Consider the following 57000-nt stretch of genomic DNA (forward strand, 5'->3'; position numbering starts at 1 on the left):
GGCCCTGGCGGAGTGTTCCACGACCACAGCAGCAGGTGGCTCGGCGGCGGCGTGCGAGGCGGGGGTGATGACGGGCATGAGGGCCAGCAGTAGAGCCGCTGACGCCCGGCGCAGGGACAGGTGCACGGACTACTCCGATCGGTCGGATCGCCGGGCCCAGCGGCCCCGGGACACCCGGATCATCGCCGGTGCGCAGTCCGCATCCGTGCCGACCTGCCGGGCACGGGAAGCGGACAACCCGCACGGGGCAGGCTCCGAAGCGAAGTGCGATGAGTCCCTCCCCGGACGGTGCCTCGGCTGCTGCGAGGGTCCGTTCCGCCGGACTTCTGCGAAGTGCCCGTGACGGGCGGCTCTGCACTGACGGGTGCCTTCTCCCGGGTGTCAGGACCGAGGAACGGTGGAGTACGGGCAATCCGCCCAGAACGGATATCTTGGGCGGCGGGCGTTCCGGGGATGGTCGAGCCTGAAGGGCCGGCTGCCTCCGAGCAAGCCGACATAGGTGCAGGTCCAGGACGCACCGAACATTCGGTCCATGGCCCTGCCCGGATCAGAGGAGATCCCGGCGGTCCGATCCGCTAGTCTGCCATCGGTCAGTCGGCTGTCCCTCTGCGGACACGGTCGCCACCCTTCTCCAGGTGTCGCCCGGAGCGCCAGCCCACCGCCTGACCAGGGCGTTTGTTCAATCTGCCCGAAGCCCTGCGTCAGGGTTTTCGGCAAGGTTTTCTACAAGCCCCGCTCCTGGACCCAGAAGTCCCCGCCCCCGGTGCTGCCGACGGCCGGATACGCGGGACGCGCCCGGGTCAGACTTCCACCCACTGGGTGAAGTTGAGCAGGACCGCGGCGGGCGTGCGGTCGTGGTTCACCGTGAGCCGGCCGGAGCGCAGGTTCTCCTCGGTCCGGCGGAGGTTCTGCTGCCACATGTCGTGCCAGCTCAGTGGACTTCCGGTATGCCGGACCTTGTCGGCATCCGTGTTGCGAATGGCGAACGGAGCCTGCTGGGGCGCTCGGACGACGCGCATTCCGCGGGCCTTGGCCCGGTCCATCAGGTCGAGGTCCTGGCAGCCCATCGGAAGCAGCCGCTCGTCGTACCCGCCGAGTGCGTCGAAATGCGCGCGGGGCAGTCCGATGCGGCCGTACGACCCGTTGCCGCCGTCCGGTCTGCCGTCGGGGTTGGGACTGAAGCCCCAGATCAGCAGGTCCGGGTCCGCCGTCCAGTGGGTGCGCCAGGTGGGGATGGTGTCGCCGATGTGGTTGTCGGCGTCGAGGTTGACGAGGTGGGTGCCGGTGGCGGCGAGGTGGGCGAGGTTCTTGGCTTTGGAGGCGTGGAAGTGGGGTTCGGTGCGCTGGTGGAGGTAGCGCAGTGTGCCGTTGTCGATGTGGGGCTGGAACTGGCGTACCCAGGTGTCGAGTTCGTCGTCGGAGTGGTAGTTGACGAGGACGATCTCGCTGTTCCCGTCCTCGGCGACGCGCCGCAGGTTGTCGGGGAGGGTCTCGCGCAGCTGCCAGAGGCGGTTCTTGCACGTCGTGCAGTAGGAGAGCCGCCCCGGCGGGGACGAGGTGACCGGCATCAGAACGCGGCCTCCTCGGTGAAGTTCAGCAGCACCTTCACCGGGGACCGGCCGGGGTTGGCGATGAGTCTGCCGAGGCGGAGGTTCTCCTCCGACCTCTGCTTGTTCAGGTTCCTCGCGTCCCACCACTCCAGGGCGATCCCGGAGTACCGCATGGTCTCCCGGTGGCTGTTGCGGATCGCGGCGCTCCCCGGCTGCGGGCGGCGAACGGTGGGCAGACCGGCGGCTTCGGCCCGGTCCATCAGGTCCCGGTCCTCGTGGGCCGACGGCAGGAGCTGCTCGTCGTACCCGCCGAGCGCGAGGAACCGGGTGCGTGGCAGTCCGATCCGTCCGTAGGTTCCGTTGCCGCTGTCCGGGCGCAGCCGCGCCGCCTCTTCGGCGGAGCGTTTCGGGCGGTTCCTGTCGGGGCTGAAACCGTGGATCAGCAGGTCCGGGTCCGCCGTCCAGTGGGTGCGCCAGGTGGGGATGGTGTCGCCGATGTGGTTGTCAGCGTCGAGGTTGACGAGGTGGGTGCCGGTGGCGGCGAGGTGGGCGAGGTTCTTGGCTTTGGAGGCGTGGAAGTGGGGTTCGGTGCGCTGGTGGAGGTAGCGCAGTGTGCCGTTGTCGATGTGGGGCTGGAACTGGCGTACCCAGGTGTCGAGTTCGTCGTCGGAGTGGTAGTTGACGAGAACGATCTCGCTGTTCCCGTCCTCGGCGACGCGCCGCAGGTTGTCGGGGAGGGTCTCGCGCAGCTGCCAGAGGCGGTTCTTGCACGTCGTGCAGTAGGAGAGCCTTCCCGTGGATTCCGGCATCGTGCCTCCTGATGCGTCCTGCGGCTCAGCGGTACATGAACTGTTCGGCCAGGCCCCGGGGAACGGCCCCGTCCTGGAGGGCGAGATCCAGCAGGCGCTCTCCTACCTGGTCGAGCGACTCGGTGCGGGGGCGGGTCGGCAGGTCCCGGACCGGGCCGGCCTTGAGCGCCCGGCCGATCTGCTCCGCCAGGTCCTCCGGCGCAGTGCTCCGCACCAGCTCGCAGGCGTGGTGGGCGGCGAACTGTTCGATCCGGCCCCGCTGGTCGTCGAAGTTCCGTTGGGCGGGATTGGCGAGAACCCTGGCGCCTCCCGCCGTGGCCTCGTGCAACGAGCCGTAGCCACCGCGGCAGATCACCACGTCCGCCGCGGACAGGATGTCCGGCAGGTTCCGTGCTCCGCGCAGCACGGTGAGGCGGTGCGGGAATTCCACGGGGATCTTCACCCAGGGGCGGAACATCGGCCCGAGCACCAGCATGACCGACAGCCCCGGTTCGGTGACCCGGGACAGCGCGGCCAGAGCGAGATCGAAGTGCTCGCGCGCCTCGGCCCCGTTGCCGCGCCCCCCGCCGGACATCACCACCACCATCCGCTCCTCGGAGGAGACGCCCAGCTTCTCCCGGGTCTCCGCCGGATCGGCTGCTGCGGTCCGGAAGACCGGTCCCGTCCAGATCGCGTCGATTCCGGCCGCTTCGAGCCGGTCCCTGAACTCCGGGTGCGCGGCCGGGTCGTCGGGAACGAAGACGAGGTCCATCCGCGGCAGCGGGCAGTCCGGTCGGGCCAGGTAGTCGGCGAGGTCCCGGCGCGGTCGCAGACAGATCGCCTGGCGGGCGCCGAGCAGCGCCGCCGCCCGTTCGACCGTCGGCCACACCAGGGTGTCGTGGACGACCACCCGGGGTCGCAGGCCCGCCAGTGCCGCGTGCGTCATCGCCGTGATGGCGGTCAGCATGTCGGGATGGGCCGGTTCGCTGCGGTACCGCCCTGCCCTTCCCATCGACGGCACCTCGATCACCGGTACTTCGCCACAGACCTCGTCCACGGCGGGGCCGGAACCGAGGATGACCGGGTCCAGCCCGGTTTGCCCCGCCCGCAGATGCCGGGCCAGCGCGGTCTGGCGGGCCAGGTGACCGGCTCCGATGCCGTTGATGGCGTGAAGCACGATACGGGCTGCCGCTCGCGGTTCCCGTGGCCCGGGAACACCGTCCGCTTCCGGCCCGGGCGAGGATGAGATGCCGACCATGGCCGCCAGCATGGCAGAAAGTTCGGCCGCCGACCCATGACTCTCAGTTGTTCAAAGGTTACTGGCCGTTCCGTCGACGAGATCCGGCCATGAGGACCGACAGTGCGTTGAACCCCGCGGAGAACGGGCACCGTTGACGGCGGAGTAGGCCAACTGATCACGGCCGGCCGTCGTCACGGCCGGGGCGCCGGAGGACCGTTCTGTGCCATCGCTCGTACCGCACCTCCTGGCCGGCGTGCCGTTCGCCGCCCTCGCCGGCTTCAGCAGGGCCGTGCACCTGGTCCACCGGCGGGTGGGCCGCCGCTACCGGCCCGTCACGGCCCCGTGCCACCAGCCACTCGCCGTCGTCTCGCCCGTCTACCGCGAGGATCCAGTGCTCTTCCGGCGGGCGCTGGAATCGTGGCTGGCCGACGACGTGTCCGAGATCGTCTGCGTCATCCACCAGGACGACCTCGCCTGCCTCGACGTGGCACGCCGCTGTCCCGTCCGCGTCCTGACCACCGACCGGGCGGACAAGCGGGAGGCGCTGCGGCAGGGGTGGCAGGTCGTGTCCGCCGACCTGGTCGCACTGGTCGACTCCGACGTCGTCTGGGCGCCCGGCGTGGCTGCCTCGGTCCGCGCCCCGTTCACCGACCCCGAGGTGGGCGGCGTGGCGACTTCCCAGAGCGCCCTCGACCCCCACAGCATCTGGGAGTTCGCGGGGGACCGCTTCAAGGGGGAGGGCCGGCTCCCCGCGTTCACGGTCGCGGGCCGGGCCCAGATGTGCCTCATCGGACGCACCGCGGTCTACCGGCGATCCGTACTCGTGGAGGCCGCCGACGCCTTCGTCGACGAGACCTTCCTCGGCCGCCGGTGCGTCGTCGGGGACGACACCCGGCTCACCGAGCTGACGCTGCGCGCCGGCTACCGCACCGTCTTCCAGGGCAACGCCACGGTGCGGTCACGGTATCCGGGAACCGGCCGGGAATTCCTCGGCCAGCGACTGAGGAACGCCCGCAACTTCTGGCGGGTGAGACTCACCGCCCTGGTCACGGGCTGGGTCTGGCGTCACCCCTACCTGGCCTTCGGCACCCTTGCCGACGTCATCGCCCGCAGCGGGTTCTGGCTGTGCGAGGCCTACCTCGTCGTGCTGGCCGTCAACGGGCATGTGCTCGTGCCGGCGATCGCCGCGGGCTGGTGTGTCCAGCACCGGGCCCGCGCGGCACGTAGGTTCGTTCGCCGGCGGGCCCTTCCGCGGTGGCACGTGCCTGCCCAGCTCGCCATCGACCTCGCCCTGAAGAACCTCGACCTCCTCGGCCTGCTCACCATGCGACGCCAGGCGTGGCTCACCCGCCGGGAACCTACCGGGGCGACGGCCCCGACGTCGAAGCCGTCCGCTCCACGTGAGGTCGGCCCGCAGCCGGCCGAGGGCCCGAATCCTGTTCCTTGACGGGGCACCAGCAGGGCCCGAGCGGCGGGTTGTTCGCCCGTGCGGGTGAACCGGTGCACCCCCGGGTCGGCTGGCCGTTGACCGGACCATCGAGACGGCAAACTTCACGCCGCCCTGCCGCCTCCGCAACACACCGACCCGCTCTCGTGTCTGCCCACCCTGCCGGGCGGCAAGAATGGGCCACGCCGGTGCGTTGTGGCGCCGCGACAGTCCTGGAGGTACGAATCCGTGACCCGGCACAGCATCGACCCCGACCGGCGTGAGCTCATCGCTGCGTGGGGAACGGGCGAGGGCGACCTCGCCACCCACGTCGCCGGCCTCCCCACCGACACGGCCACCAGTACGCTCCTGAGCCTGGCCCGCTCCCTCACCCAACTGTCCGACGCCGCCTGGCACACCTACACCCACCCCGCCAGCACCGCCGGTTCCCTGGGGCCCAACAGCGAGGGCTGGCGCCGCGAGGAGGAACGCAAGACCTTCGCCGAGGTCGCCGACGCGATCACCAAACCGCCCCTCCCCAGCGGCGGCACGATGATGATCTCCTACAGCCGCCTGCTGGAGTCCGCGAACCGCGTCGGACGCGCCCTGCACCACCTCGACACCCCGGACCTCACCGCGGCCGTGCTCGCCGAGGCAACCGCCGAACTCGCCGCCGTCGAGAGCGCGGAGCTCGGCGACCTCACCGGCCGCGCACAGCAAGCCGTCCTCCTCAGCCGCGAGGACGCCTCCCCCGTCCAGGTCGCCGCCGCCGACCGCCTCCTCCAGGACGACCCGTTCGGCCCCGCCGAGCTCTTCTCCACCATCGACCCCACCGCCGCCGCCGTCGCCGCCGCCCACTGGCTCGCCGCCGCAGCCGAGGTCACCGCCGAGACCTCGGGACACGACTCCACCCAGGTCGTCCTGGAGGCCGACAACATCGAGGCACTCCCCCACGAGACCCCCACCCTCGTCCTCGGCCTCATCGAGGACGGTGCCACCCCGCACGATGCCGTCACCGGCCTCGACCGCCACGCCATGCACATCACCGACGGCCTGCTCCCCGACCCCACCGCCCTGCGCGAACAACTCGACGACCTGGAAGAGACCGTCGCCGAATACACCGGCGAGGACGAACCCGACCTCGCCGACATCGCCCTGCGCCTCACCCCGCTCGACCCCAAGCGCCCCGCCCGCGACCTCCTCGAAGACCTCCTCACCGGCATCCACGCCTGCTGGCTCCTCCACAGCGAATACGAGGACCTCGACACGGACGAAGACCTCGGCGACGCCGAGGACTGGGACGACGACCAGGCCGAGGAACACCAGAGGCGCAGCCGTGAACGCTTCGCCCAGCTCGTCCGCGAAACCGCCGCCCACCACCACGACCGCCTCATCTGACCTGCGGCCCCACGGGCGGGACACGCCACCGACCGGCGACCGGCCGCTTCTCCCTTCGCCGCCGGCCAAGGGAGAACCACAAGTCACATGTTCAGGTGGGGGCTCTCACCGAGAGTACGCAGGTCACAGGTCTGGTTCTGCATTGGTGATCGCATGGTGGTCGCACCCGGCCACCCGCACGTGCGACCTGTAGCCTCCACGGCTGATCAAGGAACCGGGACTACGGGAGGCCGAGGAAGTGCGCAGTTCAGGACGACGTGGACGTGGACGGGTCTACCGCCGGTGCGGGTGCCGTGACACGGATCGGCGCCAGCTCGGCGCCGGGTGCCCGGGTCTTGCCGAGGAGGGGCACGGTACGTGGACGTTCGCCGTCGACATCCCCTCCCTCAGCGGACGGCGGCGCACCGTGCGCCGGGGAGGGTTCGAGGACGCGTGGACGGCGGAGGGCGCGTTGCGGCGCTTCCTCGAAGGCCGCCGGCTGGGGTTCGACGCCGACCCGCACGAGACGGTGGCCGCCTACCTCACCCGGTGGCTCAAGAGCATGGAGTTCCTGCTCAAGCCCACCACCTACGCCCGCTACCGCACCTACGTACACGGCGAACTCATCCCCGTCTTCGGAGAGATACGCCTGGAGGAACTCGCCCACGACCACATCGCCGCCTACGCCCACCAGCAGCTCGAAGCCGGCCGCGGACGCCAGGCCGTCTACCACTGCCTCGCCACCCTCTCCAGCGCCCTGGGGACTGCCGTGCGCACCCACCGGCTCCCGTTCAACGCCGCCCAGCCCATGCCGATCCGCAGACCCCGCGCGGACGAACGCGTCCCCTGGAGCGCCGAGCAGGCCGTCGCCTTCCTCGCCCACTGCCGCGAGGAGGACCCCGCCTTCGCCGATGTCATCGAGGTGATCATCGGCACCGGCCTGCGCAAGGGCGAGGCACTCGGCCTCCAGCGCGCGTGCGTACGGATCGACGACCGCGTCATGTTCATCCGCCACACGCTCTCCGCGATCGACAACCACGAACTCGTCCTGACCGCGCCCAAGACGAAGAAGAGCCGCAACTGGGTACCCCTGTCCGAGCGCGTCGCCACAGCCCTCCAACGCGCCATCGCCAGGAACACCTCCACCGACAACGACCACGTCTTCCAGGACGCCGACGGCAAGCCCCTCCACCCCGCGGCGGTCCGCCGGCGATTCCACGAACTGCGCAAGCAGGCCGGACTGCCCCACGTCACCATCCACGACCTGCGCCACCTCGCCGCCACCCTCGCCCTGGAGGGCAACGTCTCCATGGCCGTCATCTCCAAGACGCTGCGGCACTCCACACTCTCCACCACCGCGAACATCTACAGCCACCTGACCTGGGACGTCGCCATGGCCGCCGTCCACACCATCGAAGCCAGACTCCGCCTCGTCGAAGCCCGCTCCCGAGCCGGCACCGACGCCATCGCCCGGAACAGCCCCGCGCCGAACCCGCTGTTCAGCCACGCAGCCTGACACCCGCACGACCGAAGCCACCGAAGGCCCACCGATGCCACTCGAACTGCCCGGCATCACGATCCGTAACTGACACACACCCAGCCACACGGCCCGTCACAACAACTGGTGCCACGGGCCCCACAGCCATGCCCAATTCGGAACCACGCCCGCTTCAACGACGGACAAGGTCTCAATCGCCCGATGAACACGCTCAGTCACTACAGTCGAGCGAACAAAAGGCGCACAACGGGCATGCAGGAATGCGGCGATACGCCGAAAACACCCCCCGAGGCGACGTGAACGAGCGTTCACGACCACACTGCGACCACCAAAACAAAAAGGCCGCCCCTACCATGCGGTAGGAACGACCTCCGACCTGCGAAAACGCCGGTCGGGACGACAGGATTTGAACCTGCGACCCCTTGACCCCCAGTCAAGTGCGCTACCAAGCTGCGCCACGTCCCGTGGTCTCGGTACCCGGTAGCAGGGCCTGGGGGGCTCTGCTGTGGGCTTCTCGACCTTGTCTCCAGTTGTCCCGGCGACGTGGAAAACAATACAGCACGTGGAGGGGTGCTCGCTGCCGGGTTGGGGGTGGGCGGGTCGGGGTGGGTCAGGGGGTGGGGTGGCGGGCGTCGTAGGCGAGGAAGGCGGGGCGGCGGGCGGCGAGGAGGACGACGGCGGCGACGCAGGCGAGGCCGCCGGTGATCACGGAGGTGGCGGGGTTGGTGAGGGCGGCGACGGCGCCGGACTCGAAGTCGCCGAGGCGGGGGCCGCCGGCGACGACGACGATGAAGATGCCCTGGAGGCGTCCGCGCATCTCGTCGGGGGCGGCGACCTGCATCATCGTGTTGCGGAAGATCATGCTGACGGTGTCGGCGCAGCCGGCGACCGCGAGCAGGAGGAGGCCGAGCCAGAGGTTGTGGAGCGCGCCGAAGGCGGCGATGGCGAGGCCCCAGGCCGCGACGGCGACGAGGACGGCGGCGCCCTGGCGGTGGATGCGGCCGACCCAGCCGGAGAAGAGGGCGCCGGTGAGGGCGCCGACGGCGGGGGCGGCGACCAGGAGGCCGACGGTGCGGGCGTCGCCGCCGTAGAAGGTGACCGCGATGGCGGGGAAGAGGGCGCGCGGCATGCCGAAGATCATCGCGGCCAGGTCGGCGAGGAAGCTGGTGCGCAGGTTGGGCTGCTCGCGCAGGAAGCGGAGGCCGTCGAGGACGGAGGCGCGGCCCTTGCGGTCGCCGAGCGGGCGCATGGCGGGCAGGCGCCACATCGCGTAGAGGGTGCCGGCGAAGGCGACGGTGTCGACCAGGTAGGCGGCTTGGGTGCCGTAGGCGCCGATGAGGACGCCGCCGAGCATGGGTCCGACGGTGAGGCCGAGGTTCATGCTGACGGTGTTCAGCGCGTTCGCCGCGGGGAGCTGGTGGCTGGGGACCAGCCGAGGGATCATCGCGGAGCGGGCGGGCGAGCTGAGGGCGAAGAAGCCGGCCTGGGCGGCGACGGCGGCGTAGAGGACGGCGACCTGGCCGAGGCCGGCCAGTGCCTGCACGGCGAGGACAGCGGAGACGACGGCGAGCCCGGCCGAACCGATCAGGCCGAGCTTGCGCCGGTCGACGGTGTCGGCGATCGCGCCGCCGTACAGGCCGAAGGCGACGATCGGGAAGAAGGAGAAGAGGCCGACCAGGCCGGTCGCGAAGGCGGAGCCGGTCTCGTCGTAGACCTGGACGGAGACGGCGACGGCCGTCATCTGCTGGCCTATGGAGGAGACCGCCTGCCCGAACCAGACCCGGCGGTAGTCGGGGTGGTCGCGCAGTGGGCTGAGGTCGGCGAAGGCCCGCCGGTACCAGGGGAGGGTCTCGGTTCCGGCCGACGGAGCGGAGACGTCGGAGGGTGGCTCCTCCGCGGGAGCAGGGGCAGGGGCAGGGGCGGCATCGGACGCCGGAACAGGGGCAGGCGCCGAGGCAGGGGCAGGCGTCGGAGCGGGATCGGACGCCGGGGCGGGATTGGCAGGATGATTGGTCGACACAACCCTCCATGGTCCGCCCCGGCCTCCCCGCTCCCCGCACCGGGGCCGGACAGCGGCCCGTCCTACCTGGTCAGGACCTGCTTCTCCCCTGCCTCCACCGCGAAGTCGAGCCGGTTGCCCGGCGGCGGGAACGGGCAGATGAAGTGGTCGGCGAAGGCGCACGGCGGCAGGTAGGCCCGGTTGAGGTCGAGGACGGTGCGGCCGTCCGCGTCCGGGGCGGGGAGGGTGATGAAGCGGAAGCGGTAGGTGCCGATGCCGCTGGTCGCGTCCGCGATGACGCCGGTGAGGCGGTCGCCGGAGCGGCTGACGGTCAGCTCGCGGTGCTCGCCGGCGACGGTGAAGGCGATCTGCCCGGTGACGGCGAGCGGGCGCTCCTTGCCGTCCGCATTGGGGACGAGCACGGACTGGGCGCCGTCCTCCTCGAACGGGGTGAAGACGGCGGGGACGGCCCACTCCGGCGAGTACGGGTAGGCGGAGATGCCCGCGAAGGCCGTCCGGCGCGGCGCGGCCGGATCGAAGACCCGCAGGGCGAGCTCGCCCTCGCGCTCGATCGGGACGAGCAGGAGGTCGCCGAGGGTGGCGGTGTCGGCGGCCGGATCGGTGTCGGGACGGAGCAGCGCCTCGCCGTCGACCGGCCCGTCGGCGCCGCCGACGGTGATGCCGTCCGCGGCCGCCGCCCGGACCCGGACGCCCTCGGCGTCGGCCCACCAGCTCCCGGGCAGGCCGACGATCTCGACGGGTCCGGGCTCCAACCAGTGCGTGCCGGTGAGTGCGAGCTGGCCGTGTGGCGAGCTCACCGACGCCGCCCGGCCATCGCTCCAGCGCTTCCAGTCCTCCGCGGCCGTAGCCGTCATCGGTACACCCTCCCACTGCGGTCCTCGGGCGGCCCGCTGTTCGGGCCGTCCACCTCGGTCACCCACCACAACGCCGCGCACCCGGACGGATCATTCCCGCCTGCCGGAACCGCCACAGGGCGGCAACACGGCGTCACGACGGCAACACCACGGACACGACGCCCGCCAGGACGACGGCCGGCCCGCTCGGCCGACACCCGGCCGCCGACACCCTGCCGCCGGCACCCGGCACCCGACGCGCTCACTCGCCCACGCGCCCACGCGCCCACGCGCCCACCCCGTCAGCTGCCGGCGCCCAGCGGCCGGAACAGCCCCTCCTGCACCACCGACACCACCAGCCGCCCGCTCCGGTCGAAGATCTGCCCGCGCGCGAGGCCGCGCCCGCCGTGGGCGATCGGGGACTCCTGCTGGTACAGCAGCCAGTCGTCCGTACGGAACGGGCGGTGGAACCACATCGCGTGGTCGAGCGAGGCCATGTCGAAGTGCCGGGTGCCCCAGAGCGGCTCGACGGGGGCGCGGACGGCGTCGAGCAGCGTCATGTCGCTGGCGTAGGTGAGGGCACAGACGTGGATCAGCGGGTCGTCCGGCAGCGGGCCGTCCGTCCGCAGCCAGACTCCGCTGCGCGCCTCGACCCCGGCCAGCTCCTCCTTCGTCCAGCGCAGCCGGTCGACGTAGCGGATGTCGAAGGGCTGGCGGCGGCTGATGAACGGGGGGAGTTCGCCGAGCCGGGAACCGACCTCCTCCAGCGCGCTGGGCAGGTCCTCGGGCGCGGGGACGTCCGGTATGGGGTGCTGGTGCTCGATGCCGCCCTCTTCGGGGCGGTGGAAGTCGGCGGTGAGGGCGAAGATCGACCGGCCGCCCTGGATGGCGAGCACCCGGCGCGTGGTGAAGCAGCGGCCGTCGCGGATCCGGTCGACCTGGTAGACGATCGGCACGCCGGGCACCCCGGGGCGCAGGAAGTAGGCGTGCAACGAGTGGACCGGGCGGTCGCCGTCCACCGTGCGCCCGGCCGCGACCAGCGCCTGCCCGGCGACCTGGCCGCCGAACGTCCGCTGCAGCGCCTCCTCGGGGCTGCGCCCGCGGAAGATGTTCAGTTCGATCTGCTCCAGGTCGAGCAGGTCGACAAGGTCGTCGACGGGGGTACCCATGCGTGCGCTTCCTCTCCAGGCCCACGGCCCCGGCGGAGGTCTTCCGCCCGGCTCCGGCGCCCGTCCTGATCGAATTCTCCAACCCACTGGAATTCTCCGGCGACCGGGGTCATTCCCGCTCACCGGGCCGAAGGAGCCGATTCACTCGAACGAGTAAGCGAGCAGTAGGGGAAGAGCGGAAGAGCGGTCACCAGGCGGACGGACGAACGCCCACCCGGACTCAGGCCTCCCCCGCCTCCCCCGCCGCCAGCCCCGACTGCCGCACGGTGATGTTGAGCCGGCCGACCAGACCCAGCGCCGGATCCGCCGTGCCGGGCAGCGTGCGCACCACACCGTGGTACGCGAACCGGGCTGGGCCGCCGAACACCAGCAGGTCACCGCTGCGCAGTTCCAGGTCGGTCCACGGGCGGGTCCGGGTCTCGGTGTTCCCGAGCCGGAACACACAGGCGTCGCCGAGCGAGAGTGAGACCACGGGCGCGTCGGTCCGCTCGTCGCGGTCCTGGTGGAGGCCCATCTTCGCGTCGTGCGGGTAGTGGTTGACGATCGCGATGTCGGGTTCGTACGACGCGGCGCCGGCGATCTGACGGGCGTCCGTCCCGTAGGCGTCGGCGACGGCCCGGCGGGCGAGGCGGTCGAGTTCGGGCGGGAACGGCTTGACGGGCGTGCCGTCCTCCGCGTCCTTCCGGTAACCGTACGGATACCAGTGCCATCCGAGGCTGACCATTCGTACGGACATCATCCCGCCGGTGGGCATCCGCACGGCGTGCAGGCCCGCCGGTGGGCGGGCCCACTCCCGGCAGGCTGCCACCAGGCGCAGTTGGGCATCGGCGTCCAGCCAGCCGGGGAGGAGGACGGCACCGGGGGCGGGCTCGGCGCGCCCGCGTGCGGCAGCGGACCCCGACCGGCCGCCCGGGACGGCACCGGGCAGGTCACCGAACAGTTCGCCCTGGATCACCCCACCATCCTCCCGCACCGCCACGGCCGAAGCCCGGCCGGCCTCAGGAACCCGGCCGGCCTCGGGAGCCCGGACCGCTACCGGGGGTCGGGCTGCCGCCGGAGGTCGGACCGCCACCGGGAGTCGGCGATCCGCCGATCAGCCCCAGCTCCCGCGCGCAGTCCGGCCACGCCTCCCAGCCCTGCCGTCGGAGGATCTCCTCGCCGACGGTCGTCTGCTCCCGGCGGCTCGCGTGGTCCGGCCGGTCGGCGAAGCGCAAGCCGCCGGCGACCTCCCAGGTGGGCGGCCAGATCTGCAGGCCGCCGTAGTAGCCGTTGCCGGTGTCGGCCTGCCAGTCGCCGCCGCTCTCGCACTCGGCGAGGCCGTCCCACACGACGTCCGCGACCCGGGCCGCCGCACCGGCCCGCTCCCAGGGGATCGCCGCCGCCCCCGCCAGCAGCACCACGGCGACGCCCAGTCGAAGCACGACCCGGCACATACGCTCGTCACAGGGAAGCGGCACAGCAGCCGACCCTAGGCCGGTCTCCTCACGGCCCTCCCCAACGACACTCCGAACGCGCCGAACACACCAGAAACGCCGGGAACACCGGAAGCACCGGAAACGCCAACGGCCGCTCCCCCGCACAGCGGAGAAGCGGCCGTGGTGTCAGCACACCGCCGGGGCCGGGAGGCCCGCTGAACCGACCTCAGGCCGGGGACGTCGGACAGCCGACATCAGGCGGCAGACCCCGGAGAGCCGGTGTCAAACGCTCAGACACTCAGTTGCTCAGAGGCCCAGGTGCTCAGGTGCTCAGACGCTCAGGGTCTGGCCCGGGAGGATCAGGTCGGGGTTGCCACCGATGACCTTGGCGTTGTTCTTGTACAGGTCGTGCCAGTCCAGGCCCTGCGCGGCGGCGATCGAGCTCAGGGTGTCACCGGACTTGACGGTGTAGCTGTCGCCCTTGGCCGGCTTGGCGTCGTTCGAGCCGGTCCAGCCCTTGGCGCCCTTGGCGGCGTCGTTCTTCGGCGCGGCCTTCGGCGCGACGTCAGCCTTCGGCGCAGCGGCGGCCTTCGGAGCAGCGGCCTTCGGCGCGACATCGGCCTTCGGCGCAGCGGCGGCCTTCGGAGCCTGGGTCTGCGCCGGCTTGGCGGCCGGGGCAGCCGGCTTGGCGGCGGTCGAACCGGCAGTCGAGCCGGCGGTCGAACCGGCCGAGGTGTCGACGGCGGCCGGGGTGCCGCCCTTGGTCAGGCCGGCCTTGACGGAGCACACGGGCCAGGCGCCCGGGCCCTGCGAGGCGAGGACCTTCTCGGCGACGGCGATCTGCTGCGCCTTGGTGGCCTGGTTGGCCTGCGAGGCGTAGGCGGTGCCGCCGAAGGCGGCCCAGGTGCTGGAGGTGAACTGCAGTCCGCCGTAGAAACCGTTGCCGGTGTTGATGGCCCAGTTGCCGCCGCTCTCGCACTGGGCGACGGAGTCCCAGGTGGAGACGGAGGCGGCGGAGGCCGAGGTGGCCGTGACGAGGCCGGCCACCGGCAGGGCCGCGACAGCGGCGCCCGCCACGACAGCCATCCGGACGCGGTTGCGCTTGGTGGCCGTGGAGGTGGTGGCAGCGGCGGTCTCGTGACGGAAGGTCATGGGGTTCCTCTCGAAAGCCCCGGGCGGGCATGCGGAACCAGGCCCTGGAGAGGGCCGCGTTCACTTGCCGCGTCCGTCGGGCGACCGTGCACGTGTCGGACGTGCCGCTTGCCGCCCCGGCCACCCAGCCGCTCACCGGCGACCTTTTCGAGCGATCGCGTCGGCGGGCACCTGCCGCATCCGGCGGGGAGCCGGAAGGGCGGTGCGTCGGGGGTGAACCCGGGTGGCGCTCGTTGCGCCGCCAATGAAGCTACGAGCCGGTCGGCGGGGAAACCAAAACTCCACCGGTCTGCCCAGCTCAGCCAAGGGTTACCGGCGGTAGTACCCGCACAATCCTGCCCGAAATGCCCGTTTTAGCCGTCGATTCGTAGATCAAACATCACGGTGGCGTGACTCACCTCACGGTTTCATTCCGGCAGGCCTGCCACCGACATCGACACATTGCGACCACGAGAACACGCGGCGCGGTCGGATCAGAGGCAATTCCCGTCAGCCTCGTCGACCACCCGTGACGCCTGACACAAGGGCCCGTTGGTCATGGCGACCTCCCCGTATCCGCCCCGACCGCCAACCGCACCCACCAGAGGAGAACCCGTGCCGCGCATGCTCGACGTCAGCGACGAGGTCCGGTCCGAGATCGGCGACGACGAGGCGGACCGCCTCCTCGGCGGCGACCGCGCACCCGACAGCTACGAATGCACCTCCTGCCGCACCTCCGGCGACACCCACGCGGAGCCCACCAGCACCGTCCTGTTCGTCGGCGAGGAGACCGCCGTACTCGCCTTCGCCCACGCCCGCTGCATCCCGTCCCAGGTGGTGCCGGTGGCCGAGGAGCAGTTGGTCGGCGCCGTCCGCAGCATCAGCCAGGCCCAGACCGGCGCCCCGGCCGCGCCCGCGCACCCGCTGGTGCCCATTCCCGCGCCGGCCCCGGCGACCGCCCCCACCGCCCAGCCCAGCGCGCCGGGCCAGGCCGCCATCCTCGGCATCACCTGCGGGCTGGTGCTGCACGGCAAGGTCGGGCACGCCTCGCTGGTCGTCGAGCCGACCGGCCCGGTCGGGCGCCCCGGCAGCACCTCGGGCGAGGACGAGTTCCTCGACCTGCTCCAGGACGCCGGCTTCCAGGCCATCACCGACCTCGACGAGACCCCGGACCAACTGGGCGGCTGGTCGGTCCTGGTGGCGATGGGCAAGCTGCACGCGATCCTGCAGCCCGCTGCCGCCGGCGGCAGCACCGGCTGGTGGCAGGCGCACCAGCCGCTCCAGGTCACCGATGCCTGGCGGATGGCCGCGAGTCAGCTCTCCGAGGTCACCATGTACGCCGTCCCGGCCGGGATGGTGGGCCGCCAGCCGCGCGAGGACCTGCTCCGCCAGGCGCTGGAGCGGGCGGTGGCACTGGGTCAGGTGGTCGCCGCCTCCCTCCCCCTCGCCGGCACCTGAGCCCCTCGGCACCCGGGCCCGCCGACACCCGCCCTGTCGGCACCCAGCCCCAGCCGCGCGCCCGACCCAGGCGCGCGCCCGCCCCCGCCCCCTCAGCACCCAGCCCCAACCGCGCCCCGACCCGTCGACACCCGGGCTCCACGCCCGGGCTCCGCACCCGCCGGAGCACCCGCCGGAGCACCCGCCGGAGCACCCGCCGGAAGGCGGCCTCTCCCTCAGCACAAGCCGCCTTCCGGCCGGTCCCCGGCACCCCGCATCCCCGTGACCCCTCACTCGTTGGCCCCTGTGTGTACAGCTACGACGTCTCCGCGTCCCCCGGCCGGTCCACCACCGCCCCCCGCTCGATCCCCGGCATGCGCCCGTCGTACGACGCGGAGCACCCGCACTCGACGACGCCGATCTACGACGAGCTGTACTCCGAGTACCGGCGGCTGTTCCGCGCGCTCCCGGGCGACCGCTCGGGCGAGGAGGACCTGAAGTTCACCGGCTTCGCGGTCCGCGACGGCTACCCGGTGCTCGGCGAACCGCGCCCGTACCCGCCCCAGCACCAGGCCTTCCACAGCTACGGGGGGCAGCCGCCCGGCCTGCCGCAGTTCATGCCGAGCCAGCAGCACGGCCACTCCGCAGGGCACGCCACCGGCCACTCCGGCCACGGCGCCACCAGCCAAACCCACCACAGCACCACCGGCCACACCCACCACAGCGCGATGGGCCACACCGGCCACAGCGCCCCTCAGCCTCAGCCGCACCCCCACTCCGAGCCCGCCGCCCCGACCAGCGACGGCTTCGGCCAGGCCGCCCCGGCGGCCACCGCCCCTCAGCACACCCCGCCCCCGCCGCCCCAGTTCACCAACGGCCAGGGCTGGGTGGCCGCCGGCTACCTCGGCCCGATCCCGCACTCGATGCCCGCGCCGCCCCCGGCCCCCGCCCCGGCGATGGGCACCGCCACCGGCGTCGCCACCGCCGCGCCCACCGGCGGACGCCACCGCCAGATGCTCTCCCTCCCCCCGGGCCGCAACGGCGACCACCACTGAACCGCCCGCCTGCGCACCACTCACACGACCCGCACGACCCCGCACACACGACGAGGGCCCCGCCACCACCGTGACGGGGCCCTCGCCCACACCTACTGCCGGCACCCACCGACTACTGCCGGTGGATCACGACGTCCTACTTCCGCTTGCGCTTCTCCCGGACCCGCACCGAGATCGAGATCGGCGTCCCGACGAAGCCGAACTCCTCACGCAGCCGGCGCTCGATGAAGCGCCGGTAACCGGCCTCCAGGAAGCCCGAGGCGAACAGCACGAACCGCGGCGGACGGATGCCCGCCTGGGTGCCGAACAGGACGCGCGGCTGCTTGCCACCGCGGATCGGGTGCGGGTGGGCGGCCACCAGCTCGCCGAGGAAGGCGTTCAGCCGCGCGGTCGGGATGCGGGTCTCCCAGCCCTCCAGCGCGGTCTCGATCGCCGGGACGAGCCTCTCCATGTGCCGGCCGGTCTTGGCCGAGACGTTGACCCGGGGGGCCCACTGCACCTGGACGAGGTCGCGCTCGATCTCGCGCTCCAGGTAGAAGCGGCGCTCCTCGTCCATCTGGTCCCACTTGTTGTAGGCGATGACGACGGCGCGCCCGGCCTCGACGGCCATCGAGATGATCCGGGTGTCCTGCTCGGCGAGGGTCTCGCTGGCGTCGACCAGGACGACCGCGACCTCGGCCTTCTCCAGCGCGGAGGAGGTGCGCAGCGAGGCGTAGAAGTCGGCGCCGGCGGTCAGGTGGACCCGGCGGCGGATGCCGGCGGTGTCGACGAACTTCCAGGTCTTGCCGGCGAGTTCGATCATCTCGTCGACCGGGTCGCGGGTGGTGCCGGCCAGCTCGTTGACGACCACCCGCTCCTCGCCGGCGACCTTGTTCAGCAGGCTGGACTTGCCGACGTTCGGGCGGCCGATCAGCGCGATGCGACGCGGGCCGCCGGGGGCGGCGTCGCCGAAGGTCTGCGGCGGGGCCTCGGGCAGCGCGTCCATGACGGCGTCGAGCAGGTCGCCCGAGCCGCGGCCGTGCAACGCGGAGACGGGGTGCGGCTCGCCCAGGCCCAGCGACCACAGGTAGGCGGCCTCGGCCTCGGTGGAGGGGCCGTCGACCTTGTTGGCGCACAGCACGGTCGGCTTGCCGGCCCGGCGGATGAGCTTGATCAGGGCTTCGTCGGTGTCGGTGGCGCCGACGGTGGCGTCGACCACGAACAGCACCGCGTCGGCCTGCTCGATGCCGAGCTCGGCCTGCGCGGCCACCATCGCGTCGAGGCCGAGGACGTCGATCTCCCAGCCGCCGGTGTCGACGACCTTGAAGCGGCGGCCGTTCCAGCTGGCCTCGTAGGTGACCCGGTCGCGGGTGACGCCCGGCTTGTCCTCGACGACGGCCTCGCGGCGGCCGATGATGCGGTTCACCAGGGTCGACTTGCCGACGTTCGGGCGGCCGACGATGGCCAGCACCGGCAGCGGTACGTGCTCGGCGCCGTCGAAGCCGTCCACGCCGTCGACGTCGAAGCCTTCCTCGGCGGCGATGGCCATGAACTCGGCGTAGTCGGCGGCGTCCAGTCCACCGTGGCCGGTGTCGGAGTGCTCTGCGGTCATGTTCGTCTGTTCCGTTTCCCGGCGCGGCCCTTCCCAGGGGCGCGCCGTGCGTACCTGCCCCGCTCGGGGCAGCGCGATGGTTGTCTCCGCGGCACCTCGGCGGCACCGCAGCTCATTCGGCCGTTCCGGCCATTCCGGTCGTTCCGGTTGTTCAGACCATTTCGGTCGTTCCGGCCGTTCAGACCATTGTGGCCGTCCAGACCGGTCAGTTCTTCAGACCGGTCCGTCCTTCAGGCCTGTCCGTCCATTCAGACCGACGACATCCCGGCCCGCTCCTCCACCAGCGCGGCGATCCGGTCGATCACCTGCTCCAGGGTGAGCTCGCTGGTGTCCACCAGGACGGCGTCCGCGGCCTGGGCCAGCGGGGCCGTCTTCCGGGAGGAGTCGGCGGCGTCCCGGCGGGCGAGGTCGGCGGCCATCGCGGTGATGGTCGCCTCGTCGACGCCCTTGGCGCGCAGCTCGGCCGCCCGGCGCTCGGCCCGGGCCTGCTCGGAGGCGGTCAGGAACACCTTGGCGGTGGCGTTCGGGAACACCACCGTCCCCATGTCCCGGCCCTCGGCGACGATGCCGCGCTCGGCGACCTCGGCGCAGCCGCGCTGCAGCTCCACCAGCCGGGAGCGCACCGCCGGCACCGCGGAAACGGCGCTGACCTGCGCCGTCACCTCGGGGCCGCGGATCGGTCCGGAGACGTCCTGGCCGTCCACCGTGATGGTGGGACCGTCCGCGTCCGTGCCCGACACGATCACCGGCTTGCCGCACGCGACGGCCACCGCCTCCGGGTCGGCCACGTCGACGTCGTTGGCCAGCATCCACCAGGTCATCGCCCGGTACATGGCGCCGGTGTCCAGGAAGCTCAGGCCCAGCCGGGCCGCCACCGCCCGCGAGACGGTCGACTTGCCCGAACCGGAGGGTCCGTCGATCGCGACGACGACCGGGGCGTGCGCTCGGTCGGCAGTGTCCACGGGGCCGAACCTCTCTCTGGGCGTGAAAGCCGGGGCCTGGGGAGGCAGACGGCAGGGGATTGTCTCCCTCAAGGTTAATGGACCGCCGCCCTACCCACTCCGCCACCCGATCAGCCCAGTACCAGCCCCCTGCCAGCCCCCCTCGGCCCCGGGATCAGCCCCGGTACCGGCGCCGGTATCAGCCCCGGGCTTCAGCCCCGGCTCCAGGCCCGGTATCAGCCCTGGTCGGGGCCCAGGACCTGCAGGACGGCGTTGCCCAGCCGGGGCCGCAGGTACTCCCCGTCCCACTCGATGCCGAGGATGCCGGCGGTGAAGGCCATCGGGATCTCGCGGCCGAGGAGGTCCCAGACGAACGGCACCTTGGAGACGTGCGAGGGGAAGTCGTTCACCGCGAAGGAGTCCCGGTGGTACGGGTTGGCGTCCGCCTCCCGCCAGCCGAAGGACTGGCGCAGCCGTGGCCCGTCGGGGGTCTGGGTGTGCGCGAGGAAGGCGGTGAGCCAGCCGGTCACCCGTGGGCCGCCGGACATCGACCGCCACTTGAAGAGCGAGCGCCAGAACTCGTCGTCGACCGCCCCGCCCGCCGCAGTCGCCGCGATCTCGTCGAGCACCGGGCGCAGTTCGGCGAACCACGGCGCCAGCCAGTCGAAGCGCTCCGCCAGCCCGGCGACCCGCGCCACCAGCAGCGCCCAGTCCTCGGCCGTGCCCTCCAGCCGGATCCGCGGGATGCCGCAGCGGGTCTCCCAGCGGAAGGCGTAGTAGGGGCTGACCACGTCCATCAGCGCCACCAGCGCGCAGGAGGCGTCGTCGGGCGTGGTCGTCGAGAACGCCGGCTGGAACAGCTCCACCAGCTCGGCCCCGACCGCCGCCGCCAGCGGCTCCCGCACCAGCCGGATCGACCGCGACCAGTCCGGCCCGGGCGCCGCCAGGGTGTCGTCGCGGACCACGATCGCTTCCCGGCGCCCCTCGGCGCCGCCGAACAGCGCCCGGTACCTCGGCGCGTACATCCGCGCGTGCACGGCCACCTCGTGCATCACCGCGTACCAGAGCACGTCCGGCGACAGGCTGAGCGGCAGGTGCTCCGCGAACGCGGCGTGGACCGCCCGCACCAGCAGGCTGCAGGTCGGCTCCGGCTCGGCGGGCTCCGGGTCCGGCGGCGTCGGCCGGGGCAGTTCGACCAGCGCTTCGACGCTGCGGTGGTGGATCCGGAAGTCCCCACCCACCACCGCCCGCAGGAACCGCTCGTTCCCCAGGTCCACCGGCCGGCCGTAGGACCCGTGCCGGGTCTCGCCCAGCGGCAACTCGATGATCACCCCTGCTCCCCCCTCAACCGAACCCCTCACCCGAAGCCCTCAACCGAACCGCTCGGCCGAACCCCTCACCCGAAGTCCCGGAAGCCGACCGGCCCCCGCAGCCCGATCAGTCCCGGACGCTCCACCCGCTCGCCCGCAGCGCCACCGTGAGCGGCTTGACCGCCCCCGGCGCCACCGACAGCTGGACGAAGCCCACCTGCTGGCCGGTCGAGTGCTCGATGACGACGTCCTCGATGTTGACCCCGGCCGCGCCGACCTCGCCGAACAGCCGGCCCAGCTCGCCGGGCTGGTCACCGAGCACCACGGCCACCGTCTCGTACCGGGTGGGCGGCGCGCCGTGCTTGCCGGGGATGCGGGCCTGGCCGGTGTTGCCGCGCCGCATGACCGCCTCGATCCCGGCCGCGCCCGCCCGGCGCTCGCCCTCCTCGGGGGCGTCCAGGGCGCGCAGCGCGGTGACGGTCTCCCCGAGGTCGGAGGCGACCTCCTCCAGGATGTCGGCGACCGCGCCGGCGTTGGCGGAGAGGATGTCGACCCACATGCCGGGGTTGGAGGCGGCGATCCTGGTGACGTCCCGGACGCCCTGCCCGGAGAGCCTTATGGCGGTCTCGTCGGCGTGCTCCAGCCGGGCGGCGACCAGCGAGGACACCAGCTGCGGGGCGTGCGAGACCAGGGCGACGGCCCGGTCGTGCGCGGCCGCGTCCATCACGATCGGCATCGCACCGCAGAGCGCGACCAGTTCCAGGGCGGCGTTGAGCGTCTCCGTGTCGGTGTCGTCGGTGGGGGTGAGCACCCAGGGGCGGCCCTCGAACAGGTCGGCGCGGGCGGCCAGCGGGCCGGAGCGCTCGCGGCCGGCCATCGGGTGGCTGCCGATGTAGTGGACGGTGTCGCAGCCGAGCGCGGCGACCTCGATGCACGGGCCGGCCTTGACGCTGGCGACGTCGGTGTACCAGCGGGCCAGGTTGCGGCGCTGGCAGTCGGCGAGCACCTTGCCGACGAGGGCGGGCGGCACGGCGATGATCGCCAGGTCGACCGGGCCGTCGGCCGGCTCGGTGATGCCGGCGCCGAGGGAGGCGGCGGTCCGGGCGGCGTCCGGGTCGGCGTCCTCCAGATGGACGGTCAGCCCGCGGCCGGCCAGGGCGAGCGCGGCGGAGGTGCCGATCAGTCCGGTACCGACGACGACGGCAGTGCGCATGGCGGGTCGCGCTCCTTCTCGAATTCTCGGGCTTCGCGTTCTGGGCTTCGCGTTCTGAGCTTCGTGTTCTGGGTCTCCCGGGTTGCCCGGCCTCGCGGGACTTCCCGGGCCACCCGGCCTCGCGGGACTTCGCGGTTCTCGGTCCGGTCGGCGCCCCGGCACGGGCCGGGAGCACCCGCGCCCCATCCTCTCGCATCCGCCCCACCCACGCCCCCACCGCCCACCCGTTGGGCAACCACGGCGGCCCCGCCCCCGTCCCACACCATGCGGACGCACGCCGGGCACCGCAGGCACCAAGGCACCACGAACACCACAGGCACCGCGAACGCGCCAGACCCACCAGACCCGCCAACGGGCACACACGCCGCACCCCGCGAAATCCGGCGACGCCCGCACCGAAGCGGGGCAGACTGGCCGCCCGGGCACGGCGCGGGCGACACGCGGAACACGGCACGCGAACGAAGGGGTTGCGCATGGACGATCAGCACAGCGGCGACGATCAGCAGAACGGCGAGGACCGCCACGTCAGCGAGGCCGGGCCCCCGAAGCCCCCCGCCGTCCCCGCCCACCCGTCGGTCCTGGACTCCGTCGTGGTCTACGCCGAGGGCGCGGTGTGCCGCCGCCGGGCCAGCGTCCCGCTCCCGGCCGACGGCCGGCTGCGGCTGACCGGCCTGCCCTCCTCCCTGGACGGCCGCTCGCTGCGCGCCCGGGTGCTCGACGGCCCGAGCGGGACGGCGGTCACCGAGGCCCGGCTGGAGCTGCTCGCCGAGTTCCACGAGCCGACCGAACTCCCCCGGCTCCGCCGCGAGTTGGACGAGGCCATGGAGCGCCAGGGCGCACTCAACGAGCGCCGCCGACTGGTCCTGACCGCGATCGCCGAGACTTCCGCCCTACGCGCCGTACCGCCGCAGCGGCGGCGCGAGGAGCCGCTGCGGCGGACGCCCGCCGACGCCTGGCTGGAGCTGGCCGACTTCGTCGACGAGCGCCTGACCCGGCTCCAGCGGCGCGCCGAAGAGCTCACCCGGGAGGTCGAACTCGCTGACCACGAGCGCGAGTTGGCCGCCGACCGACTGGACCGCGCGTCCACCGCCGGCCCCGCCCACCCGGTCGGGACCGCCGCCACCGTCCTGCTCACCCTCACCACCGCACCGGCCTCGGCACTCACCGCACAGCCCGCCCCGGAACCCGCCCGGGAGCCCGTCGCCCCAGCCCCAGCCCCGGCCCCGGCCCCCGAGGAGCCCCCCGCCCGGCTCGACATCGAGCTGGAGTACGGCGTCCCCGCCGCCCGCTGGGTGCCCGCCTACCGCCTCTCCTACCGCCACGGCGCCGACACCGGCCGGCTCGTCCTGCGCGCCTCCGTCGCCCAGCAGACCGGCGAGGACTGGACCGGCGTCCGGCTCGCCCTCTCCACCGCCGACCTCGACCGCCGCACCGACCTGCCCCGGCTCCGCTCGCTGCGGATCGGCCGCAGCCAGCCCGCCCCGCCGCCGTCCGGCTGGCGCGAGCCCCCGGCCGGCCTGGCCGACCTCTTCACCGGCTACGACGACGCCGGCGCCGGAGCCCGCTCGGCCCCGCGCCGCAAGGCCCCGCTCGCCGCCTCGGCGCCCGGCCCGTACGGCTCAACCGCCCGGCTCAACCGCCTCGGCGGCGCCCGGCCCGCCGGTCCCCGGCCTGCCGACGCCGGCCTCGTGGCCGACGCCGCCCGGCTGGCCGCCCCCGCCGGGCGCGGCGGCACCCTGGACATCGACGAACCCGTCCCGGCGCCCCCGCCCGCCCCGGGCGGCTTCGCCGGATACGGCGGTGCGCCCGCCGCCGCCCCGATGCCCCAAGCCCCCCTGCCGCAAGCCTCGATGTACCAAGCCTCGATGCCCCAGGCCTCCGCGCCGCCGCCCGCCCCCGTGGCGCCGGGCGGCGCACCCCCGCCGGACCTGCACCCGCTCGCCCGCCGCTCCCGCCGAAGCGGCGGCGGCACCGAGGCCCCCGGCATCGGCTTCGCCCCGGACGCCTCCCTGCTCGACTACCCCGGCCTCGTCCTGGCCGGCCCCGACGCACCCGCCACCCACCGCGGCACCCTGCACCCCCAGGCCGAGCAAGCCGAGCAGGCCGACCACTACGGGCCGGCGGCGATGGTCCCGGGCGGCACCGGCGGCGAGCGGGTACGCCACCTGGCGCTCCCCCGGCACGCCGTCCCGCCCCGCGAGTCGGCAGGCTCCTTCGACCACCGCTTCGACTCCGCCGCCCCCGCCGACATCCCGTCCGACGGCACCTGGCACACCGTCACGATCGACGAGATCCCGGTGTCCGTCCGCCCGGAGTACGTCACCGTCCCCGCCGTCGAGGAGAAGGTGTACGCCACCCTGGTGCTCGCCAACCGGACCGACCGCGCCGTGCTGGCCGGCCCGGTCGAGGTCACCGTCGACGACGAGTTCCTGCTCACCGCCGCCCTGCCCACCCTCGCCCCGGGCGGGCTGCGGAGCCTGGGCATCGGGGTCACCGAGAGCATCGAGGTGGCGCGCCGCACCGAGCTGCACGAGTCCACCGCGGGCATGCTGAGCAGCAGCACCGTGCTCGACCACCGGGTGCACGTCCAGCTGGCGAACCGGCTCGGCCGCACCGTCACCGTGGAGGTCCGCGAGCGCGTGCCGGTCACCTCCGACGCCGAGATCCGGATCGAGGAGCGGGCCGACTGGCAGGCCCCGGCGGTCTCCACGCCGGACTGCCCGCCCAGCACCCGGCTCTGGCGGGTCGAGCTGCCGCCCGGCGGCCGCACCGACCTGGACGGCGGCTACCAGATCAAGATCCCGGCCGGAAAGGCCATCGTCGGTGGAAACCGGAGGAACTGAACGATGACCGGAACGACCATCCCCCTCCCCGTCACCGCCGTCACCTGCCTGGAGGACCGCAGCCAGGTCGAACGCACCGCCAGCGTCGACCTCGCCGCGGGCGTCCAGCGGCTGCGCCTGGGCCCGCTCACCGCGCTCGCCGTCGACCGCACCCTGCGCGTCGAGACCACCGCCCCCGGCACCCGCGTGCTGGACGCCCGGATCGTCCGCGACTGGATCCCCCGCGCCCCGCTGCCGCCCGGCCCGGAGGACTCCCGGCTGCGCCACCGGCTGCACGAGCTGGAGACCGCGAGCCGCCTCGCCGATCAGACCCGCGCCCGCCTGGAGGCCCGGCTGGCGCTGCTCGCCCAGCTCTCCGCCGACCTGCTGCGCGAGATCGGCGAGGGCGCCGGGATCGGCGAGCTCGAACGCACCCGCTGGGCCCGCGAACTGGACCGGGTGGACGCCGAACGCGAGCGCCACGGCGAGGAGCTGCGGACCACCCACTCCCGGCTGCGCCGCCTGGACCAGGAGCGCTCGCAGGCCCTGATCGCCCTCGACCAGGCCGAGGAGGAACCGGCCGAACTGGTCGCCCACCTGGAGCTCACCGTCGAGGCGGCGCAGCCCGGCCCGAGCGGGCTGGCCGTCACCCACCTGGTGCCGTGCGCCCTCTGGCGCCCCTCGTACCGGGCCACCCTGGACGACGGGAGCCTGCGACTGGAGTCGGAGGCGGTGGTCTGGCAGCGCACCGGCGAGGACTGGACCGGCGTCCGGCTCACCTTCTCCACCGCCCGCTCGGCCCTCGCCACCGACCCGCCCGCCGTCGCCGAGGACGTCCTGATGCTGCGCGAGCGCACCACGGAGGAGCGCCGCACGGTCGAGGTGGAGCTGCGCGAGGAGGCGATCAGCGCGCTCGGCCCGGCCGCCGGGGTGCCGGGGGTGGACGACGGCGGGGAGGTCCGGGTGCTGCCCGCGCCCGCCCCGGCCACCGTGCCCTCCGACGGCCGGGCGCACCGGGTGCCGCTCGGCACCTTCACCGGGCAGGCGAGCAGCGAGTACGCGTGCGCGCCGGAGCTGTCCCCGCTGGTGACCCAGGTGGTCCGGTTCCGCAACGCGGCCGGGCACCCGCTGCTGGCGGGTCCGGTCGAACTGGTCCGCGGCAGCGGCTTCACCGGTCGGGGCGAGCTGGGCTTCACCGCCGCCGGGGCCGACGCCGAGCTGGCGTTCGGCAGCTCGGACGGCTACCGGGTGGTCCGCGAGGCCGAGGAGCGCCAGGCCACCGCCGGGCTCACCGGCCGCCAGACGACCACCCGGACGGTGCGGCTGCACCTCTCCCGCTTCTCCGGCCCGGAGGAGCGGGACGAGCAGGTCGTCGCGGTCCGCGAGCGGGTGCCGGTCTCCGAGGTGTCGGCGGTGGAGGTGCGGCTGCGCAAGGAGGAGTGCTCCCCGTCGCCGGACGCCTTCGACGCCGAGGGCATCCTCCGCTGGGACGTCCCGCTCGGGCCCGGCGCCCGTCGGACGGTCACGCTCGTCTACGAGGTCTCCGCCACCGCCAAGGTCGCCGGGCTCTGAGGAGCCCGGCCTCCGCCGCCGTCCGAACACCGGTCCGCTCGTGACGACCGCTCAGGACCAAACCGGGTAGAACAGGAACATGATCCTCCACCTCGCACCCCTGGACGACTGGCTGTCCGACCCCGGTCGGCCGTACACCACCGCGTCGCTGCTCACCGACGGGTTCATCCACTGCTCGGCGGACGAACAGACGGCGCTCGCGGTGGCCAACGCCTTCTTCGCCGACACTCCCGACCCACTGATGGCGCTGCTGATCGAGGAGTCACAGGTGGAACCGATGGTCAAGTGGGAGGCCCCGCACGGCGCACCGCCGCCCGGGGCCACCCCCGGCCTGCTGTTCCCGCACGTCTACGGACGGCTCAACCGCTCCGCCGTCAAGGGCCTGCTGAAGGTCGAACGCGGCCCGGACGGCCGCTGGGCCGCCCTCACCCCCTGGAGCTGACGCCCAACCCCCGACGGCCCACCCCCGACGGCCGACCCCGACGGCCCACCCGGCCCGGTGCACAACCAGCCCCGGTCACAACCAGCCGGTCGGCCAGCTCACAACCAGCCCCGCTCCCGGGCCGCCATACCGGCCTGGAAGCGGGTGGTGGCGCCCAGCGAGCGCATCAGGCTCTGCAACCGGCGCTGCGTGGTGCGGGCGCTCCAGCCCAGCGACCGGGCGATCGACTCGTCGGTGAGGCCGGCCGCCAGCAGGCCCAGCAGCTTGCGGTGGTCGGCCTCCGGCTCCAGCGTCGCGTCCCCGGTGCCGATCGCGGCCTGCAACTGGACGGCGCGCTCCCACTCCGCCTCGAACAGCGTGTCCAGCGCCTGGAGCAGCGCGGAGGGGTGGATGACGTACGCGGCGTCGAGGACGCTGTCGCCCACGCTGATCGGGATGATCGCCATCCGGTCGTCCGAAATGATCATCTTCATCGGCAGCGACGGCCGGACCCGGGCCTCCTCGCCGTCCGCGACCCCGGCCAGGATGTTCCGCTCCAGCCGGCCCGGCCAGGCCACCGCGTCCCGGTCGTAGACGGTCCGCAGCCGCAGCCCCTCCCGCAACCGCCGCCGCTGCAACGGGATCGGGGTCACCGGATCCTGGATGTACGGCGGGCGGTCGAAGCCACGGACCTGGTACTGGCTGGTCTCGGTGATGTGCTCCAGCCGCTGCGCGATCGCCTCGCCACCGGTCAGTACCTCCACCGAGTGCGCCGGATCGGTGTACCGCGAAGCCTCCCGGAAGGCGTCCATCAGGCGGTGCATCTCGGCCCGGGCGTGCCGCAGTTCGGACTCTCGGTGGCCGATCAGGGTGCCGATCGCGACATCGGGGGCGACCGGCAGGTAGCGCTGCCGGTCCACCGGCGCCCGGGTCGCCATGCCCTGCTGCGCCAGGCGGTCCAGGGCGCGCACGCTCTGCTGGAGCGTCAGGCCGCAGCCCTCGGCCAGTTCCTCCGCGGTGGACTGCGGATTGGCCACCAGCGCCGCGTAGACCTGTCCGTCCGGCTCGGCCAGTCCCAGTGCGCTGAGTGGTGCATCCGACACGACGCCGTCTCCCCCGTTCGCCCCCCACCGGCGCCGGCCTTGGCGCAGTCCCGCCACTGGGCGGGTGGTGGTCCGGTGGCAATCCTCTGCCACAGATCATGGCACTGACAAGGCCGTGACCAGGGGTTGCGGCCCGCCTCGCACCCCGCCCACCCCCGCCGGACGACCGAGGGCCTCCCCGCCTTTCGACGGGGAGGCCCTCGACAGAAGCCCGAATATACCGACCGGTCTACAGACTCCAGCGGGAATATACCGACCGGTCTATATAGCCCGAACGGAATATACCGACCGGTCTACAGACCGACCTCGCGCATCAGCTGACCGACCTCGGGGTTGGTCAGACGGCGCAGCCAGCCCGACTTCTGGTCGCCCAGCGCGATCGGGCCGAAGTGCGTGCGCACCAGCTTCTCGACCGGGAAGCCGGCCTCGGACAGCATCCGGCGGACGATGTGCTTGCGACCCTCGTGCAGGGTCACCTCGACCAGGTAGTTCTTGCCGACGTTGGAGATCACCTTGAAGCTGTCGGCGCGCGCGAAGCCGTCCTCCAGCTCGATGCCCTGCGCCAGCTGCTTGCCCAGGTCGCGCGGGATCGGGCCCTGGATGGCGGCCAGGTAGGTCTTGGTCACGCCGTACCGGGGGTGGGTGAGACGGTGGGCCAGCTCGCCGTGGTTGGTGAGCAGGATGATGCCCTCGGTCTCGGTGTCCAGACGGCCGACGTGGAACAGCCGGGTCTCCCGGTTGGTCACGTAGTCGCCGAGGCACTGGCGCCCGTCCGGGTCCTCCATGGTGGAGACCACGCCGGCCGGCTTGTTGAGCGCGAAGAACAGGTACGACTGGGTGGCGACGGTCAGGCCGTCCACCTTGATCTCGTCGTTCTGCGGGTCGACCCGCTTGCCCTGCTCGGTGACGAGCTTGCCGTTGACCTGGACCCGGCCCTGCTCGATCAGCTCCTCGCAGGCGCGGCGGCTGCCGATGCCCGCCCGGGCCAGCACCTTCTGCAGGCGCTCGCCCTCGGGCTCGCCGAAGGTCTTGGGCAGCTTGACGGCCGGCTTGTCGTGCCGGGCGAGGACGGCGTCCTCGATCTTGGCCTGCAGCTCGCGCGAGCGCTGCGGCTGGCGGCGCGGGTCGCCCGGGGCGCCCTGGCCCTCACGGCGCGGGCGCGGGGCCGGGCTGGGGCGACGCCCGGAGAAGCCGCCGCGGGCGGGGGTGGCGTTGGGGCCGCCGCCGTACTCGGGGCGGTCGTAGCGCCGCTCCTCGGGCCGCAGCGGGCGGTCCGGGTACCGGTTGTCGTCACGCCGGTCGTCCCGGCGGCTGTCACGCCCGTACGAGCCGGAGCCCGAGCCGGAGCCGCCGCGCGAGCCGGAGCCCGAGCCGGACCCGCCGCCGTACGAGCCGCTCCGCGAACCCGAACCGGACCCGCCGCCGTACGAACCCCCGCGCGAGCCGGAGCCCGAGCCGGAGCCCGATCCGCTGCGACCGCTGCCGCTGCCGCCGTAGGAGCCGCCGCCCCGGCCCCCGCCCTGTCCGCTGCGACCACTGCCGCCGCCGCTGCCGTTCCTGCCGTTGCCACTGCTACGCATCAAAGTGTCCGTACGTCGTTACCGTCTGGGATGTGCGGTCGTTTCGGCCGACCTCACCGCCCCCTACCGATCAGGCGCAGCCCGACCGGCCTCGCCACTGCCGTCCACGGCCTTCACGGCAGCGGCGGCGACCGCCTCCGCGATCATCGTGCCCTCCAGGGACTCCGCTTCCACGTCGTCGACCTCGGGCAGGAAGGGAGCAAGCTCCGGCAGCTCGTCCAGGCCGCGGAGCCCCATCCGTTCCAGGAAGTAGTTCGTCGTCCGATACAGGATCGCACCTGTTTCGGGCTCGGATCCGGCCTCTTCCACCAGTCCTCGCTGTACCAGGGTACGCATCACGCCGTCACAGTTCACACCGCGGACGGCGGAAACCCTCGATCTGGACACCGGCTGCCGGTAGGAGACGACCGCCAGGGTCTCCAGTGCGGCCTGCGTGAGCCGGGTCTGCTGGCCGTCCAGCAGGAAGCGGTCGACGGCCGGAGCGCAGGTGTCCCGGCTGTAGAACCGCCACCCGCCGGCGATCAGCCGCAGGTCGAATCCGCGGCCCTGGGCGGTGTATTCGGCGGCCAGTTCGCGCAGCGTCGCGGCCACCTGCGCCCGGGGCCGCTCCAGCACGCCGGCCAGCCGCTCCTCCCCGGCCGGCTCGTCGACGACCATCAGGATCGCCTCCAGCTCGGCCTTCAGTCCGGCCCCGGCCACCTCCTCGCCCTCGGCCGAATCAGCACCCTCGGCCCGATCAGCACCCTCGGCCGGATCGGCGACGCCGACCAGATCAGCGACGCCGGAAGTCGACGGGGCCGACTTCTGGTGGACGACCCGGGCCTCGCCCTCCGACGAGACACCCACGGACGCCGCCACCGGCTTCACCGGCCCCACCACCGGCCCCACCACCGGCCCCACCACCGGCCCCACCACCGGCTCCGGCAGCAGCTCGAAGGCCGGCTCCAGCCACTCCCCGGCCCGCGGCCGCCCCGGCAGCCCGAGCGGGCGCCGCACCGGCCGCCCGCCGCCCCCGCCGCTCCCACTCAGGCTCCCGCTCCCACTCGGGCTCCCGTTCCCACCACTCATCGGCTCTCCTCCCGCTCCCGCTCGCCCACCGGCCGGTCGAACTCGTCCGTCACCTCGACCGCGCCCCGGTCCGCCTCCGCCACCCAGCGCACCAGCAGTTCACCCAGCGCCTCCGGCTGCTCGAAGGCCAGCACCCGCTCCCGGTACAGCTCCAGCAGCGCCAGGAAACGGGCGACGACCACCAGCTCGTCCGGCGCGTCCGCGACCAGCCGCTGGAACGACGCCTCGCCGAGCTCGGTGAGCAGCCCGACCACCAGCCCGGCCTGCTCGCGCACGCTGACCGGCGGGCTGTGGATGTGGTCGACGTACACGACGGGCTTCGGCTTGGGTTCCATGGCCCTGGCCGCCAGCTCCGCGAGCCGCTCCGGGCCGATGGTGATGACCACCTCGGGCAGCAGCCCGGCATGCCGGGGCTCCAGCCCGACGGTGCGCGGGCGTCGGGCCAGCTCGGCGGCCCAGCGCTCGCCGAAGAGAGCCGCCGCCCGCTTGTACGCCCGGTACTGCAGCAACCGGGCGAACAGCAGGTCGCGGGCCTCCAGCAGCGCCAGGTCCTCCTCGTCCTCGACCTCGGCGGCGGGCAGCAGCCGGGCGGCCTTGAGGTCGAGCAGGGTCGCGGCGACGACCAGGAACTCGGTCGCCGCGTCCAGGTCCCAGTCCGGGCCCATCGCCCGGATGTGTGCCATGAACTCGTCGGTGACGGTGGCCAGCGCCACTTCGGTGACGTCGAGCTTGTGCTTCGCGATCAGGCTGAGCAGCAGGTCGAAGGGGCCTTCGAAGTTGTCCAGCCGCACCCGGAAACCGCCCCGCGGCTGTTCCTCGGTCGCGTTCACGGCGGTGGTGGGTGGTTCGGCGGTGCTCGGCATGACGATCCATCTTCACCCGGCCCGGCCGCCCGCCCCGCCCCCGGGGCCGTCGACACGCCGTCGACACCGCAGGACGCCGACACGCCACACCAGGGATGCCACGCCGGGGATGCCACACCGGGACCGCCGCACCGGAGGCACCGCACCGGCAGCACCAGAGGCACTGCCGACGCCCGGGAAGGGGCCTAGCGGCCGCGCAACCGCCGGACCAGGATGGAGGCCTCACCGCGCTGCTCCAGGTCCGCCAGGACGACCGCGATGGCCTCCCGGACGATCCGCCCGCGGTCCACGGCCAGGCCGTGCTCACCGCGCAGCACCAGCCGGGCGTGCTCCAGGTCCATGAGCTCCTCGGCGGACACGTACACGGTGATCTTCTCGTCGTGCCGCTCGCGCCCGCTGGGGCGGCGCGGCGCGCGGCCGCGCGGCCGGGCGCGCCCGGTGCCGCCGGCCTGCTCCTCGGCGGCGCCGGGGTGCTGGCGGCCGGCCGGCACGGCGCCCTGGGGCCCGGCTGACGAGGCGGAGCGCTGGGCGGGCGGCTGGGCGCCCGCCGGTGCGCCGGCGGCCGGCTGCTGGTCCTGGGACGGCTGCCGCCCGGCCTCGCCGGTGCGCTGGGTGTCCTGGGCGCCCTCGGCGCCTTCGGCGCCGTCCGTGCCGTGGACGGTCCGCGCGGTCTCCGCTCTGGCTGCCTCGGCGGCCGGACGCGGCGCGAGGGAGGGCGACAGCGCCATCCCGCCGGTGGTCCGGAACAGCTCGTCGGCCCCCGGGAGACTCACTCGGCGGGGCGGCACCGGTCGAGCACCTCCCTGGCGAGCTGGCGGTAGGCGGCGGCACCGACCGAGTTGGTCGCGTACGTGGTGATGGGCTCGCCGGCGACGGTGGTCTCCGGGAAGCGCACGGTCCGCCCGATGACGGTGTGGAAGACGTGCTCGCCGAACGCCTCGACGACGCGCGCCAGCACCTCGCGGCTGTGCACGGTGCGCGAGTCGTACATGGTCGCGAGGATGCCGTCCAGGCGCAGCTCGGGGTTGAGCCGCTCGCACACCTTCTCGATGGTCTCGGTCAGCAGTGCGACGCCGCGCAGCGCGAAGAACTCGCACTCCAGCGGGACGATGACGCTGTGAGCGGCGGTCAGCGCATTGACCGTCAGCAGGCCCAGCGAGGGCTGGCAGTCGATGATGACGAAGTCGTAGTCGGGCAGCAGCGGCTTCAGCGCGCGGGCCAGCGCGGACTCCCGGGCCACCTCGCTGACCAGCTGCACCTCGGCGGCGGAGAGGTCGATGTTGGACGGCAGCAGGTCCATGCCCGGCACGGCCGTCTTGAGCAGCACTTCATCGGCCGTCAGGCCCCGCTCCATGAGCAGGTTGTAGACGGTGACGTCGAGCTCCATCGGGTTGACGCCGAGGCCGACCGAGAGCGCGCCCTGCGGGTCGAAGTCGACGAGCAGCACCCGGCGGCCGTACTCGGCCAGCGCGGCGCCCAGGTTGATGGTCGACGTGGTCTTGCCGACGCCGCCCTTCTGGTTGCACATGGCGATGATCTGCGCGGGGCCGTGCTCGGCGACCGGGGCGGGGATCGGGAAGTACGGCAGCGGGCGGCCGGTCGGGCCGACCCGCTCGCGGCGCTGGCGCGCGGCGTCGGGGGCCAGCGTGGCGGCGTACTCCGGGTCCGGCTCGTACTCGGCGTCCGGGTCGTCGTAGGCGCCGTAGGCGAACTCGCCGTAGGCCAGGCCGTAGGCCGCCAAGTCGGCGTCGTGATCGGTCACCGTGGTCACCTGCGCTGTGTTCTGGCGTGCTTCGAAGGTACGGAGTGCGACCGAGCCGACCTCGGCCGAGCCCACGGAGGGCTGCCGGGCCCCGGGCTCCTCACTCGGCTGGCCGGCGGTGCGCTCCGCCAGTCCTGGCTGACCACCCCCGGGAGCAAATGTCGACTCATTCACAAGTCGTCTTACCTCCTTGGGCATCCAGGACTCTATGTCGATTCGTCAGCGTGGCAGCATGCCGACGGTTTGCGACTCTAGGCCGTTCAAGGCGTTCGCAGCAACACAATCCACGGTAGTGGGCCGGATGTGTCGACTATCGGGCGGGCCGATGTCAAGGGATGAGTAGGCCGTTGACCCTAACGTTTCTGCGGTGGGGTGACACGACCGACAGAAATTGACGACAGAGCGACCCGCCCGCTCAACCACCCGTTCACGGGCACGGCGAAGCCCCCGGCCCGAGGGGATCGGGTCGGGGGCGAACGACCGCCGGGCGGCCTACCGGATCACTGGATCGCCAGATCAGCGGATCGCCGGATCAGCAGATCACTGGATCACCGGATCAGGCGAGCACGCTCTCCAGCGAGACCGACTCCAGGCCGAAGGCCTCGGCCACGGCCGGGAAGGTGATCTGGCCCTCGTGCACGTTCAGGCCCTTGGCGAGCGCCGGGTCACGGCGCAGCGCCTCCTTCCAACCGCGGTTGGCCAGCTCGACGACGTACGGCATCGTCGCGTTGGTCAGCGCGTAGGTGGAGGTGTTCGGGACGGCGCCCGGCATGTTGGCCACGCAGTAGAAGACCGAGTTGTGGACCTGGAAGGTCGGCTCGGCGTGCGTGGTGGCGTGCGAGTCCTCGAAGCAGCCGCCCTGGTCGATGGCGATGTCGACGAGCACGGAGCCCGGCTTCATGCGGGAGACCAGCTCGTTGGTGACGAGCTTCGGGGCCTTGGCGCCCGGGATCAGCACCGCGCCGATGACCAGGTCGGCCTCGATGACGGCCTTCTCCAGCTCGAAGGTGTTGGAGACGATGGCCTTGATCTTCGTGCCGAAGATGCGGTCGGCCTCGCGCAGCTTGTTGATGTCGCGGTCGAGCAGGGTCACGTCGTAGCCCATGCCGATGGCGATGGTGGCCGCGTGCCAGCCGGAGACGCCACCGCCGATGACGACGGCCTTGGCCGGGTGGGTGCCGGGCACGCCGCCGGGCAGCACGCCGCGGCCGCCGGCCGGGCGCATCAGGTGGTACGAGCCGACCTGCGGGGCGAGACGGCCCGCGACCTCGGACATCGGGGCGAGCAGCGGCAGCGCGCCGTTGCCGAGCTGCACGGTCTCGTACGCGATGGCGGTGGTGCCCGAGGCGATCAGCGCGTCGGTGCCGGCGCGGTCGGCCGCCAGGTGCAGGTACGTGAAGAGGGTCTGGCCCTTGCGCAGCCGGTGGTACTCGGAGGCGATGGGCTCCTTGACCTTCAGCAGCAGGTCGGCCGTGGCCCACACCTCGTCGGCGGTGGGGAGGATGGTGGCGCCGGCGGCCACGTACTCCTCGTTGGGGATCGAGGAGCCGACACCGGCGTTGTCCTCGATGTAGACCGAGTGTCCGTTGCGGACCAGCTCATGCACGCCGGCGGGCGTGATGGCCACGCGGTACTCGTGGTTCTTGACCTCGCGGGGGATGCCGACCTTCACGGCTAAACACGTCCTCTTGCCATGGGGGTCCCTACCGGAGAAGACCGGCGGGCGACGCGCACGTGGGGAAGCCTCCGGGGCAGCCCGGGGCGGGGATCGCTGCGCGACTGAGTTCGAGTGTAATGAAGCCCAGTCGGCGTGTCAGCCTTCCAAAGTGAATAAATCTGCCGAACACATTGGCAGGTTCGTAGGCTTCCCTTGCGATCTTCCCACCAAAGGTGTGTTAACCGGGCATCTTCGACAATACCTCCGAAATACCCCTCACCACCCGGCGTCGACGCGTTCCCGCAGGTCCGCGAGGGCGGCCCCGACGGCCTCCCGGCCGCGCTCGTCGCCGAGCCTGCGCAGCACCGCCAGCGCGGCCCGGTACTCGCGGTCCGCCTCGTCGAAACGGCGCTGCGCGGTGTGCGCCTCGGCCACCCGGGCGAGCAGCCGGGCCTCGGCGGCGGGCTCCCCCATCGACTGCCGCAGGCCGAGCGCCCGCCCGTACCAGTCGGCGGCGCGCACCGCGTCGCCGAGCGCGCGGTGGCAGCCGGCGGCGCCCTCCAGGGCCCGGGCGCAGAGCGGTTCGTCCCCGGCCGTGCGGGCGTGCTCCAGGGCGGCCCGGTAGTGCGCGACGGCCTGCTCCCAGCGGCCCGCGGCGGCCTGCAGGTCGCCCAGGTTGAGCAGCGCGGCCGAGGCCCGGCGGGGTCGGCCGTGCCGCTCGGCGACGGTCAGCACCAGTTCGTGCAGCCGGTAGAGGTCGGCGGGGGCGGCGCCGGTGAGCGGCAGGGTCCGCAGCAGCGCGGTGACCAGCCGGCCCGCCGAACCGTCCAGGTCGCCCTGGCCGATCGCGTCGGCCACCGCCCCGAGCAGCAGGTCCCGCTCGCCGAGCAGCCACTCCCGGGCGTGCGCCGCCGAGCCCAGCCGCAGGGCGGCGGGCAGCGGGTCCGGCCCGGGGCCGCCCGACGGGTCCAGCAGGGCGCGGGCCGACTCGGTGAGCCGGACCAGCCGCTCCAGCAGCCGGGCCCGGGCGAGCTCGGTCTCGGCGGGCCGGTCCTCCTGCTCGCGCAGCCGGACCAGCCTCGGGTAGAGACGGCCGGGCACCCGGTAGCGCGGGCTGCCGTCGGCGGCCGGCGCCTCCTGGCCGAGCAGCTCCCGTTCGGCCAGTGCGGCGAGCGTCACAGCCGCCTCCGGTGCCGGGCAGCCGACCAGGGCGGAGGCGGTGCGCGGGTCGGCGGTCTGCGCCGGGGCCAGGGTGAGGGTGCGCAGCATCCGCGCCTGGGCGGCCGGGAGGGTGCCGTACAGCAGGGTGAACGCGCCGATCAGCGGGTCGCTGTCGGGGACGGGCACCGGCTCGGCCGGCTCCGGGCCGGGCTTCACCCAGGCCGCTTGCTCCCCGGCCGTCTCGGCGGCGGCGGGCTCCGGCGCCGGGCCCTCGGCCGGCTTCTCCCCCGGTGGCGAGGGCGTCGCGGCCTTCCCGGCCTTCCCGGGCGTGGACGCCTGGGCAGCCTTCAGCCCCTGAACGGGCTTCGCGGCCTTCCCCGACGCCGCCCCCGGTACCGGCTTCGCCGCCTTCCCGGGCGTCGGCGCCTGGGCGGTCTTCGGCCCCTGGACGGGCTTCTCCGCCTTCTCCCCCTCCCCCTTCGGCGCCGCCGACCGCGCCGACTCCTCGCCCACCACCCGGGTGAGCTCGCGCGCCGCCTCGGTGACGGCCGCCTTCGGGTCGCCGCGCAGCCACCCGGCCATCAGCCGAAGCGCGGCCGGCCGGGCCGCGCAGGCCTCGGCCAGGTCGGCGCCGCCGACCGGGTCGCAGGAGATCCGGGTGCCGCCGACCAGGTCGGCGAGCAGTTCGCCGGAGGCCTGCCGGTCGAGCCCGCCGAGGATCACCGGGTCGATGTCCTCGATGCCGGTGAGCGGCCCGGCGGTGGTGGCGAGCACCAGGCAGCCGGGTTCGTCGGCGAGCAGCGGCCACAGCTGCCCGGCGTCCCGGACGTCGTCCAGCACCAGCAGCACCCGGCGGCCCACGAGCGCCTCGCGCAGCGCGACGCAGGCGGGCTCGTCCCGCCCGTCCCCGGTGGCGCCGGGCAGCGGCACTGGGGCCTCGGGGTCGAGTTGCTCCAGCAGCAGCCGGGCGGCCCGGGCGGGCGTCACCCGGCCGCCGTCGGGGGCGGACAGGCGCGCGAAGAGCACGCCGTCGGGGTGGTCCGCAGCGGCGGTGCGGGCGAAGCGGACCGCCAGCGTGGTGCGGCCGGAGCCGGGGCGGCCGGCCAGCACCAGCACCGGGCTGCGGCCGGTGGCCGGGCGCGCGGCGGCCGCCCGCAGCGCGGCCAGCTCGGTGCGCCGCCCGACGAACAGTGCGGGCCCGGCCGGCAGCCGGTCGAGGCCCGGAACGGCCCCGACGGGCGCGTCGGGGCCGGGGTCCATCGTCGCCGTCTTCCTCGCCACCCGTGCCACTCCCGACGTCATCCGGCCTCAGCGGAGGCGGCCCGGGACGGGCGCCCTGTCTGCGAAGCGTAGTTCGACCGTCCGGCTCAGCCGAGGTGACATCCGGTCGTACGAACCGGTAAATCACCCTCGCGGATCAACAGCAGGGTGCTCAGGAGGCGTACGGGCCGTTCGCTCACCCCTCGAAGGGCCGGGCCGGCCAGGGCGAGTCCGCCGGGCGCAGCCCGTCCAGCCCGTCCGGTCCGGTGAGCGCGGCGTGCACGGCGAGCGTGCCGGTGATCAGGGTCGGGTTGTGCAGCCGCCCGGCGTGGATCAGCCGGATCAGGTCGGACACCGGCACCCAGGCGACCTCGATCTCCTGCTCCTCGCCCTGCGCCGCGTAGCGCTCGCCCTCGGCCTCCGCGAGGTCGGTGGCGAGGAACATCCGCAGCGCCTCGTCGGTGCCGCCGGGGGAGGTGTAGTAGTCGGCGAGGATGCGCCAGGTGTCGGCCTTGCAGTGCGCCTCCTCGTACAGCTCGCGCTGCGCGGCGTGCCACGGGTTCTCGCCGGGCACGTCGAGCAGGCCGGCGGGCAGCTCCCACAGGCGCTGGCGGACGGGGTGGCGGTACTGCCGCAGGACCAGCACCCGCTGCTTGGCGTCCAGGGCGAGCACGGAGACCGAGCCGGGGTGGGTCTGGTAGTCGCGGCGGGCCCAGCTGCCGTCGGGCATCCGGACCTCTTCGCTGCGCACGCCGGTGACCTTGCCCTGGAACGGCGTCCGGCTCTCCCGGACCTCCCACTCCTCGGCCACGTCGGCGATCCCCTGGTCGCGCTGCTCGTCCATCGCTCTCCCCTTTTCGTCAGTGCGACACAATCTAACGCCGGACGGCGGCCGCCCGGGAAAGACGGGGGCGCCCGGCCGTGTAAGACCGACGACTTACTCGGCCGCGGTGGTCTTGATCTCGATGGCGGCCTTGACCAGGCCCGCGAACAGCGGGTGCGGGCGGGTCGGGCGGGACTTCAGCTCCGGGTGGGCCTGGGTGGCCACCAGGTACGGGTGCACCTCGCGCGGGTACTCGACGTACTCGACCAGGTCGCCCTTCGGGGAGAGGCCGGAGAACTGCAGGCCGGTCTTCTCCAGGTCCGCGCGGTAGGCGTTGTTGACCTCGTAGCGGTGGCGGTGGCGCTCCTCGACGTACTGCTCGCCGCCGTAGACCTCACGGACGATCGAGCCCTCGGCGAGCTTGGCCGGGTACAGGCCCAGGCGCATGGTGCCGCCCAGGTCGCCCTTGCCGTCGACGATGGCCAGCTGCTCGGCCATCGTGGAGACGACCGGGTGCTTGGCGGCGGCGTCGAACTCGGTGGAGTTGGCCTCGGGCAGGCCGGCCAGGTTGCGGGCCGCCTCGATGACCACGCACTGCAGACCCAGGCACAGGCCGAGCAGCGGGACGCGGTTCTCGCGGGCGAAGGTGATGGCGCCGACCTTGCCGTTGACGCCGCGGTCGCCGAAGCCGCCGGGGATGCAGATCGCGTCCACGTCGCCGAGCTGCGCCCGGGCGCCCTCGGGGGTCTCGCAGTCGTCCGAGGTCACCCACTTGATCTCGACCCGGGCGTTGTTGGCGAAGCCGCCGGCGCGCAGCGCCTCGGTCACCGACAGGTAGGCGTCGGGCAGGTCGATGTACTTGCCGACCAGGGCGACCTTGACGATGTGCTGCGGCTCGTGGACACGGCGCAGCAGGTCGTCCCAGGTGGTCCAGTCCACGTCGCGGAACGGCAGGTCGAGCCGGCGCACCACGTAGGCGTCCAGGCCCTCGCCGTGCAGGACCTTGGGGATGTCGTAGATCGACTTGGCGTCGATCGCCGCCACCACGGCCTCCTCGTCCACGTCGCACATCAGCGAGATCTTGCGCTTGATGGCCTGCGGGACCTCGCGGTCGGCGCGCAGCACGATCGCGTCGGGCTGGATGCCGATGTTGCGCAGCGCGGCGACGGAGTGCTGGGTGGGCTTGGTCTTCAGCTCGCCCGAGGGGCCGATGTACGGCAGCAGGGAGACGTGCACGAAGAACACGTTGTCCCGGCCGACCTCGTGGCGGACCTGGCGGACGGCCTCCAGGAACGGCAGCGACTCGATGTCGCCGACGGTCCCGCCGACCTCGGTGATCACCACGTCGACGTCCTCGGTCGCCATCCGGCGGATCCGGGACTTGATCTCGTTGGTGATGTGGGGGATGACCTGGACGGTGTCGCCCAGGTACTCGCCGCGTCGCTCCTTGGCGATGACGGTGGAGTAGACCTGGCCGGTGGTGACGTTCGCCGAACCGTGCAGGTTGGTGTCCAGGAACCGCTCGTAGTGGCCGATGTCCAGGTCGGTCTCGGCGCCGTCGTCCGTGACGAAGACCTCACCGTGCTGGAACGGGTTCATGGTGCCCGGGTCCACGTTGAGGTACGGGTCGAGCTTCTGCATGGTGACGCGCAGGCCGCGGGCCTTGAGGAGCGCGCCAAGGCTGGAGGCGGTGAGGCCCTTGCCGAGCGAAGAGGCGACACCCCCGGTGACGAAGAGGTGCTTGGTCGTCACGGCGCGGCCGTTCGCTGCCTTGCCGGAATGGGGCTGTGCCAAGAGGGGGCTCCCGTGGGTCGCGTGTCGAAGGTGACGTGGGCGGGATGCTCTCGACTCGCCGAACGACGGGAGGCGGTGCGGTGCACGGCACTCGGGGGGTCGTCGATTCGGCTGGTCCGGGGCGTTTGATCCCACCGGTCCACGGGATACCAGGGTATCAGTGACCCGACCCGGACGCCTTCCGGCCCGCTCGCGGCGCCCCGGGGGCGTGCGCGGGGCGCACCACCGGCGCATCATCCGGCGCAGCCGTCACACCGGTCGCACCACGGCCGGACCGGGCCACTTCGGAGCACTCCGTTCGGGCCATGACAGCCCCTCCACTGGGACCAGGCGGAACTGATCCGTCCGGACCATCCTGCCCGGCGTCCTCGCGATGCACGGCATTTCCGCCGAATTGTGGCGCCACACGAGGCTGCGCCCGCGTGCTTCGCCCCTTTCGTCCGTCGTAAGCTGCACGGACGCATCGCCGACAGCACGAGCACGCGGAGGGCGTGGGAGGTCAGGACACTCCCGGTCCCCGATGCGCGACCGGACCTCCCCGTATTCCAGCTCCTCCCCTCCCACCCCAGGGGCTCGACCGAGCCCCGCGCGGACACTCCAGCAAGGCCCGCCACCACCCTTCGGCGGGCCGGACGTCCCGGGGTGGGCTCCGGCCCCGCAGACCGTTCGCTCCCCCAGATCGCCGATGCGTCGTGACCACATTGCGAACTGGAGATCCACGTGGCCGGCCGTATCGAGGACTACGCACTCATCGGGGACATGCAGACCGCTGCCCTGGTCAGCAGGGACGGGGCGGTGGACTGGCTCTGCCTGCCCCGCTTCGACTCTCCGGCCGTGTTCGCCGGCCTGCTCGGCACCGATGAACACGGCTTCTGGCGGATCGGTCCGGCCGAAGCCGTCGCGACCGAAGTCCCCACCCCCGCGGCACCCCCCACCCCGGCCGCCCCCGCCCTCGGCCTCCCCCGCTTCACCGACACCGCCGATCTGAGGGTCCCGCCGCCCACCGCGGCCGCCCCCGCGGTGCCCGCCGACCGCCGCCGCTACCGGGGCGACTCACTGGTCCTGGAACAGGAGTGGGACACCCAGGGCGGCACCGTCCGGGTGATCGACTTCATGCCGCCGCGCCCGCTGGCCGGCCGCGACGCCGTCCCCCAGGTGATCCGGATCGTCGAGGGCGTGGCCGGCACCGTCCGGATGCGCTCGGCGGTGCGGATGCGCTTCTCGTACGGGCGCATCGTGCCCTGGGTGCACCGGGTCGAGCAGGCCGGAGGCGGCCACCGCACCGTCGCCGTGGCCGGGCCCGACTCGGTGTGGCTGGACGGCGAGTCCGAGACCTACGGCCGCGACCTGACCACCTACGCCGACTTCACCGTCACCGCCGGCGAGCGGATCGCCTTCGCCCTCACCTGGCAGGCCTCCCACCTGGACGCGCCGAAGGCCCCGGACGCCGAGGAGATGCTCGACGCCACCACCGACTTCTGGCACGAGTGGGCCGCCCAGTGCACCTACCAGGGCCCCTACCGCGAGGCCGTGATCCGCTCCCTGATCACCCTCAAGGGCCTCACCTACGCCCCCACCGGCGGCATCGTCGCCGCCCCCACCACCTCGCTGCCCGAGGACATCGGCGGTGAGCGCAACTGGGACTACCGCTACACCTGGCTGCGCGACGCCGCGATCACCCTCTCCTCGCTGCTGCGCACCGGCTACCGCGACGAGGCCAAGGCCTGGCGCGAGTGGCTGCTGCGCGCCGTCGCCGGCGACCCGGAGAACCTCCAGATCATGTACGGCATCGCCGGCGAGCGCGAGCTCACCGAGTCCTCGCTGGACTGGCTGCCCGGCTACGAGGGCTCGCAGCCCGTCCGGGTCGGCAACGGTGCGGCCGGCCAGCTCCAGCTGGACGTCTACGGCGAGGTCGTCGAGGCCCTGCACCTGGCCCACATGACCGGCCTGGTCCGCAACGACCACGCCCACCACCTCCAGCTGCGCCTGATCGAGTACCTGGAGGACCACTGGCAGGAGCCGGACGAGGGCATCTGGGAGGTCCGCGGCCCGCGCCGGCACTTCGTCCACTCCAAGGTGATGGCCTGGGTCGCCGTCGACCGGACGATCAAGCTGCTGGAGCAGACCCCCGAGGACGCCCCCTCCGACGGCCACCTGGAGCGCTGGCGCGAACTGCGCGAGACCATCCACCGGGACGTCTGCGAGAAGGGCTACGACCCGGAGCGCAACACCTTCACCCAGTACTACGGCGGCAAGGAGCTGGACGCCTCGCTGCTGCTCATCCCCCAGGTCGGCTTCCTGCCGCCGGACGACAAGCGCGTCATCGGCACCATCGAGGCGATCCAGCGCGAGCTGTCCACCGAGGACGGCTTCGTGCTGCGCTACCCGACCCACGACGAGAGCGGCAACAACGTCGACGGCCTCTCCGGCCACGAGGGCGCCTTCCTGGCCTGCTCGTTCTGGCTGGCCGACGACCTCGCCATGATCGGCCGGGTGCAGGAGGCACGCGAGCTGTTCGACCGGCTGCTCGCGCTGCGCAACGACCTCGGCCTGCTCGCCGAGGAGTGGGACCCGCGGCTCAAGCGCCAGGTCGGCAACTTCCCGCAGGCCTTCAGCCACGTCCCGCTGATCGACACCGCACTGCGGCTGACCGCCTGCGGCGGCGCCTACCTGTCCGCCCAGCCGGACGGCCTGGCGGCCGAGCGGGTCGAACAGGCGACGGTCTAGCGGTCCGGCGGGCCTAGTCCCGCTGGACCAGCTCGTCGTAGGTGCTGAGCACCTGGGCGACGGTGGCGGCCTCGTCCGGCCAGGTCTCGGCCTGCTGCCGGCCGGCCGCCACCAGCCGCTCGCGGCCCGCCGGGTCGGCCAGCAGCCCGCGCACCGCCCCGCCGATCGCGACCGGGTCGCCGGCCGGCACCAGCACGGCCGCGTCGCCGACCAGCTCGGGGATCCCGCCGACGGCGGTGGCGACCACCGGCACGCCGGCCCGCATCGACTCCTGCACCACCAGCGAGCGGGCCTCCCAACGGCTGGCGACCACCACCACGTCGGCGGCCGCCAGCAGGTCGGGCACGTCGGTGCGGAAGCCGAGCAGCCGCACCGGCAGCTTCTCGGCGGCGACCCGCTCGCGCAGCCCGTCCGCCTCCGGCCCGTCCCCGGCGAGCAGCAGCAGCGGCTCCGGGTCCAGCACGGACAGCTCGCGGGTGGCGTCCAGCAGCAGCCCGAAGGCCTTCTGCGGGACGAGCCGGCCGACCGCCAGCACCAGCGGCCGGTCCGGGCCGTCGCCGAGCAGCGCGGCGCGCGCCGCGGCCCGGTCGAGCCGGCCCTCGGGCATCGGCGGGGCGGCCACCGGGCCGAGCCGGGCGTCGGTGGCGCCCAGCTCGCGGGCCCGGGCGACCAGGTCGGAGGAGGCGCCGAGGACGAGGTCGGCGGCGCGCGCGACCCGGCGCTCCATCAGCCGCTGCAGGCGGCGCTCCAGGCCGGTGGCCAGCAGCGCGTGGTGGGAGGTGACCACCAGCGGGGTCTCCGGGCGCAGGCCCGGGAAGCGGCCTGCGGTGCGCAGGGCGAGGTCGGCGAGCAGCCCGGCGCGCAGCCCGTGCGCGTGCACCACGTCGGCGCCGGTGAAGGCCCGGCGCAGCTCGCCGATCGCGGCGGCGTCACTGCGGGCGCCGGCGGTGGGGGTGATGTCGACGGTGTGGAACCTGGCGCCGGTGCGGGAGAAGCCGAACAGCGCGTCCGTGCCGGCCGGGGCGCACACCGTGACGATCACGCCGTGCGCGACGAGGCCCTGCGCCAGGGAGCGCACGTGGGCACCGATACCGCCGGTGCTGGCGGCCAGGACGAGTACCACGTGCAGCTGCCCCGGTTCTGGGGTGGCAGCGGCGGCCCGGGCGGCGGAATGGTCCACGTTCTCTCGCATCCGACTCGATCAGGTTCGCGCGCCGCTTCGCGAGGGTTGCCCGTCGGCGGCGCTCGGGACTGGAAAGCCAGTGTCCAGCCGCCACCATGCCAGGTCGGCGGCCCTCTTGGACAGTCGGCGCCACCGGGGGCGCGTCGCCTTCCGTCCGCAAGGGCCACCCGGCCCTGTCGGTGGGTCGGACGCCCCGGCCAGGGCCTGTCGCAGCAGGTCCAGCCGGGGGTTGCCGGACCCGCGTTAGCGGTGGCGCGGGGCCCGGGCGGCGGCCAGCAGTTCCTCGGCATGGGCCCGGCCGAGCTCGGAGTCCTCCAGGCCCGCCAGCATCCTGGAGAGTTCGCGCACCCGCTCCTCGTCGTTCAGCACCTTGACGCCGCTGCGGGTCACGGTGCCGTCGTTGGTCTTCTCCACCACCAGGTGCCGGTCCGCGAAGGCGGCGACCTGCGGCAGGTGGGTGACCACCACGACCTGGGCGGATTCGGCCAGTTTGGCCAGCCGGCGGCCGATCTCGACCGCGGCCTTGCCGCCGACGCCCGCGTCCACCTCGTCGAACAGGTAGGTGGGGACGGGGTCGGCGCCCGCGAAGACCACCTCGACAGCAAGCATCACGCGGGACAGCTCACCGCCGGAGGCGCCCTTGGCGATCGGGCGGGGCTGGGCGCCGGGGTGCGGGGCGAGCAGCACCTCGACCTCGTCCACGCCGTGCGGGCCGTAGGCGACGGTGCGGCCGTCGACCTCGATCCCCGACAGGTCGTCGACCTGGGCGATCGAGAAGGTCACCCGGGCGTGCGGCATCGCCAGTTCGGCGAGTTCGGCGGAGACGGCGTCGGCGAAACGCCCGGCCGCGGCCTGCCGGGCGCCCGACACCTCGGCCGCCAGCTCGGCCAACTCGGCCCGCAGCGCGGTCTCCTGGGCGCCGAGCTGGTCGATCCGGTCGTCGTCGCCGTCGAGTTCGGCGAGCCGGGCGGAGCCGGCCTCGGCCCAGGCGAGCACCTCGGCGAGGGAGTTCTCCGGGCCGCCGTACTTGCGCAGCAGCTGGGCCAGGACGGCCCGGCGGTCCTCGACGGCGGCGAGCCGGACGGGGTCGGCGTCCAGGTCGTCCGCGTAGCCGGCCAGGTCGCCGGCCACGTCGGCGAGCAGGTAGCCGACCTCGTTGAGGCGGTCGGCGAGGCCGGCGAGGCGCTCGTCGTGGTGGCGCACGGCGTCCAGGGCGCGGCGGGACTGCGCGAGCAGGGTGCCCGCGTCCAGTGCCTCCGGGTCGGCCGGGTCGCCGGCCAGGGCGGCGTGGGCGAGGGTCGCGGCGGAGGACAGCGCGTCGGCGTGGCCCAGCCGCTCGGCCTCGGCGGCCAGCTCCGTGTCCTCACCGGCCACCGACTCGGCGGCGGCGATCTCGTCCAGGCCGAAGCGCAGCAGGTCGGCCTCCTGCGCGCGCTCACGGGCCCGGGTGGTCAGCTCCTCCAGGGTGGCCGAGACCTCGCGCAGGCTCCGGTAGGTCTCCCGGTAGCGGGCCAGCGGCTCGGCCACCGCCTCGCCCGCGTAACGGTCCAGCGCGCCGCGCTGGCGGGCCGGGCGCAGCAGCCGCTGCTGGTCGGTCTGGCCGTGCACGGCGATCAGTTCCTCGCCGAGTTCGGTGAGCAGCCCCACCGGGACGGCCCGACCGCCGACGTACGCCCGGGAGCGGCCCTCGGCGGAGACGGTCCGGCTGATCAGCAGGGCGCCCTCGTCCAGTTCGGCCCCGGCCTCGGCCGCGCGGATCGCCGCCGGGGAGCCGGGGGGCAGCTCCAGCCGGCCCTCGACGACGGCGCGTCCGGTCCCGTTGCGCACCAGGCCCGGGTCGGCGCGGCCGCCGAGCAGCAGGCCGAGGCTGGTCACGACCATGGTCTTTCCGGCGCCGGTCTCACCGGTCACGGCGGTGAAGCCGGGGGCGAGTTCGACCACCGCGTCGTCGATGACCCCAAGATCCCGTATCCGCATCTCGTCCAACACGGAGACGACCTTACGAGGTTCCACCCCCGGCGCGCGACGAGCGGCAACGCCGCGCGGCAACTCCGTGCCCGGAAGTTCACCCCTTCCGGGGCGTTTGCCCGGGTCCCGGCACCGTGCACCACGGCAGGAAGATCTGCACCAGCGGGCCGATCGCCAGTGCGTACGCGACCGTGCCGACCCCGGCGGTGCCGCCCAGCAGGACGCCGGCGGCCAGTACCGTCACCTCGATGCCGGTGCGGATCAGCCGCAGCGAACGCCCGGTGCGCCGGTGCAGGCCGGTCATCAGGCCGTCGCGCGGGCCGGGGCCCAGGCGGGCACCGATGTAGAGGCCGGTGGCCAGGCCGTTGAGCAGGATCGCGGCGGCCATCAGCGCGATCCGGGCGGGCAGCCCGTGCGGGCCGTCGACCAGCCGCAGCGTGAGGTCCATCGAGGCGCCCAGCACCAGCACGTTGGCGACGGTGCCGACGCCCGGGCGCTGGCGGATCGGGATCCACAGCAGCAGGACCAGGGCGCCGCAGATGGTCACCCAGGTGCCCACCGAGAGGCCGGCGACGCGTTGCAGGCCCTGGTGGAAGACGTCCCACGGGTCGAGGCCGAGGCCGGAGCGCAGCATCAGCGCCATGCTCGCGCCGTACAGGTAGAGGCCGACGGCGAGCTGCGGGATCCGGCGGCCCAGGGCGTGGGTGTCGCCGAGCACCCGGGCGGCGAGCGGGGGCCGGGCGGCCTCCGGGGCGGGTTCGGGCGTGGGCGTGGGCGTGGTCGTGGGCGTGGTCGTGGTGGCCATCGGGCGCTCCTGCGGGTGGTGCTGCACCCCGGGCGGCCCCGGCGGTGGCGGACTCGACGGCCGCACTGCCATGATGGTCAGGCCAATAGAGCCCGCTCCAGGGCCAATTTCGAGCAAGTGGACTGATCAGCCTTGGCCGACTGGCACACCACCGTCACCCCGCCCGCGCTCGCCCGGCTGCTCGCCGCCGCCCGGCTGCCCGAGCCGGCCACCGCCCGCCGCCCCGCCTACCGGACCCTCGCCGGGCAGATCCGGCTGCTGGTCACCGAGGGCCGCCTGCCGGTCGGCGCCCGGCTGCCCGCAGAGCGCGAACTCGCCGGCGCCCTGGAGCTGAGCCGCACCACCGTCGCCACCGCCTACGAGACCCTGCGCGCCGACGGCTACCTGCTCAGCCGCCGCGGCGCCGGCAGCTGGACCACCCTGCCCGACGGCGCCCCGCCGCCCAGCGACGCGCTGCACCCCGTCCCCCCGGACGAGCAGGGCCGCACCCTGGACCTCGGCGTCGCCGCCCTGCCGGCCCCGCAGCCCTTCCTCGGCGAGGCCGCCGTCCGGGCCGTCGAGCAGCTGCCCTGCTACGCCGCCGGGCACGGCCACTACCCCACCGGCGTCCCGGTGCTGCGCGAGGCCCTCGCCCGCCGCTACACCCAGCGCGGCCTGCCCACCACCCCCGACCAGATCCTCGTCACCACCGGCGCGATGGGCGGGCTGCACCTGGTCCAGCGGGCGCTGATCGGCCGCGGCGACCGGGTCGCCGTCGAGGCGCCCAGCTACGCCCACACCCTCCAGGCGCTCCGGATCACCGGCGCCCGCCTGGTGCCGGTGCCGTACGGCTACCGCCCCCAGCCCGAGTGGGACCTCACCGAGTGGCGCGGGGTGCTGCGCGGGGCCGCGCCCAAGGTCGCCTACGTGATCCCCGACTTCCACAACCCGACCGGCGCACTGATCGGCGAGGAGCAGCGCCGCGAGCTGCTGGCCGCCGCCCGGGCCGCCGGCAGCGTCGTCCTGGTCGACGAGACCACCGCCGAACTCGGCTGGGGCGTACCGGAGTCCGTCCCGCTGCCGCGCCCGATGGCGGCGCTGGACCGGTCCGCCCAGGTGGTCACCGTCGGCTCGGCCAGCAAGCTGCTCTGGGGCGGCCTGCGGATCGGCTGGGTCCGGGCCGCGCCCGCGCTGGTGCGCCGGCTGGCCGCCGACCGGGTCTACAGCGACGTCGGCACGCCGGTCCTGGAGCAGCTGATCGCCGCCGAACTGCTGGGCGAGCCGCTGCCCGCCGTCCGGGCGCACCAGCTGGACCGGCTGCGGGCGACGGCGCACGCCTTCGCCGCCGCACTGCCCGAGCACCTGCCGGGCTGGTCGTTCACGCCACCGCCCGGCGGGCTCTCGCTCTGGGTGTCCACCGGCGGGCTGTCCGGCGCGGCGCTGGCCCGGGCCGGGGAACGCGCCGGGGTGCGGATCGCCTCGGGCAACCGGTTCGGCTCGGACGGCGCGTTCGAGCACCACGTCCGGATCCCGCTCACCGTGCCGGCCCCGGCCGTCCCCGCCGCCGTGCAGCGGCTCGCCGAGACCGCCGCCCGGGCGACGGCGGGCGGCCGGTACGGGCCGCCCGGCGACACCCCGCCGCTGGCGATCTGACCAGCGGCCTGACGTGCCGTCAGCAGTGGGTGTTCGCCCGCCCGCGCCAACCCGTCACCGGCAACGCGAACTTGGCCACCAGCCGGTCGGTGAACGGCGCCCGGTGCAGTCTGGCCAGGCGCACCGGGGTCTGCCCCCGGCGGACCTCCACCCGTGCGCCGGCGGGCAGTTCGACCGTGCGCCGCCCGTCGCACCAGAGCACGCCGTGCGGGGTCTTGGGCTGCACCTCGACGGCCAGCACCGAATCCGGCGAGGTCACCAGCGGGCGGGCGAACAGCGCGTGCGCGGAGATCGGCACCATCAGCAGCGCCTCCACCTCCGGCCACACCACCGGGCCGCCGCCGGAGAACGCGTACGCGGTGGAACCGGTCGGCGTCGCGCACACCACGCCGTCGCAGCCGAAGTTTGAGACCGGGCGGCCGTCCACCTCGGTCACCACCTCCAGCATCCGCTCCCGGGACGCCTTCTCGATCGACGCCTCGTTCAACGCCCAGTCCTGGTGCACCACATCGCCGTTGGTGCGGACGATGACGTCGATCGTCATCCGCTCCTCGACCTCGTAGTCGGCGTCGACCACCCGCTCGACCACCACGGCCAGATCGTCCCGCTCGGCCTCGGCGAGGAACCCGACCCGGCCCAGGTTGATCCCGAGCATCGGCAGCCCGTGCTCGCGGGCCAGCTCCGCCCCGCGCAGCAGCGTCCCGTCCCCGCCGGCGACCAGGATCAGCTCGCAGCCGTCCGCCGCGCCCGGACCCCCGGCCACCTTCTCGACCCCGTCCGGCAGGTCCAGGTCCAGCGCCTCGGAGGCGAGCAGTCTGATCCGGATGCCCGCCTTCAGCAGCCCGTGCACCAGGGCCTCGACGCTGCGCAGCGCCGCCGCCCGGCCGGTGTGCGCGATCAGGAAGACCGTACGTTCTTCATCGCTCATGCCGCTGCCCTCTCCCTCACGCCTGCCGGGTCGCCTTCGGCCCCGGTACGGCCGCGTCACACAGCATGACGGACCGGACGCCCCCACAGCACCCTATCGGGGCCCCTCCGCGACGGCCCGGTCCGCCTCGGCGGGATCCAGCTGCGGGGCGTCCCGGCGCAGCCACAGGAAGTACTCCACGTTCCCGGACGGGCCCGGCAGCGGGCTCGCGGTGACGGCGCGCACGCCCAGCCCGAGCTCCCACGCCTGCCCGGCGACCTGGCGCACCATCTCGGCACGCAGCTGGGGGCTGCGCACCACCCCGCCGCTGCCCAGACGCTCCTTGCCGATCTCGAACTGCGGCTTGACCATCAGCACCAGGTCCGCGTCCCCGGCCGCGCAGGCGGCCAGCGCGGGCAGCACCAGGCCCAGCGAGATGAACGACAGGTCGCCGACCACCAGGTCGACCGGGGTGCCGCCGATCAGCTCCAGGGTCAGCTCCCGGACGTTGGTGCGGTCCATCACCGTCACCCGCTCGTCGCTCTGCAGCGACCACGCGAGCTGCCCGTAGCCGACGTCCACCGCCAGCACGCCGACCGCGCCGGCCCGCAGCAGGACGTCGGTGAAGCCGCCGGTGGAGGCGCCCGCGTCCAGCGCCCGGCGGCCCTCGACCACCAGGCCCTGCGGGACGAAGGCGGCGAACGCCCCGGCCAGCTTGTGCCCGCCGCGCGAGACGTAGTCGGGGTCGTTGTCGTCCTTGGCCACCACGACCGCCGCCGAGGTCTCCACCTGGGTGGCCGGCTTGGTCGCGGTGGTGCCTCCGACGGTCACCCGGCCGGCCGCGATCAGCTCGGACGCGTGCTCACGCGACCGGGCCAGCTTGCGGCGGACCAGCTCCGCGTCGAGTCGGCGTCGTGCCACTGCCACTGGTGTTTCAGCTCCTACGAGTCCTGCGGGTCGTTCCAGGGTCATTCCTGGTCGAGCGCGGCCAGCGTGTCGGCCAGCCGCTGGTGAACATCTTCGTACACCTCGACGTGTGCCTCGGCCGGGACCCCGTCCAGGGCCTCCAGCCGGGCCAGCCCGGCGTCCACCACGGGGTGGCCGGTCGGGGTCTGTTCCACGCCGAGCGGTTCGACGGCTTCAGCTGGTCCGGTCATCGGGCTTCTTCGTGCTGGTGGCCTTGCGGACGGTGGTCTTCTTCGTCGCCGTGCGCTTCGCGGGCGCCTTGGGCTGCGCGGCCGGCTCGGCGGCGGCCTGCTGCGCGGTGGCGGTCTTCTTGACGGCCGTCTTGCGCACGGTCGTCTTCTTGGCGGCCGTCTTCTTGGCCACCGGCTTCTTGGCGGCCGCCTTCTTCGCCGGGGACTTCTTCGCCCCGGCCCGGCCCGCCGCCGGGGCCTTCTCCGTCGGGGCCTTCTCCGTCGGGGCCTTCTCCGTCGAGGTCTGCTCCGTCGCCGGGGACTTCTTCACCGGGGTCCGCTTCGCGGCGGCCTTCCCCGGTAGCGACGGCCGTACCGGCGGGACGGGCGGGTCGACCTCGACCGGCTCGTCCACCTCCACCCGTTCGGCCACTATCGGCTCCCCCGCCGCCGGGGCCGCCGGCTGCTCGTCCGCCCGCTCCCAGCCGCGCCCGAACAGGTCGTCCGCCCGGGGCGCCGGCGTCGGCTCCGCCGCCTCGTCGACCCCGGCCGACCGCACCGCGGGCTCGGCCTCCTCCTCGACCTCGCGCAGCTTGCTCTCCAGGTAGGCGAGCACCACGCCGACCTTCATCACCTGGTCGCCGACCTTCTCGAAGGCCTTCTCCACCTCGCCGCGCGCCACCCCGACGGCCAGGTCCACCCCGGCCCGCCCGGCGGTGACCGCCTCCTCCGCCAGCGTCTGCAGCGTCTTCGCCGACGGCGGGAACTGCCCGCCGAGCCGACGCTCGACCTCGGTGACGTCGACCCCGGTCCGCTCCAGGATCACGGCCGCCGTCCCGACGACCCGCTTGCCGACCTCCTCCGCCAGCCCGGCGGCGACCTCCACCACTCCCCGCACCGTCCTCGGCAGCATCCGGGTGCCTCCTTAGCGCCTGCGCGCATCGCTCCGTCGCCGTCGGTGCCCGGGCCGATCCGGGCACCCCACGGACGACGCTACCGCCAAAACCCGCCTGCGGTACCGTGGCCCGGCAGGGACCATCGCCGTCACCTGCCGCAACCACCAGGGAACCCAGGGAGGGGAACCACCGCCATGGCCAACGCCGAGGAGTGCCGCGAGGCGCTGGAACAGCTCAGCCGGAACATGGCGAAGTCCACCGGTGACGTCCGCAAGGCGGCCGCCCTCGACCGCTCGCTCAGCTGCCGGATCACCGACCTCGACCTGACCTTCACCGGCCAACTGCGCGACGGCCGGATCCACGACCTCGCCTCGGCCCCCGGCGCCCCGGCCGAGAAGGCGGCGATCCGGCTCACCATGAGCAGCGACGACCTGGTCGCCGTGGTCTTCGGCGGGCTCAACTTCGCGTCCGCCTGGGCGGGCGGCCGGATCCGGCTGGAGGCGGGCTTCCGCGACCTGCTGCGGCTGCGCACCCTGCTCTGAACCCGGCCGCCGTGGTCCTTCCCTCTTGGCCCCGAATACTCCGGACCCGACCGCCCTCGCCTTGAGCGCCCTGGCCCCGACCGCCCTCGCCCTGAGCGCCGTGCGGCGGCTCAGAACCCCAGCTCGGCCAGGGCCTTGCGCCCGTCGGCCGGTGCGCCGTCCGCGTCCAGCGCCGTCCACGCCGCCGCGCACAGCGCCCGCAGACCGTCCCAGCGGTCCCCGCCGCCGTCCAGCCGCAGCACGCCGCCGGCGGCCGACGCGACCCAGCCGCCGCAACCGAAGCCGTCCGCCCCGGTCGTGACCGCCGGGTGCGGCTCCAGCAGCCCGCGCAGGTCCGCCGACAGGTAGGTCGGCCGGTGCTCGGCCGGGACCGCCAGCAGCTGCGCCGGGGTGGTCACCCCGGTGAACACCAGCAGGCTGTCCACCCCGCCGTTGAACGCGCCCTCGATGTCGGTGTCCAGTCGGTCGCCGACCACCAGTGGCCGCCGCGCGCCGGTCCGCAGCACGGTCTCCCGGTGCATCGGCGGCTGCGGCTTGCCCGCCACCACCGGGTCCACCCCGGCGGCCGCCCGCACCGCCGCCACCAGCGTCCCGTTGCCGGGCGCGATGCCACGCGCGGTCGGGATGGTCAGGTCGGTGTTGGAGGCCACCCACGGCAGCCCCTGCTGCACCGCGTACGCGGCCTCCGCCAGCTGCGCCCAGCCGACCGACGGGTCGTAGCCCTGGACCACCGCGAGCGGCTCCTCGGCCAGCGAGCGGACGGCGACCAGCCCGCGCTCGGCCAGTGCTTCCTCCAGCCCCGGACCGCCCACGACCAGCACCTTCGCCCCGGCCGGCACCTGCTCGGCGACCACCCGGGCGGCCGCCTGCGCCGAGTTGATCACGTCGGCCGGCTCGGCCGGCACGCCCAGCCCGGTCAGGTGCTCGGCCACCACCCGCGGCGGGCGGGAGGCGTTGTTGGTCACGTACGCGAGCCGCATCCCGGCCGTCCGGGCGGCGGCCAGCGCGTCCACGGCGTGCTCGATCGCGTGCGGGCCCGCGTAGACCACGCCGTCCAGGTCCAGCAGCGCCGTGTCGTACGCCTCGGTCAACGGCTGCTCGCTGCCGCCGGGGGCGGTCCGTCGCACGGTGGTGGTCGGTGCGGTCATGGCTGCGCTACCTCATTCACTGCGTCGTTCGCTTCCTCGGGTGCCCCCGAGCGGGTCGGCCCTTGAGCCGGTGGGCCCCGAGCCGGTCAGACCTCGTCGTCCGCACCGGCGTCGCCCGTCGGCGCCCCGTCCGGGCCCGGTGGGGGCGCCAGGTACCCGGGTGCCCCGGGCAGCAGCGGCCCGAACGCCCCGGCGCGGGCCGCCAGGGTCGCCCTGGTCTGCCGCAGCGCCGCCTGGTAGTGCTCGGTGCCCGGCCGCATGGCCACGGCCAGCGCCAGGTGCTCGGCGGACGTCTCGAAGTCGCCCAGCCGGGCCGCCGCGACGCCCCACCCGAACTGAGCGTAGTCGTCCGACGGATCGGCCAGCGCGACGGCCCGGAAGTTCTCCAGCGCCGCCGCGTACGAACCGGTGTCGAACTGGGCCCGCGCCAGCGTCTCCCGGATGCTGCGCGACTGCGGCTCGGCCGCCGCCGCCCGGACCAGCAACTGCTCGGCGGCCGCCGCGTTGCCCTGGGCCAGCAGCCTCCCGCCGCGCCGGAACCAGTCGTACACGTCCCCGGTCGGCTCGCCGGAACGCCCCTGCGCCGGCACGCCGCCGTGCACCTGCGCACCCCCGCCACCGGCGCCGTCCAACCCGCCCTGCTCGGCCGGGCCGCTGCCGTCCAGCCGTTCCTGCCCGTCGTCCATGCGGTACCTCGCCCTCGGTCGCACACCCGTCCCACAGGTCAGCACGGGTATTCCGATCTCTCAACAACGCGTACCCGGTTACGATGCCCAGAATGAGCACACCCAGTGCAGAAGACGGAGTCGAGACTCCCGAGGGCGGCCCCGGCGATCCCGGGCACGTCGCCACCGCAGGCCTGTCCCTGTCACCCTTCCAAGGCCTGCGCTACGTCCCCGATCGGGTCGGCGCGCTGGCTGCGGTCATGTCACCGCCGTACGACGTCGTCGACCCCGGCCGTCGGCTCGACCTGGAGACCGCCGACCCGCACAACGTGGTCCGGCTGATCCTGCCCAGGCCCGAGCCCGAGGACGCCGGCGACCGGCCCGACCGCGACACCAAGTACCGGCACGCCGCCCGGCTCCTGGCCGCCTGGCAGCGCGAGGGGATCCTCGCCGCCGACCCGGCGCCCGCGCTCTACGTCTACGAGCAGCGCGTGCCAGCCACCGGCGACTCCCCCGAGCTGCTCCAACGCGGGCTGATCGGCGCCCTCGCGGTGAGCGGTCGCGAGGCCGGCGTGGTCCTCCCCCACGAGGACGTGATGCCGCGGCCGGTCGCCGACCGGGTCGGCCTGATGCGCACCACCCGGGCCAACCTCGAACCGCTGCTGCTCACCTACCGCGGCAGCGGCGGCGCCTCCGGCGTCATCGAGCGGACCGTCCAGGGCGAGCCACTGCTCTCCACGGCCACCAGCGACGGCACCCACCACCGCCTCTGGGCCGTCGCCGACCCCGCCGAGATCGCCGAGATCAGCCGCGACCTCGCCACCTGCCGGGCCCTGATCGCCGACGGCCACCACCGCTGGGAGATGTACCTCCGCCTCCAGCGCGAGCACCGCCACCTGCCGCGCAGCCCGTGGGACCGCGGCCTGGTGCTCCTGGTGGACACCGCCCGCTACCCGCTGCGGGTCCGGGCCATCCACCGGGTGCTGTACCGGCTGCCGGTGGCCGAGGCGCTGGAGAGGCTCGGCGACCAGTGGAAGGTCAAGGAGGTCCCCGGCCCGCTGACCGCCGCCCTCCAGGCCCTCGCCGAACAGAAACGGCACGGCGGCAACGGCTTCATACTGACCGGCGGGGACGGCGTGTACTGGCTGCTCGGCGAGCCCGAGGAGGCACTGCTCGACGCCACCGTGCCGCACGACCGGCCCGAGGAGTGGCGCCATCTGGACGCCACCGTCCTGCACGCCACCCTGCTCGACCGCACCTGGCACGTCCCCGACGGCCCGGACGACATCGGCTACCTGCACACCGCCGCAGCCGCCGAGCAGGAGGCCGCGCGCACCGGCGGCACCGCCGTCCTGCTGCACCCGGTCCGGGAGAGCGTGGTCCGCAGACTCGCCGAACAGGGCGTCACCATGCCGCGCAAGTCCACCTCCTTCGGGCCGAAGCCGGCCACCGGACTGGTGCTGCGCAACCTCGAACTGGGCTAGGTTCCCCCGCCGAAACGCGAAGAGGCCCTGCCCGCTTCCCCTTGAATTTCAGGGGAAGCGGGCAGGGCCTCACTCGTCGGTCGGAACCGCTCAGCTGCGGGCGTCGCCCTTGGCCTCGGCGTCAGCCTTCGGCTCGTCCTTGGCCTCGTCCTTGGCCTCGGTGGCGCGCGCGGGCACCACGCCGTCGAACTCCTCGTCGATCTCGAGGTCGTCCTCGTCGTAGTACTCCTCGACGTTCTCCTCGTCCTCGAAGATCACGCGGTCGTCGGAGGCCTCGCCGCCGCGCTTCTTCGCCGGGGCGTCGGCCTGCTCGAACTCCTCCTCGGCCATCTCCGGGTCGAGCGCGTCCACGAACTCCACACCGTCGATCTCGGCCAGGCGCTCCGCCGCGTTGGTCGTGCCCTCGGTGTCGGCCTCGGCCGCCTTCGCGAACCAGTCACGGGCCTCGTCGCCACGGCCGGCCGCGATCAGCGCCTCGCCGTAGGCGTACCGGAGACGCGCGGTCCACGGGTGCACGGCGCTGGAAGCCAGCTCCGGGCTCTGCAGGGTCACCACGGCCGCGTCGAACTGCTCCATGTCGGAGCGGGCGCCGGCGGAGACCAGACGCATCTCGACCTGGCCGGCCTTGTCCAGCTGCTTCACCTCGGGCTCACCGGCCATCGCCAGGGCCCGCTCCGGACGGCCCAGACCGCGCTCGCAGTCGGCCATCACCGGCCACAGGTCCGCACGACCGGTCATCCGACGGGCGGCACGGAACTCGGTCAGCGCCTCGGAGTACCGCTGCGTCATGTAGGAGGCGAAACCGGCCGCCTCACGGACGGCGGCCACGCGGGAGGCCAGACGGAGCGCGACGCGGGAGAACTGGTAGGCCTCCTCCGGCTCGGTGTCGAGCAGGCGGGCCACCATCACCAGGTTGCGGGCGACGTCGTCCGCGAGCGTCTTGGGAAGGCTCTTGAGCTCCTGGCGCACGTCCCCGTCCAGCTCGAAGCCGGTGACGTCCTCCGGGATCGGCAGGCGCTTGACGGGCTCGTAGTTGCCGCGACGGTCGTCGTAGCCACCCCGGTCGTCACGGCGGTCGTCGCGGTTGCCGCGGTAGCCGCCACGGTCGCCGCTGCGGTCGTCGCGGTTGAAACCACCGGACGGGCGGTCGCCACGGTCACGGTTGAAGCCACCGCCCGAGGGGCGGTCGTCACGACGGAAGCCACCACGGTCGCCGCCACGGTCATCGCGGTTGAAACCACCCGAGGGGCGGTCGCCACGGTCACGGTTGAAGCCACCGCCCGAGGGGCGGTCGTCACGACGGAAGCCACCACGGTCGCCACCGCGGTCATCGCGGTTGAAGCCGCCACCGGACGGGCGGTCGTCACGACGCGGACGGTCGTCACGGTCACGGTTGAAGCCACTCGGACGGTCATCGCGACGGAAACCGCCACCACCGGACGGGCGGTCGCCACGGTCGCGGTTGAAGCCGCCACCGGAGGGGCGGTCGTCACGACGGAAGCCGCCACGGTCATCGCGGTTGAAACCACCCGAGGGGCGGTCGCCACGGTCACGGTTGAAGCCACCGCCCGAGGGGCGGTCGTCACGACGGAAGCCGCCACCGGAGGGGCGGTCGTCACGACGCGGACGGTCGTCACGGTCGCGGTTGAAGCCGCCACCGGAGGGGCGGTCGTCACGACGGGCGCCGCCACGGTCGTTCGACCAGCCCCCACGGGACCGGGGCTCGTAGCCTCGGCCGTCGTCCGATCGACGCTCGGGACGGTCCTGGGGCTGGTTCGACATCGTGGTGACTCCTTCTGCTGCTTCAGCTCCACCGCGGACTGAGCAACTCCGCTGCCGTCACGCGGTTTCGGCGCCGGCCTCCTGGCCGCGCACCATCTCCATTGTCCGACATCCCGGAACACTCCGCCTGGGCGAAGGTCCCGGTCTGCCGGGGTACTACTCGTTCGCAAAACACAAAAAGGCCGCGGCCCCAGCGAATCGCTGGGGCCGCGGGCATGAATAAATGTTAGGCGGCGACCGAAAAC

46 protein-coding genes, 1 tRNA gene and 1 pseudogene (1 of these 48 cut by a window edge) are annotated in these 57000 nt (G+C 73.7%); 12 read left to right on the forward strand and 36 right to left on the reverse strand.

Features of this window, described 5'->3' with window-relative positions; all coding sequences use genetic code 11:
• The 4 genes from ACFWPI_RS16775 to ACFWPI_RS16790 all read right to left on the reverse strand — a co-directional run.
• A protein-coding gene (locus ACFWPI_RS16775) for a S8 family serine peptidase (protein WP_380371700.1) crosses the window boundary here: on the reverse strand, positions 1-126 show its 5' portion. The gene continues 1086 nt to the left of window position 1, outside the view; the window shows 126 of its 1212 coding nt (coding positions 1-126); the start codon lies at positions 124-126; the stop codon falls past the left edge of the window.
• Positions 127-800: 674 nt separating this feature from the next.
• Entirely contained in the window at positions 801-1568 is a 768-nt protein-coding gene (locus ACFWPI_RS16780; protein ID WP_380371702.1) for a glycosyltransferase, read from the reverse strand.
• Positions 1568-2359, reverse strand: coding sequence for a glycosyltransferase (locus tag ACFWPI_RS16785; RefSeq protein ID WP_380424872.1), 792 nt, complete (start codon positions 2357-2359; stop codon positions 1568-1570). Before ACFWPI_RS16785 ends, ACFWPI_RS16780 begins: the two co-directional genes overlap by 1 nt.
• A gap of 25 nt (positions 2360-2384) precedes the next feature.
• Positions 2385-3515 (reverse strand): glycosyltransferase, encoded by a 1131-nt coding sequence (locus tag ACFWPI_RS16790; RefSeq protein WP_380371708.1) that lies wholly within the window; start codon positions 3513-3515, stop codon positions 2385-2387.
• Positions 3516-3798: 283 nt separating this feature from the next.
• Here ACFWPI_RS16790 and ACFWPI_RS16795 point away from each other — a divergent pair, with 283 nt between their 5' ends.
• The 3 genes from ACFWPI_RS16795 (at position 3799) to ACFWPI_RS16805 (ending at position 7897) form a co-directional block, all read left to right on the forward strand.
• A complete protein-coding gene (locus ACFWPI_RS16795) occupies positions 3799-5025 on the forward strand; it encodes a glycosyltransferase (protein ID WP_380371711.1) in 1227 nt (408 codons plus the stop codon).
• Between the two features lie 228 nt (positions 5026-5253).
• Positions 5254-6402, forward strand: coding sequence for a hypothetical protein (locus ACFWPI_RS16800; RefSeq protein WP_380371713.1), 1149 nt, complete (start codon positions 5254-5256; stop codon positions 6400-6402).
• A gap of 406 nt (positions 6403-6808) precedes the next feature.
• On the forward strand, positions 6809-7897 hold the full coding sequence (locus ACFWPI_RS16805) for a tyrosine-type recombinase/integrase (protein ID WP_380371715.1): 1089 nt from the start codon (positions 6809-6811) through the stop codon (positions 7895-7897).
• Between the two features lie 373 nt (positions 7898-8270).
• Here the strand turns inward: ACFWPI_RS16805 and ACFWPI_RS16810 are convergent.
• The 7 genes from ACFWPI_RS16810 to ACFWPI_RS16840 form a co-directional block, all read right to left on the reverse strand.
• A tRNA-Pro gene (locus tag ACFWPI_RS16810) sits at positions 8271-8344 on the reverse strand.
• Between the two features lie 145 nt (positions 8345-8489).
• Complete coding sequence (locus tag ACFWPI_RS16815; protein WP_380371754.1) at positions 8490-9686, reverse strand: MFS transporter; 1197 nt, start codon at positions 9684-9686, stop codon at positions 8490-8492.
• Positions 9687-9961: 275 nt separating this feature from the next.
• Entirely contained in the window at positions 9962-10753 is a 792-nt protein-coding gene (locus ACFWPI_RS16820; protein ID WP_380371717.1) for a DUF1684 domain-containing protein, read from the reverse strand.
• Between the two features lie 281 nt (positions 10754-11034).
• Positions 11035-11901 (reverse strand): acyl-CoA thioesterase, encoded by an 867-nt coding sequence (locus ACFWPI_RS16825; RefSeq protein WP_380371720.1) that lies wholly within the window; start codon positions 11899-11901, stop codon positions 11035-11037.
• Between the two features lie 220 nt (positions 11902-12121).
• Entirely contained in the window at positions 12122-12829 is a 708-nt protein-coding gene (locus ACFWPI_RS16830; protein WP_380371758.1) for an alpha-ketoglutarate-dependent dioxygenase AlkB family protein, read from the reverse strand.
• A gap of 70 nt (positions 12830-12899) precedes the next feature.
• Entirely contained in the window at positions 12900-13322 is a 423-nt protein-coding gene (locus ACFWPI_RS16835) for a transglycosylase family protein (protein ID WP_380371723.1), read from the reverse strand.
• A gap of 324 nt (positions 13323-13646) precedes the next feature.
• Positions 13647-14468: a transglycosylase family protein gene (locus tag ACFWPI_RS16840; RefSeq protein WP_380371725.1), complete on the reverse strand. Its 822-nt coding sequence runs from the start codon at positions 14466-14468 to the stop codon at positions 13647-13649.
• Positions 14469-15062: 594 nt separating this feature from the next.
• Between ACFWPI_RS16840 and ACFWPI_RS16845 the strand changes: the two genes are divergently transcribed.
• Together ACFWPI_RS16845 and ACFWPI_RS16850 are read left to right on the forward strand one after the other, a co-directional pair.
• A complete protein-coding gene (locus ACFWPI_RS16845) occupies positions 15063-15905 on the forward strand; it encodes a hypothetical protein (RefSeq protein WP_380371728.1) in 843 nt (280 codons plus the stop codon).
• A 287-nt stretch (positions 15906-16192) separates the two neighbouring features.
• Positions 16193-16939: a hypothetical protein gene (locus ACFWPI_RS16850; protein ID WP_380371731.1), complete on the forward strand. Its 747-nt coding sequence runs from the start codon at positions 16193-16195 to the stop codon at positions 16937-16939.
• Between the two features lie 136 nt (positions 16940-17075).
• On the opposite strand, the gene der is transcribed toward ACFWPI_RS16850, so the two are convergent.
• The 4 genes from der to ACFWPI_RS16870 all read right to left on the reverse strand — a co-directional run bounded on the left by der (position 17076) and on the right by ACFWPI_RS16870 (position 21994).
• Positions 17076-18530 carry a ribosome biogenesis GTPase Der gene (gene der, locus ACFWPI_RS16855; RefSeq protein ID WP_063349663.1) on the reverse strand — a complete coding sequence of 485 codons (1455 nt, stop codon included), beginning with the start codon at positions 18528-18530 and terminating at the stop codon, positions 17076-17078.
• Positions 18531-18778: 248 nt separating this feature from the next.
• Positions 18779-19492 (reverse strand): (d)CMP kinase, encoded by a 714-nt coding sequence (gene cmk, locus ACFWPI_RS16860; RefSeq protein WP_380371734.1) that lies wholly within the window; start codon positions 19490-19492, stop codon positions 18779-18781.
• A 215-nt stretch (positions 19493-19707) separates the two neighbouring features.
• Positions 19708-20802: a DUF4419 domain-containing protein gene (locus ACFWPI_RS16865; RefSeq protein WP_380371736.1), complete on the reverse strand. Its 1095-nt coding sequence runs from the start codon at positions 20800-20802 to the stop codon at positions 19708-19710.
• A gap of 106 nt (positions 20803-20908) precedes the next feature.
• The gene (locus ACFWPI_RS16870) at positions 20909-21994 is read right to left on the reverse strand and encodes a prephenate dehydrogenase (RefSeq protein WP_380371739.1); all 1086 of its coding nucleotides are present in this window, start codon (positions 21992-21994) and stop codon (positions 20909-20911) included.
• A 473-nt stretch (positions 21995-22467) separates the two neighbouring features.
• Here ACFWPI_RS16870 and ACFWPI_RS16875 point away from each other — a divergent pair, with 473 nt between their 5' ends.
• The 3 genes from ACFWPI_RS16875 (at position 22468) to ACFWPI_RS16885 (ending at position 26830) form a co-directional block, all read left to right on the forward strand.
• On the forward strand, positions 22468-24837 hold the full coding sequence (locus ACFWPI_RS16875) for a DUF4139 domain-containing protein (protein ID WP_380371741.1): 2370 nt from the start codon (positions 22468-22470) through the stop codon (positions 24835-24837).
• 3 nt (positions 24838-24840) lie between these two features.
• Positions 24841-26388 (forward strand): mucoidy inhibitor MuiA family protein, encoded by a 1548-nt coding sequence (locus ACFWPI_RS16880; protein WP_380371744.1) that lies wholly within the window; start codon positions 24841-24843, stop codon positions 26386-26388.
• A gap of 79 nt (positions 26389-26467) precedes the next feature.
• The gene (locus ACFWPI_RS16885; RefSeq protein WP_350883713.1) at positions 26468-26830 is read left to right on the forward strand and encodes a DUF952 domain-containing protein; all 363 of its coding nucleotides are present in this window, start codon (positions 26468-26470) and stop codon (positions 26828-26830) included.
• A 98-nt stretch (positions 26831-26928) separates the two neighbouring features.
• Here ACFWPI_RS16885 and ACFWPI_RS16890 read toward each other — a convergent pair whose 3' ends face one another.
• From ACFWPI_RS16890 to ACFWPI_RS16935, 10 genes are all read right to left on the reverse strand, one after another.
• Positions 26929-27912 (reverse strand): helix-turn-helix domain-containing protein, encoded by a 984-nt coding sequence (locus ACFWPI_RS16890; protein ID WP_159398525.1) that lies wholly within the window; start codon positions 27910-27912, stop codon positions 26929-26931.
• A gap of 293 nt (positions 27913-28205) precedes the next feature.
• A complete protein-coding gene (locus tag ACFWPI_RS16895) occupies positions 28206-29492 on the reverse strand; it encodes a pseudouridine synthase (RefSeq protein ID WP_380371748.1) in 1287 nt (428 codons plus the stop codon).
• Positions 29493-29555: 63 nt separating this feature from the next.
• A complete protein-coding gene (gene scpB, locus ACFWPI_RS16900) occupies positions 29556-30191 on the reverse strand; it encodes an SMC-Scp complex subunit ScpB (RefSeq protein ID WP_380371761.1) in 636 nt (211 codons plus the stop codon).
• 365 nt (positions 30192-30556) lie between these two features.
• On the reverse strand, positions 30557-31423 hold the full coding sequence (locus tag ACFWPI_RS16905; protein WP_079135939.1) for a ScpA family protein: 867 nt from the start codon (positions 31421-31423) through the stop codon (positions 30557-30559).
• A gap of 185 nt (positions 31424-31608) precedes the next feature.
• Positions 31609-32196, reverse strand: coding sequence for a hypothetical protein (locus ACFWPI_RS16910; protein ID WP_380424875.1), 588 nt, complete (start codon positions 32194-32196; stop codon positions 31609-31611).
• Positions 32193-33260 (reverse strand): ParA family protein, encoded by a 1068-nt coding sequence (locus ACFWPI_RS16915; protein ID WP_208869108.1) that lies wholly within the window; start codon positions 33258-33260, stop codon positions 32193-32195. Before ACFWPI_RS16915 ends, ACFWPI_RS16910 begins: the two co-directional genes overlap by 4 nt.
• A gap of 481 nt (positions 33261-33741) precedes the next feature.
• Positions 33742-34857 carry an alanine dehydrogenase gene (ald, locus tag ACFWPI_RS16920; RefSeq protein WP_063349655.1) on the reverse strand — a complete coding sequence of 372 codons (1116 nt, stop codon included), beginning with the start codon at positions 34855-34857 and terminating at the stop codon, positions 33742-33744.
• Positions 34858-35118: 261 nt separating this feature from the next.
• Positions 35119-37284, reverse strand: coding sequence for an AAA family ATPase (locus ACFWPI_RS16925; RefSeq protein ID WP_380380857.1), 2166 nt, complete (start codon positions 37282-37284; stop codon positions 35119-35121).
• A gap of 175 nt (positions 37285-37459) precedes the next feature.
• On the reverse strand, positions 37460-38107 hold the full coding sequence (locus ACFWPI_RS16930) for an NUDIX hydrolase (RefSeq protein WP_063349653.1): 648 nt from the start codon (positions 38105-38107) through the stop codon (positions 37460-37462).
• Positions 38108-38200: 93 nt separating this feature from the next.
• On the reverse strand, positions 38201-39880 hold the full coding sequence (locus ACFWPI_RS16935) for a CTP synthase (RefSeq protein WP_079135937.1): 1680 nt from the start codon (positions 39878-39880) through the stop codon (positions 38201-38203).
• Positions 39881-40600: 720 nt separating this feature from the next.
• Between ACFWPI_RS16935 and ACFWPI_RS16940 the strand changes: the two genes are divergently transcribed.
• Positions 40601-42607 carry a glycoside hydrolase family 15 protein gene (locus ACFWPI_RS16940; RefSeq protein WP_063349651.1) on the forward strand — a complete coding sequence of 669 codons (2007 nt, stop codon included), beginning with the start codon at positions 40601-40603 and terminating at the stop codon, positions 42605-42607.
• Between the two features lie 13 nt (positions 42608-42620).
• Here the strand turns inward: ACFWPI_RS16940 and ACFWPI_RS16945 are convergent, their stop codons facing one another.
• The 3 genes from ACFWPI_RS16945 to ACFWPI_RS16955 all read right to left on the reverse strand — a co-directional run bounded on the left by ACFWPI_RS16945 (position 42621) and on the right by ACFWPI_RS16955 (position 46563).
• Positions 42621-43799 carry a glycosyltransferase family 4 protein gene (locus ACFWPI_RS16945; protein ID WP_380379792.1) on the reverse strand — a complete coding sequence of 393 codons (1179 nt, stop codon included), beginning with the start codon at positions 43797-43799 and terminating at the stop codon, positions 42621-42623.
• Positions 43800-44033: 234 nt separating this feature from the next.
• Entirely contained in the window at positions 44034-45767 is a 1734-nt protein-coding gene (gene recN, locus ACFWPI_RS16950) for a DNA repair protein RecN (protein WP_380379798.1), read from the reverse strand.
• An 88-nt stretch (positions 45768-45855) separates the two neighbouring features.
• Entirely contained in the window at positions 45856-46563 is a 708-nt protein-coding gene (locus tag ACFWPI_RS16955) for a YitT family protein (RefSeq protein ID WP_380379790.1), read from the reverse strand.
• Positions 46564-46695: 132 nt separating this feature from the next.
• Between ACFWPI_RS16955 and ACFWPI_RS16960 the strand changes: the two genes are divergently transcribed.
• Entirely contained in the window at positions 46696-48195 is a 1500-nt protein-coding gene (locus ACFWPI_RS16960; protein ID WP_380379787.1) for a PLP-dependent aminotransferase family protein, read from the forward strand.
• 19 nt (positions 48196-48214) lie between these two features.
• Here ACFWPI_RS16960 and ACFWPI_RS16965 read toward each other — a convergent pair whose 3' ends face one another.
• The 4 genes from ACFWPI_RS16965 to ACFWPI_RS16980 form a co-directional block, all read right to left on the reverse strand.
• Positions 48215-49123 carry an NAD kinase gene (locus tag ACFWPI_RS16965; protein WP_063349647.1) on the reverse strand — a complete coding sequence of 303 codons (909 nt, stop codon included), beginning with the start codon at positions 49121-49123 and terminating at the stop codon, positions 48215-48217.
• A 93-nt stretch (positions 49124-49216) separates the two neighbouring features.
• Positions 49217-50074 carry a TlyA family RNA methyltransferase gene (locus tag ACFWPI_RS16970; protein ID WP_380379784.1) on the reverse strand — a complete coding sequence of 286 codons (858 nt, stop codon included), beginning with the start codon at positions 50072-50074 and terminating at the stop codon, positions 49217-49219.
• Positions 50071-50259: a hypothetical protein gene (locus tag ACFWPI_RS16975; protein WP_063349645.1), complete on the reverse strand. Its 189-nt coding sequence runs from the start codon at positions 50257-50259 to the stop codon at positions 50071-50073. The genes ACFWPI_RS16970 and ACFWPI_RS16975 overlap by 4 nt, the downstream gene beginning before the upstream one ends.
• Positions 50243-51151, reverse strand: a complete 909-nt coding sequence (locus ACFWPI_RS16980) for a histone H1-like repetitive region-containing protein (protein WP_380379781.1) — start codon at positions 51149-51151, stop codon at positions 50243-50245. The genes ACFWPI_RS16975 and ACFWPI_RS16980 overlap by 17 nt, the downstream gene beginning before the upstream one ends.
• Before the next feature lie 177 nt (positions 51152-51328).
• Here ACFWPI_RS16980 and ACFWPI_RS16985 point away from each other — a divergent pair, with 177 nt between their 5' ends.
• Complete coding sequence (locus ACFWPI_RS16985) at positions 51329-51676, forward strand: sterol-binding protein (protein ID WP_380379778.1); 348 nt, start codon at positions 51329-51331, stop codon at positions 51674-51676.
• Positions 51677-51786: 110 nt separating this feature from the next.
• Here the strand turns inward: ACFWPI_RS16985 and ACFWPI_RS16990 are convergent, their stop codons facing one another.
• On the reverse strand, positions 51787-52824 hold the full coding sequence (locus ACFWPI_RS16990; RefSeq protein WP_380379775.1) for an HAD-IIA family hydrolase: 1038 nt from the start codon (positions 52822-52824) through the stop codon (positions 51787-51789).
• Positions 52825-52910: 86 nt separating this feature from the next.
• On the reverse strand, positions 52911-53510 hold the full coding sequence (locus tag ACFWPI_RS16995; RefSeq protein ID WP_380379772.1) for a tetratricopeptide repeat protein: 600 nt from the start codon (positions 53508-53510) through the stop codon (positions 52911-52913).
• Positions 53511-53602: 92 nt separating this feature from the next.
• Here ACFWPI_RS16995 and ACFWPI_RS17000 point away from each other — a divergent pair, with 92 nt between their 5' ends.
• Positions 53603-54973, forward strand: a complete 1371-nt coding sequence (locus ACFWPI_RS17000; RefSeq protein WP_079135935.1) for a DUF1015 family protein — start codon at positions 53603-53605, stop codon at positions 54971-54973.
• 90 nt (positions 54974-55063) lie between these two features.
• On the opposite strand, the gene ACFWPI_RS17005 is transcribed toward ACFWPI_RS17000, so the two are convergent.
• The gene (locus ACFWPI_RS17005) at positions 55064-55942 is read right to left on the reverse strand and encodes a hypothetical protein (protein ID WP_380379796.1); all 879 of its coding nucleotides are present in this window, start codon (positions 55940-55942) and stop codon (positions 55064-55066) included.
• A 72-nt stretch (positions 55943-56014) separates the two neighbouring features.
• Positions 56015-56776 (reverse strand): annotated as a pseudogene (locus ACFWPI_RS17010) (hypothetical protein); the annotation flags it as partial.
• Between the last annotated feature and the right edge of the window lie 224 nt (positions 56777-57000).

It is taken from the genome of Kitasatospora sp. NPDC058492 (genome assembly GCF_042720685.1).
Classification (GTDB): domain Bacteria; phylum Actinomycetota; class Actinomycetes; order Streptomycetales; family Streptomycetaceae; genus Kitasatospora.

What these genes read in the sequence shown, in the direction of transcription:
- ACFWPI_RS16780 (WP_380371702.1), bottom strand. Translation starts at nt 1,568, where the DNA reads ATGCCGGTCACCTCGTCCCCGCCGGGGCGGCTCTCCTACTGCACGACG.
- ACFWPI_RS16785 (WP_380424872.1), bottom strand. Translation starts at nt 2,359, where the DNA reads ATGCCGGAATCCACGGGAAGGCTCTCCTACTGCACGACGTGCAAGAAC.
- ACFWPI_RS16820 (WP_380371717.1), bottom strand. Translation starts at nt 10,753, where the DNA reads ATGACGGCTACGGCCGCGGAGGACTGGAAGCGCTGGAGCGATGGCCGG.
- ACFWPI_RS16825 (WP_380371720.1), bottom strand. Translation starts at nt 11,901, where the DNA reads ATGGGTACCCCCGTCGACGACCTTGTCGACCTGCTCGACCTGGAGCAG.
- ACFWPI_RS16840 (WP_380371725.1), bottom strand. Translation starts at nt 14,468, where the DNA reads ATGACCTTCCGTCACGAGACCGCCGCTGCCACCACCTCCACGGCCACC.
- der (WP_063349663.1), bottom strand. Translation starts at nt 18,530, where the DNA reads ATGACCGCAGAGCACTCCGACACCGGCCACGGTGGACTGGACGCCGCC.
- ACFWPI_RS16870 (WP_380371739.1), bottom strand. Translation starts at nt 21,994, where the DNA reads ATGCGCACTGCCGTCGTCGTCGGTACCGGACTGATCGGCACCTCCGCC.
- ACFWPI_RS16875 (WP_380371741.1), top strand. Translation starts at nt 22,468, where the DNA reads ATGGACGATCAGCACAGCGGCGACGATCAGCAGAACGGCGAGGACCGC.
- ACFWPI_RS16880 (WP_380371744.1), top strand. Translation starts at nt 24,841, where the DNA reads ATGACCGGAACGACCATCCCCCTCCCCGTCACCGCCGTCACCTGCCTG.
- ACFWPI_RS16885 (WP_350883713.1), top strand. Translation starts at nt 26,468, where the DNA reads ATGATCCTCCACCTCGCACCCCTGGACGACTGGCTGTCCGACCCCGGT.
- ACFWPI_RS16895 (WP_380371748.1), bottom strand. Translation starts at nt 29,492, where the DNA reads ATGCGTAGCAGTGGCAACGGCAGGAACGGCAGCGGCGGCGGCAGTGGT.
- ACFWPI_RS16905 (WP_079135939.1), bottom strand. Translation starts at nt 31,423, where the DNA reads ATGCCGAGCACCGCCGAACCACCCACCACCGCCGTGAACGCGACCGAG.
- ACFWPI_RS16930 (WP_063349653.1), bottom strand. Translation starts at nt 38,107, where the DNA reads ATGGACGAGCAGCGCGACCAGGGGATCGCCGACGTGGCCGAGGAGTGG.
- ACFWPI_RS16945 (WP_380379792.1), bottom strand. Translation starts at nt 43,799, where the DNA reads ATGCGAGAGAACGTGGACCATTCCGCCGCCCGGGCCGCCGCTGCCACC.
- recN (WP_380379798.1), bottom strand. Translation starts at nt 45,767, where the DNA reads ATGCGGATACGGGATCTTGGGGTCATCGACGACGCGGTGGTCGAACTC.
- ACFWPI_RS16955 (WP_380379790.1), bottom strand. Translation starts at nt 46,563, where the DNA reads ATGGCCACCACGACCACGCCCACGACCACGCCCACGCCCACGCCCGAA.
- ACFWPI_RS16965 (WP_063349647.1), bottom strand. Translation starts at nt 49,123, where the DNA reads ATGAGCGATGAAGAACGTACGGTCTTCCTGATCGCGCACACCGGCCGG.
- ACFWPI_RS16970 (WP_380379784.1), bottom strand. Translation starts at nt 50,074, where the DNA reads ATGACCCTGGAACGACCCGCAGGACTCGTAGGAGCTGAAACACCAGTG.
- ACFWPI_RS16975 (WP_063349645.1), bottom strand. Translation starts at nt 50,259, where the DNA reads ATGACCGGACCAGCTGAAGCCGTCGAACCGCTCGGCGTGGAACAGACC.
- ACFWPI_RS16980 (WP_380379781.1), bottom strand. Translation starts at nt 51,151, where the DNA reads ATGCTGCCGAGGACGGTGCGGGGAGTGGTGGAGGTCGCCGCCGGGCTG.
- ACFWPI_RS16985 (WP_380379778.1), top strand. Translation starts at nt 51,329, where the DNA reads ATGGCCAACGCCGAGGAGTGCCGCGAGGCGCTGGAACAGCTCAGCCGG.
- ACFWPI_RS16990 (WP_380379775.1), bottom strand. Translation starts at nt 52,824, where the DNA reads ATGACCGCACCGACCACCACCGTGCGACGGACCGCCCCCGGCGGCAGC.
- ACFWPI_RS16995 (WP_380379772.1), bottom strand. Translation starts at nt 53,510, where the DNA reads ATGGACGACGGGCAGGAACGGCTGGACGGCAGCGGCCCGGCCGAGCAG.
- ACFWPI_RS17000 (WP_079135935.1), top strand. Translation starts at nt 53,603, where the DNA reads ATGAGCACACCCAGTGCAGAAGACGGAGTCGAGACTCCCGAGGGCGGC.